This is a genomic window from Lentzea sp. NPDC004782 (genome assembly GCF_040609115.1).
Taxonomy (GTDB): Bacteria; Actinomycetota; Actinomycetes; order Mycobacteriales; family Pseudonocardiaceae; genus Lentzea.
Genome location: NZ_JBEXJN010000044.1, coordinates 1 through 57,544 on the forward strand (window position 1 = coordinate 1; position 57,544 = coordinate 57,544).

Here is a 57,544-nt window from a genome sequence, read left to right on the forward strand (position 1 = left end):
GCCACCCCTTCACGGTAGGCCCTGTCCGCAGGCGAAGGGAGGTACTGCTGGTACCCCCGTTGAGACCCGTCTGGTGTTGTGGATGAAGGGCGCCTACCTCCACCTGGTGTGGATGAAGGCGCCCTTCATCCACCTCACCAGACGGCGAGTTGCGGACACGACTTCCGGCTACCTGCTCAGGAACGTCACTTCTGGCGTGGTCCGGGACGCGTGCGGAAGCCTTGATGGCACAAGAAGAATGCGAGTGCACGGACTTCCGCGCGGACGCCGGGCCGCGGGCCGGGTCTGAAACAACCTCTGGGGGGGGAAACATGATCAGTGAGTGGATCGAACGCAGGCTGCCGGAGCTGCTCGCCGAACACGGAGTCGTTGGCGCGCAAGTAGCTGTGCTGCACAACGGCGAAATCGTCGACGCGGCAGCGGGTGTGCGCAACAAGGCCACGAACGAGCCGGTGACGAGCGACTCGCTGTTCCAGATCGGGTCGATCACGAAGGTGTGGACGGCGACGCTGGTCATGCAGCTGGTGAACGAGGGCCTGCTGGATCTCGACCGGCCGGTGCGGGACGTGCTGCCCGAGTTCCGGCTCGCGGACGAGCAGGCGGCGAAGGTCGTCACACCACGCCAGTTGCTCTGCCACACCGCCGGTTTCGAGGGCGACCTCAATTTCGACACGGGCTCCGATGACGACATGGTGGCGCGCTACGTCGAGAGGCTCGCGGACGCCGGCCAGGTGACCCCGCCGGGCGAGCTGTACTCGTACTGCAACAGCGGGTACGCGGTGCTCGGCCGGATCGTCGAAGTCCTGCGCGACAAGCCTTTCCGGGCCGTCCTGCGCGAGCGGCTGGTCGAGCCGCTCGGGCTGCGGAACGTCGCGGTGTCCCGTGCCGAGTACGACCGGTACGAGATGGCGGACGGCCACCTGAAAGGTGAGCCGGTGGCCGAGCACCTGTTCGAGTCGTGGGCGGCTGCAGGCTCGGTGCTCGCGATGCCCGCCCGTGAGCTGCTGGAGCTCGTGCGGCTGCACCTGAAGACCACCGAGTTCGACGCGATGCGCGAGAAGCAGGTCACGCATCCCGACTTCGGCACCGGCGAGTGGTGGTGGGGCCTCGGCTGGGAGCTGTCCAACTTCGAGGGTGGTGACGTGATCGGCCACACCGGCATGACCATCGGGTACGTGTCGGCGCTGCGGATCGTTCCGGCGGCAGGGGTCGCGGTGGCGGTGCTGGTGAACGGTGGCGACGAGGCGCGGCCGTTGTTCGGGGCGATCTTCGACCACCTGCTCGCCGAGCTGGCGGGTGTGCGCAAGCCGCAGCTGCCCGAGACACCGGCGCAGCCGAAGCCGGTGGATCACGCGAAGGTCGTCGGGGTCTACCGCTGCACCGCGCTCGACGTGCACGTCACGCCGGCCGAGAACGGCAGGGTGAAGGTGCGGCGGGAGGGGCGCGACCCGCTCACCGCGCCGCTGATCCCGACGGAGGAACGCGAGTTCGAGCACCTCACGGACGACGTGCTGATCGCCGTGGACCGGAGCTCGGTGCTGCCGCTGGGAGGCCGTGACGAGCAGGGTCGCGTCGGCTGGGTGCACTGGAGCCGTGCGGCGATGCGCGTCTAGACCGCGGGCTTGGCGTACTTGGCGAGGAACTGCACGACGTCGGGTGTCACCTTGCGGTAGAACCCGTCGTCGTGCCCGCCGGACTTCACGGTGCCGACCTCGGGCCGCACCTCGCGCATGAACTGCCGGGTGCCGTCGATGAACCGGTCGTGGTCGCCGATCCACACGCCCAGCGCGGTCGGGCCGGTCGCCTTCAGGTGCCGCAACGGGTCGAGTGAGGTCCACTCGCCCTCGTTCTTGAACGCCTTGCGCTTGGCCATCTCCGGCCACGTGGTGATCAGGCCGGGGGAGATGGCCGCGGCGGCCGCGATCGGGTCGCCGCGTTCGGCACGGCGGCGGGCGTAGAGCAACGCGCCGAAGCCGCCCATGGACACGCCCGTCACGGCGAAGGGCTCGCCGTAGCCGCGTTCCTTCAGCCAGCCGGGGAGCTCGTCGAGCAGCATGGTCATCGGGTCGTCGCCGGGGACGTTCTCGTGCCAGTAGTTGTCGCCGCCGTCGACCGCGACGAAGCCGAACGCGGGCACGGAGCCCTTCGCGACGGCCGAGGCCAGCACGTCGGCCAGGTCGCCGATGGCGGCGTGGCGGGCGTCGCCGTGCAGGCCGTGCAGCAGGATCGACATCGGCAGGCCGCGGGGGCCGGCGCCGGCCGGGAGGTAGAAGGCGAGGGTGACGTCGCGGTGGCGGGCGGCCGAGTACACGTGTTCGACGCGGATGGTCGGCTTGGCGCCCGGCACGCGGTTGATGTGGTCCGCGGTCGCGATCTGCTGCTGAGGGACCGCGGGGGACGACGACCCGTACGTCACGACGCCGGCGGCTGTCGCGATGATCACGCCGATGGCCGCGACGAGGCCGCGGCGGCCGAACTTCTGGTCCCCCATGCTCACCTCATCGCGTGGGCACCGTTCCTCGTTTCCTTCTCAGAGGACGGAACGCACGCGTAAGGCAGACAGTTCCTCACCCGAATAGCCCAGCCAGCGCAACACGTGATCATTGTGCGCGCCGAGGGCCGGTACCGCACCCGGTGACCACTCGAAACCGGCCACGGGCGGTGGCAGCATCCTGGCCGTTCCGCCGGGAACCTGCACGTCAACCCACGTGTCGAGCTGCGGGTGGGTGGGCAGGTCGGTGATCGGCCTGGTCAGCGCGGCAGGCACGTCGGCGGTGTCCAGAGCGGTCAGCAGCTCGGCCGCGGTGAGGTCGCAAAACGCCCGTTCGAGGATCTTTTGCAGCTCCGCGCGGTGCTCCACACGGGACGCCACTGTGGCGAACCTCTCCTCGTGCTCCAGCCCGATCAGCCCGCACAGACGTTGCCACTGGCCGTCGTTCTGCACGGCCAGGTGCACCGCGCCGTCCGCGCACGCCACCGGCCCGTACGGCGCGATGCTCGGGTGGTGCGCGCCCGAACGCGGGGCGGCGGCACCCGTTCCGGCGGCGTACAGCATCGGCTGGTGCATCCACTCGGCCATCGCCTCGAACAGCGACAGTCGCAACCGCGCTCCCCCGCCCGTGCGCGACCGCTGCAGCAACGCGGCCAGCACCGCCGCGTGCAGCTGCACTCCGGCCGCGATGTCCGCCACCGAGATCCCCGCGCGGGCCATCACGTCACCCTCGCCGGTCAGCGACACCAACCCCGCCTCCGACTGCACCAGCGCGTCGAACGCCTTGCGGTCCGCGTACGGGCCGTCCCAGCCGTAACCGGACAGCTCACCCACGATCAGCGTCGAGGGCAGCTCGAGCGCCAGACGCGACCACACGCGCGGCGACAGGTTGCACAGCAGCACGTCGGCACGCGCCACCAGCCGTTCCAGCACCTCACGGCCGTCCGGGTGGAAGATGTCCAGGGACACCGACTCCTTGCCGACGTTCGTCCACGCGAAGTACGACGACACCTCGCCGCACGCCGAGTCGTAGTGCCGGGCGAAGTCACCGACGCCGGGCCGTTCGACCTTGATGACGCGCGCCCCGAGATCGGCCAGCAGCCGCGTCGCGTACGGCACGGCGACGGCCTGCTCCAGGCTCACCACCACGACGCCGTCAAGCGGTCTCAAGCACGCGCTCCCCTCCGGCGTAGACGTTCATCGAGTCGCCGCGCAGGAAACCGACGAGCGTCATGCCCTGCTCCTCGGCCAGCTCCACGGCGAGCGACGACGGCGCCGACACCGCGGCGAGCACCGGAACCCCGGCCATCGCCGCCTTCTGCACCAGCTCGAACGACGCCCGTCCGGACACCATCAGCACCGCGCCGGTCAACGGCACCAGGTTCTGCAGCACCGCCCAGCCCAGCACCTTGTCGACGGCGTTGTGCCGGCCGACGTCCTCCCGCACCACCAGCAACTCGCCGTCGCGGAACAGCCCGGCCGCGTGCAGCCCGCCGGTGCTCTCGAACACCTTCTGCCGCTCCCGCAAGGCGTCCGGAAAGCCGGTCAGCGCCTCCGCGGTGACCTGAACCGGGTCGGCGGCGGGCGAGTAGCGGGTCTTGAGCTTCACCGCGTCCAGCGCGGCCTTGCCGCACACCCCGCACGACGACGTGGTGTAGAAGTTCCGCTCCACCCCGGTGTCCGGCGGCGGCACCCCGTCGGCCAGCGCGACGTCCAGCACGTTGTAGGTGTTCATCCCGTCCGGCCCGGTGCCCTCGCAGAACCGCGCGACCGAGACGTGCTCCGCCGAGCCGATCACGCCCTCGCTGAGCAGGAAGCCGTGCGCGAGCTCGACGTCCTGACCGGGCGTGCGCATCGTGACGGCCAGCGCCTTCCCGCCGACCCTCAGCTCCAGCGGTTCCTCGGCGGCCAGGGCGTCCACCCGGCGGCGCCGACCGTTCGGCGACACCCGCTCGACCGCCCGGCGCACCGTCACTCGGCCCATGTGCACATCTCCTTCGGACCGCTATGTTCCCCACCGACCAGGCTACGTGGGAGGGATCTCGGGGCATGGACGACGTCGTGATCGTGGGAGGCGGCCACAACGGTCTGGTGGCGGCCGCGTACCTCGCACGGGCCGGCAGGTCGGTCAGGGTGCTGGAGAAGCTGCCCCACGTCGGCGGCGCGGCCGTGAGCGCGTCGCCGTGGGAAGGTGTCGACGCGCGGCTCTCGCGGTTCTCCTACCTGGTGTCCCTGCTGCCCGACCGGATCGTGTCCGACCTCGGGCTGAACCTGGCGTTGCGGTCCCGGGCGGCTTCCTCGTACACCCCGAACGGCAAGTCGGGGCTGCTGGTCGAACGGTCGCCGGGCGAGGCGACGGTGGCGTCGTTCGAGGCCGTCTGCGGGTCGCTGGACGACTGGGAGCGGTGGCAGCGCTGGTACGCCGACCTGGAGCTGATGGCCCGCGCCCTGGCGCCGACCCTGCTGGAACCGCTCGTGTCGCGCGAACACCTGCGCGTGCACGTCGACGCGGTGGCGCGCGGCCGGTTGTGGGACCAGATCTTCGAACGGCCGATCGGTGCGACGTTGCAGGAGCTGTTCGACGACAACCTGGTGCGCGGTGTCGTCGCCACCGATGCGTTGATCGGCACGCACACGTCGCTGCATTCGTTGCGCGCCAACAAGTGCTTCCTCTACCACGTGATCGGCAACGGCAGCGGCGAGTGGAAGGTTCCGGTCGGCGGCATGGGCGCGGTGACCGCCGAGCTGGAACGGGCCGCCCGCGAGGCCGGTGCCGAGATCGTCACCGCTGCCGAGGTGACGTCGATCGAGTCGGACGGCAAGACCGCTTCGGTGTCCTTCAACGACACCACCGCCGAGTGCAGGTTCGTGCTGTCCACTGTGGCGCCATCGGTGCTGGGGCGGTTGCAGGGCAGGGAAGTTCAGGACACGCCCGGTTGCCAACTGAAGATCAACATGCTGTTGCGCCGGCTGCCGGAGCTGAAGTCCGGAGTGGACCCTCGGCTCGCGTTCGCCGGCACGTTCCACCTCGACGAGTCCTACGACCAGCTGGAGACCGCGTACCTGGAGAGCGCGGCCGGTCAGGTGCCGTCGGTGCTGCCGGGCGAGATGTACTGCCACTCGCTGACCGATCCGTCGGTCCTCGGGCCGTCGCTGGCGGGCCACGAGACGTTGACGTTGTTCGGGCTGCACCTGCCCGCGTCGTTGTTCGAGGGTCGCAACGACGAGCTGCGCGACGAGCTCGTCCGGCGCTACCTCGACCAGCTCAACGCCCACCTGGCCGACCCGATTCAGGACTGCCTGGCGCGCGACGCGAACGGCGAGCTGTGCATCGAGGCCCGCACACCACTGGACCTGGAGGAGGAGCTCGGACTGCCGGGTGGCAACATCTTCCACGGAGAGCTCGACTGGCCGTTCGCCGAGACCGACGACGAGGTCGGCAGGTGGGGCGTCGAGACCGACGTGGACAACGTCTTCGTGTGCGGCGCGGGCTCCCGGCGCGGCGGCGGGGTCAGCGGCATCGGCGGCCACAACGCGGCGCGGGCCGTTCTGGAACGCAGCTGAACATTTCGAAAGACCGCGATATTTTTGATGACAGGTGCCGTCATCTCTGGTTACAGTAGTGGGCGTGGGGGACTTCTACGGGATCGCGGAGATCGCCGACGCCATGGGCCTGAGCCGGCAGCTGGTGGCGGTGTGGCGCAAACGCCGCTCGCACGGCATTCCGGAGCCGGACGCGGAGCTCGCGTCCGGCCCGATCTGGCGCAGGGAGACCGTCGAGCCGTGGATCGAACGCACCCGCGGCCGACTGGGACTCGCGGGAGGGCGTGAGTCGGCCAGTCGCAGCCTGCGCCTGCGCGTGTGCCGCCGGGTGCTGAGGTTGGCGGCGCTGATGCTGGAGGAGCCGCAGCGGCCCCGGATCCTCAACGACGCCGCCGATCAGCTGCGCGACCTCATCCACGAGGTCGACCAGACCGCCGATGACGTGGTCGGCGCGCTGCTGCGCGAGCTCATCGAACCGGTTCGCGACCCCGACGTGCCCGCGGAGCTGCTGCGGGTGCCGGTCATCGAGTCGCTGCCGCTGGTGACCGCCGTCGCGCGTAACTCACCAGACTGGTGACCAGCGCTGTGACGAGCGCCCCGAGCGCGGCGATCGCCATGTCGGCCTGGGCGTCCCACATGTCGCCCTGCTGGCCGTTGTAGGCCTCGGCGACGTCCGGGGCGAGCGTCATGGCGACCGCCCACTCCAGCAGCTCGTAGGCCGCGCTGGTCGCCAGCACGGTCTCCAGCGAGCGCAACCACTTCTGCCGCAGGACCGCCGTCAGGCACACGCCGTACGTGAAGTGCACGAGCCGGTCGAAGTTGTTGCGCTGCCAGGAGAACACCTCCGACAGCCGCACCCCGAACACCGCGTCCGCCCAGTCGTCGTACGGCACGTACGAGTAGAGCCACCGTGCCGCGATCGTATGCAGGGCGAGGAACAGCAGCGCCCACGCCCACTGCGCGGTGTCCAAGCGCTTCCTGAGCAGCCACAGCGCGATGAGCGCCACGACCGTCAACGAGCTGTGCAGCGCCTGTTCGGCCGGCCACCGCGGGTTGATCCACGTCACCGCGACCAGTGCCCCGAACGCCCCCAGCAGCCACCGCTTCCCCCAAGTCATGTGCGCTTTATATCAGGATTTATATATCAAGGAACCTTGCTAAAGGTTTATTGATACGCGTACGGTGGTGACATGGCCGACGCTCGCATCACTGACCCCAAGGCGCTGCGCGCACTCTCACACCCCTTCCGGTGGAAGCTGATCCAGCTGCTCGCCGACGAGGGTCCGCGCACCGCCACCCAATGCTCCGAGAAGCTCGGGGAAAGCGTGGCGAGCTGCTCGTACCACCTGAACATGCTGGCCAAGTACGGGTTCGTCGCCGAGGTGGAGGGGCCGGGGCGGCAGAAGCCGTGGGAGATCGTCCACGGTCGGCAGATGATCGCGACTGAAGGGCTCGACCCAGAGGCCGCGCTGGCTGCCGAGGCTGCCGGGATGGCTTTCCTGGACCAGGAGTTCGAGGCGATCCGGCGTCGGCTGCGCCAGCGCGACAGGCTTGCGGGCGAGTGGCGGGAGCCGACCGGCACCCGCGGGTACACCAAGTTCCTCACCGCCGGCGAACTCGTCGAGTTCAGTGCCGAGTTGCTGGCGTTGCTGGAGAAGTACGACGAGCGCCGGGTCGATCCGTCGCTGCGACCGGAGGGTGCCCGCGCCGTGCGGTTCTTCCTGAGCACGACGATCGCGCCCGAATAGCACCGAATCTTTGGGGGTTTGCCGTGTTGTCACACGAACAGTCGTTTGCTATTGCGAAGATGAGGCAGGTCGAGTTGGAGGCCGACGCGGCCGCGCGGAGGCTCGTTCGCGCACCTGAGGAGCCTGAAGGCCGGGTCGGTGGAGGGTTGCTCGCGTCAGGTCGTCGCCGCTGGAGGCTGTTCGGTCGCGTGCGACCGGCGTAGCGTGTGCAGTCGCCGCCGCTGTAAAGGTTTTCACCCGCGTTTCAACCGGGGAGGACAAGCGTGTTGCGCAGACTCGGCATGGCGGTGACCGCAGCGCTGTTGGGCATCGCGGTGCTCGCAGAACCCGCTCAGGCGGCGGAGTTCAACGTCAAGAACTACGGCGCCGTCGGCAACGGCAGTGCCAACGACACGGCGGCGATCGACAAGGCGATCACGGCGGCGAACGCGGCGGGCGGAGGAACCGTGCGGTTCCCGTCCGGCACCTACCGCTCGCCGAACTCGATCCACATGAAGAGCAACGTGACGCTGCAGCTCGACGCGGGCGCCACGATCATGGGCGCGAGCGGCAGCGGCTACGACAAGCCCGAGCCCAACCCCAACGACAAGTACCAGGACTACGGGCACAGCCACTTCCACAACGCGATGATCTGGGGCGACCGGCTGACCAACATCGGCTTCGTCGGCGCCGGCACCATCGACGGCGGTGGCGCGCTGATCACCGGCAACCCCGGCAGCGGCAAGGCCGACAAGATCATCTCGTTGACGCGCTGCGAGAACCTCACCGTGAGCGGCATCAAGCTGCGGCGCGGCGGGCACTTCGCGATGCTGATCAACGGCTGCAAGAACGTCGTGTCCGACCACCTCACGGTCGACACCGCGAGTGACCGCGACGGGTGGAACATCATCAGCACCACCAACGTGACGATCACCAACGGCAGCTTCGCGGGCAACGACGACGCGCTGGTGTTCAAGAGCGACTACGCGCTCGGGCAGAAGCTGCCCAACGGCAACGTGAAGGTCTACGACACCAAGCTCAGCGCGGGGTGCTGCAACGCGTTGATGTTCGGCTCGGAGACGTGCGGTGACTTCACCGGCTACGACTTCCAGCGCATCGACATCAGAGGCGCCAACAAGTCCGGGCTCGGGCTCGTGTCGATGGACGGCGCGGTCATCTCCGACGTGCACTACAAGGACATCACCGTCACCAACGTGAAGTCGCCGATCATGATCAAGGTCGGGGCGCGAAAACGGTGCGGGAACAGTCCCGGCGTCGGCACGGTCAAGAACATCACCTACGACAACATCACGATCAACGGCGCCTCCGGCGGGTTCAGCCCCACCATCCACGGCGACCAGGACGGTCGCGTCACCGACGTGACGTTCCGCAACGTGAAGATCAACGTGCCCGGCGGCAGCGGCACCACGTCGACCAACCCGCCGAGCAACGACCGCACCAACTACAACCCGAACAGCATCGGCACCCGGCCCGCGTACGGCTGGTACATCCGCTACGCCGACCGCATCAAGTTCCTGAACGGCAGCGGGGTGTCGTTCACGAACAACGACGGCAGGCCCGCCGTGATCACCGACAACTCCAGCGACGTCACGTTCGACACGTTCAGCTTCGAGCGCGGCACGAACAGCCCGACCGACTTCCTCTTCCGCAACACCAACGGTTTCTGCGTGCGCAACTCCGGCTCACCGCGCATCCAGAACACCTCGTCGACCGAGAAGTGCGGGTCGGCTACAGCGTCGTAGTCAAACAGCGAGCGATGAAGGGCGCCTTCATCCACCTGACGTGGATGAAGGCGCCCTTCATCGCGCTAAGCCGCTTCCAGGCGCACGATCACCGACTTGGAGGTCGGCGTCCCCGAGATGTCCGCCTTGGAGTCCAACGGCACCAAGGGGTTCGCCTCGGGGAAGTACGTGGCCACGCACCCGTGCGCGGTCGGGTAGGACACGATCCGGAACGACTCGGCGCGGCGTTCCACAACGCCCGTCGGGTCGTCCTTCCACTCCGACACGATGTTCACCATCTGGCCGTCGGTGAACCCGAGCCGTGCGATGTCGTCGGGGTTCACGAACACCACGCGCCGCCCGTCCTTCACGCCGCGGTAGCGGTCGTCCAGGCCGTAGATCGTGGTGTTGTACTGGTCGTGGCTGCGCAGGGTCTGCATCAGCAGCCGGCCTTCCGGCACCTCGATCACCGTCATCGGCGACGTGGTGAAGTTCGCCTTGCCGGTCGCCGTGGCGAACTCCTGCGCGTCGCGCGGCGGGTGCGGCAGCACGAAACCGTCGGGCTGACGCACGCGCGTGTTGTAGTCGGTGCAGCCCGGCACGACACGTGCGATGTGCTCGCGGATGACGTCGTAGTCCTTCTCGAACTCCTCCCACTTCACCGGGTGCGCGGCGCCGAGCACCTTGCGGGCGAGGCGGCAGATGATCGAGACCTCGGACAGCAGCTGGTCCGACGCGGGCTTGAGCCGGCCGCGCGAGCGGTGCACGACCGACATCGAGTCCTCGACCGTCACGAACTGCTCGCCCGAGTGCTGCACGTCGCTCTCGGTGCGGCCCAGCGCGGGCAGGATCAAAGCGGTCTTGCCGTGGACGACGTGCGAGCGGTTGAGCTTCGTCGAGACGTGCACGGTCAGCGAGCACTGCTCCAGCGCCTTCTCGGTCACCGGGGTGTCCGGGGTGGCGCTGACGAAGTTGCCGCCCATCGCGATGAACACCTTGCCGCGGCCCTGGCGCATGGCGTTGATGGCGTCGACCGTGTCGTAGCCGTGCTTGCGCGGCACCGGGATGCCGAACTCGTTCTCCAGCGCCAGCAGGAACTTCTCCGGCATCTTCTCGTAGATGCCCATCGTCCGGTCGCCCTGCACGTTCGAGTGGCCGCGCACGGGGCAGAGGCCCGCGCCCGGCTTGCCGATCATGCCGCGCAGGAACATGACGTTCGTGACCTCGCGGATCGTCGGCACGCTGTGCTTGTGCTGCGTCAGGCCCATGGCCCAGCAGGCGATCGTGCGCTGCGAGTCGACGAACATGCCGGCCACGCGGGTGATCTGCTCGCGGGTCAGGCCCGTCGCGGTGAGCACGGCGTCCCAGTCGAGCTCGGCGAGGTGCTCGGCGTAGGCGTCGAAGCCGTGGGTCTTCGCGTCGACGAACTCCCGGTCGACCTTGTCCCACTGCAGCAGCAGGTGGCCGATCGCCTGGAACAGCGCCTGGTCGCCGCCGACGCGGATCTGCACGAACTCGTCGCACAGCGCGGTGCCGCGGCCGACGACGCCCGCGACGTTCTGCGGGTTCTTGAACCGCATCAGCCCGGCTTCCGGCAACGGGTTGACGGCGATGATCTTCGCGCCGTTCTTCTTCGCGTCCTCCAGCGCGCTGAGCATGCGCGGGTGGTTCGTGCCGGGGTTCTGGCCGATGACCACGATCAGGTCTGCGAGCTCGAAGTCCTTGATCGACACCGAGCCCTTGCCGATGCCGATGGTCTCGTTCAGCGCGGCACCGGACGACTCGTGGCACATGTTCGAGCAGTCCGGCAGGTTGTTGGTGCCGAACGAGCGGACCAGCAGCTGGTAGAGGAACGCGGCCTCGTTGCTGGTGCGGCCGGAGGTGTAGAAGATGGCCTCATCGGGCGACGACAGGGCGTTGAGCTCCTCGGCGACCAGCGTGAACGCGGCGTCCCAGCTGATCGGCGCGTAGTGCGTGGCGCCGGGCCTGAGCACCATCGGCTCGGTGAGCCTGCCCTGCTGGCCGAGCCAGTAGTCCGTCTTGGTCCGCAGGCTCTCGACCGGGTGCTCGGCGAAGAACTCCGGGCCGATCCGTCGTTTGGTGGCTTCCTCGGCGACCGCCTTGGCGCCGTTCTCGCAGAACTCCGCCATCTTGCGGTGGCCCTGCGGCTCCGGCCACGCGCAACCGGGGCAGTCGAAGCCTTCGCGCTGGTTGAGCAGGCGCAACGTCTTGACCGTCCGGCTGACACCCATCTGCTCGACCGCGCGGTCGAGCGACACGAGCACGCCGGGGATGCCCGCCGCCCATGTCTTGGGAGTGCTGACTTCGAGCGCGGACTCGTCGACGTCGTGCTGCGGGGGCTTGCTGCTCATGGCTTCATTCTTCGCTGATCGACGTCGGCGCCGCCAGCGCCCCCGAAGAACGCGGCGGCGTCGTCGTCACGGGCCCCAAGGGGTTGAACGGTCCGTGGCAGCAATTGTGATCGCCGTCACCTTCGCGCGGCACCTCTGAAAGAGTGATCACTTACAGCCACTGGTGGTGGGGATCGGGGTGTCCGCCGCGAACCACTCCTCCGGCTTGCGCCTGGCCTCCTCGGCGGTCGGCAGTTGCCGCTTCTCGGTGAACAGGGGAGCGAGGAAGCCCTGCTTCGACGCCTCGCACGCCATCGAGTAGACGAAACCGTTGCTCGCGACGGTCCAGACGCCGTCCTCGGTGAGCTGGTAGTCCGTGTCGGAGCGGACCAGCGCGACGATCTCGTACTGGTCGAAGATCGTCTTCTGGTAGCCGGGGTCGAAGGCGTAGGCGAACCGGTAGCTCGTGTGCACGAGCGGGCGGCCGTACTGGTCGCGGCCCGGCCACATGCGACCGTCGACCTTGATCCCGTTCGGCAGCAGCTTGTTGCCCTTCTTCAGCCGGGTCACCGCGGAGCCGTTGTCCGGGTTGTTCCGCCAGCTGTCCCGCAGCGTTGGGGCGAGCATCGACACGAACGGCTCCACGTCGTGGTCGACGAGCACCCTGGGGTCCAGGTGCCCGGCGACGAGAGCCTTGCGCGCCGCCTCGTAGCCGGCCGCGTACTCGGGGTTCTGGTCGGGCACGACGATGCTTCTCGCCGTCGGCCCACGGCTCGGCCGGCGTGCCCGCGAACGGGTGCTCGACGTCGACGCCCTGGTGTTGCGTCGTGATCGTGGGCACCAGCGCCCGGGGCAATGCCTCCTCGCTGAACGTCCCGGCCTCGTACAAGCCGATCAACACCGCGCCGACGGCGGCCAGCGCGATGGCGATGACGACCGTGCGGCCGTGCCGGTGCACGCGCGCCTGCCGCCGCTGCCTGCGGATCTCCCGCTTCGCCCGTCTGTTCGCGGCGCGCAGCCACGCCGCGTCGTTGAGGTCCGGGTGGTCCTCGATGCCGTACTGCACTTCTTCCCCCAAGCGGCCCGGTTCACGAACACCACGCACGCGGGGGCTCTCGGGTTGTCCAGTTCCCCCAGGTGGCGCGGCGGTTCGGGGATGCTACGCGGCGCTGAGCCCGTTAGCAGGTATCTCGTTTCAAGTCGATACCCCCGCCTCCGTAGACTTGACAGCTGTGACTGAACTCGACACCGCAACCCAGCGTCCTGACCTCCCCGCCGCGTGGACTCCGGCGGAGGTAGAGGCGGAGCTGTACCAGCGGTGGGTCGACCGGCGCTACTTCGAGGCGGACGTCAAGAGCGACAAGCCGCCGTTCACGATCGTGCTGCCCCCGCCGAACGTCACCGGCAGCCTGCACATGGGGCACGCCATGAACCACAGCGTGATGGACGCGCTGACCAGGCGCCGCCGCATGCAGGGCTACGAGGTCCTGTGGCTGCCGGGCATGGACCACGCGGGCATCGCGACGCAGAACGCCGTCGAGCGCGACCTGGCCAAGCAGGGCATGTCCCGGCACGACCTCGGGCGCGAGAAGTTCGTCGAGCGCGTCTGGGAGTGGAAAGAGGAGTACGGCGGCAAGATCCTCGACCAGATGAAGCGGCTCGGCGACGGCATCGACTGGTCGCGTGAGCGCTTCACCATGGACGAGGGGCTGTCGCGCGCCGTCCAGACGATCTTCAAGAAGATGTACGACGACGGCCTGATCTACCAGGCCGAGCGGATCATCAACTGGTGCCCGCGCTGCCAGACGGCGCTGTCCGACGTCGAGGTCGACCACAGCGACGACGAGGGCGAGCTCGTCTCGATCCGCTACGGCGAAGGCGAGAACTCGATCGTCGTCGCGACCACGCGCGCCGAGACGATGCTCGGTGACACCGCGGTCGCCGTCCACCCGGACGACGAGCGCTACCAGCACCTCATCGGCACCGAGGTCGAGCTGCCGCTGACCGGCCGCCGCATCCCGATCGTCGCGGACACGCACGTCGACCCGAAGTTCGGCACCGGCGCGGTCAAGGTCACGCCGGCGCACGACCCGAACGACTTCGAGATCGGCCAGCGGCACGACCTGCCGAACCTCACGATCATGGACGGCCGCGCGACCATCACCGCGCACGGCCCGTTCGAGGGACTCGACCGGTTCGAGGCGCGTCCGGCGATCGTCGCCGCGTTGCGCGCCGAGGGCCGGATCGTGGCGGAGAAGCGGCCGTACGTCCACGCCGTCGGGCACTGCTCGCGGTGCGACACGGTGATCGAGCCGCGCCTGTCGCTGCAGTGGTGGGTCAAGGTCGAGGGCATCGCGGCCAAGGCGTCGGCCGCCGTCCGCGACGGCCGCACCAAGATCCACCCGGCCGAGCTGAACAAGCGGTACTTCGACTGGACCGACAACCTGCACGACTGGTGCATCTCGCGCCAGCTGTGGTGGGGGCACCGGATTCCGGTCTGGTACGGCCCGAACGGCGAGGTCGTGTGCGTCGGACCGGACGACGAGGTGCCGACCGGTGAGGGCTGGCGTCAGGACGAGGACGTCCTCGACACGTGGTTCTCGTCGGGTCTGTGGCCCTTCTCCACGCTGGGCTGGCCGGACGAGACCGAGGACCTGAAGAAGTTCTATCCGACGTCCGTTCTCTCGACCGGCTACGACATCCTGTTCTTCTGGGTCGTCCGGATGATGATGTTCGGCCTGTACGCGATGGACGACGTCCAGCCGTTCGACCACGTCTTCCTGCACGGTCTGATCCGCGACCAGTTCGGCAAGAAGATGTCGAAGACCAAGGGCAACGGCATCGACCCGCTGGACTGGATGGAGCGCTACGGCGCGGACGCCACCCGGTTCACGTTGCTGCGCGGCACGAACCCCGGTTCCGACATGGCCGTCGCCGAGGAGTGGGCGGCCGGTTCGCGCAACTTCACCACGAAGCTGTGGAACGCCACCCGGTTCGCGCTGGCCAACGGTGCGACGGTGGCGCGTCCGCTGCCGGCCCGCGACGAGCTGACGGCGGCCGACCGCTGGATCCTGGACACCCTCGACGAACTCGTGTCCACTGTGGACTCGAACTTCGAGGCGTTCCAGTTCTCGCGCGTCTGCGAGGCGCTGTACAGCTTCACGTGGGACGAGTTCTGCGACTGGTACCTGGAGATCGCGAAGGTCCAGATCGCCGACGGCCGGGTCTCCTCGACGCAGTCCGTCCTGGGCCACGTCCTCGACGTCCTGCTGCGCCTGCTGCACCCGGCCATCCCGTTCATCACCGAGACGCTGTGGACCGCGCTGACCGGCGAGGAGTCGCTCGTCATCGCCGCGTGGCCGCAGGCCTCCGGTGGTGAGCGCGATGCCGACGCGCTGGCCCAGATCGAGGGCCTGAAGAAGCTGGCCACCGAGATCCGCCGGTTCCGCTCGGAGCAGGGCCTCAAGCCGGGCCAGAAGGTCGCGGGCAAGGTCCGCGGCGCGTGCTGCGTCGGCCTGACCGACCAGGTTCCGTCGGTCCGGTCGCTGACGCGGCTGACCGAGCCGGGCGAGGAGTTCACCGTCTCGGCGACGCTCGAGGTCGGCCTGCCCAAGGGCGCGGTGAAGGTCGAGCTGGACCTGTCCGGCGCGATCGACGTCGTGGCCGAGCGCAAGCGCCTGGAGAAGGACCTCGCGGTGGCGCAGAAGGAGCTCGCCCAGACGTCGGGCAAGCTCGGCAACGCGGGCTTCCTCGCCAAGGCGCCGGCCGACGTCGTCGCCAAGATCGAGGAGCGCAAGGCCACCGCCGAGGCCGACATCGCCCGCATCAACCAGCGTCTCGCGGCGCTGCCGGAGGCGTAAGCACAGTGGACATCAACCTCGACGAGTTCCTCGACGTCGAGAACGAGCTCAACCAGCGGTGGCCCGAGACGAAGCTCGAGCCGTCGCTGGACCGGATCAAGGCGCTGGCGCACGTGCTGGGCGACCCGCAGACGAACTACCCGGTGGTTCAGCTGACGGGCACCAACGGCAAGACGTCGACGTCGCGCATGGCCGATGCGCTGTTCACGCGCATCGGCCTGCGCACCGGCCGGTACACGAGCCCGCACCTGCAGCTCGCGACCGAGCGCATCAGCCTCGACAACCAGCCGATCAGCCCTGATCGCTACGTCGAGGTCTACCGCGACATCGAGCCGTACGTCGCGATGGTCGACTCCCGGTCCGAGATCCGGATGAGCAAGTTCGAGGTGCTCACCGGCATGGCCTACGCGGCGTTCGCGGACGCCCCGGTCGACGTCGCCGTCGTCGAGGTCGGCCTGGGCGGCACGTGGGACGCGACGTCCATCGCGGACGCCAAGATCGCCGTCCTGACGCCGATCGGCCTCGACCACACCGAGTACCTCGGCAACCGCGTCGAGGACATCGCCACCGAGAAGGCCGGCATCATCAAGCCGGGTTCCGTCGCGATCGTCGGCGAGCAGACGCCGGAAGCCATGAAGGTCATCCTCGAACGGGTGGCGGAGGTCGACGCCACCATCGCCCGCTTCGGCAGCGAGTTCGGCGTGGTCTCGCGCTCGGTGGCCGTCGGCGGCCAGCTGATCACGTTGCAGGGCCTGGGCGGCGTCTACGAGGACATCTTCCTGCCGCTGCACGGCGAACACCAGGCCGCGAACGCCGCTCTGGCACTCGCGTCCGTCGAGGCGTTCTTCGGCGCCGGCGCCGACCGCCGGCTGGACGTGGAAGCCGTCCGCCAGGGCTTCGCGACGGTCATCACGCCGGGCCGCCTGGAACGCGTCCGTTCCGCACCCAACATCTTCGTCGACGCCGCGCACAACCCGCACGGCGCCGCCGCACTGGCCCGCGCGCTGGACTCCGAGTTCGGCTTCCGCAAGCTCGTCGCCGTGGTCGCCGTGATGTCCGACAAGGACGCCGAAGGCATCCTCTCCGCCCTCGAGCCGGTCGTGCAGGAACTGGTGATCACCACCAACTCGTCCCCGCGCGCCATGGACCCGGACGTCCTGGCCGGTCTCGCCGTCCCGATCTTCGGCGAGGACCGCTTCGAGGTCCGCCCGCGCCTGGACGACGCCATCGAGGAAGCCATCCACCTCACCGAGGACGAACTGTCCGGCGGCGGCGTCATCGTCACCGGCTCCGTCGTCACCGCGGGCGAGGCCCGCGCCCTGTTCGGCAAGGAGCCGGCATGACCACCCCGGCCCCTCTCAAGAAAGACCCGCTCAAGGCCTTCCGCGGCATCATGGCCGGCACCCTGATCCTCGAGGTCATCGTCGTCGCCCTGGCCCTCCCGGTGATCGCCAAGCTGCACGGCGGCGTCGGCACCCTCGTCGGCTGGGTGGCGTTCGGCTTCATCGCGCTCTTCATCGCGATGTGCGCCTTCGTCCGCCGCCCGTGGGCCATCCCCGCCGTCGTGGCCCTGCACGTGCTGCTGATCGCGACCTGGCTGCTGCTGCCAGCGCTGGGCGTGATCGGTGTGATCTTCGGCCTGGTGTGGGTCTACATGCTGTGGCTGCGCCGGGACCTGCTCAAGCGCATGGCGGAGGGCCGCCTGCCGGCCCAGCAACAGCAACCGGCGGAGTGATCGGTCCGGTCGTAGGCCATCAACGCGTCCGCGGCCACCAGAACCTTCCGATCGGCGTCGTCGTGGTCGGCCGTGAACGGGGCCCTGCCGTCGTGGCTGGAGCGCCGCAGTTCGACGTTCCACGCCGATCCGTGCCCCGGGATCTCGATCGTGTGGGCGGCGCGGTCGAGGGCGCTGAACCGAGGAGCCTCGGTCCGCACCGCCTTGCGCCCTTTTCCCGGCTTGTACGGTGACAGACAAATACTCAGGGTGTTGTCGAGGCCGGACTTCTTGCTGACCGCGATTTGGCATTAAAACTTGCTGGAGACCACCCGGATGGCGTCTTTTGTGCCGAGGATTTTCTCGGCGACCTCGTCCGTGATCGCGGCACACCAGTAATACGGCCCCCCTTGCCGACACCGGCTCCCTCGTCGTTGATCGGCATCACCGAAGAGAAGTTGTGCGGCTCCGCGCCGTCCACGCGACGCACGACTCCGGATCCCTGGTGACGACGTCGCAGTTCGCCTGCGGCCCCACCGCCGGCACCGGCGGCTTGATCCTGGCGGGAACCGTCCTCGGCTCGACGGAGGAGCAGGCGGCGAGCAGCATTGCGGCGCTGACGAAAATCGCCAATGAACGGGCCGTGCCGCACTTCGTACCCTCACCTGTCGCAATGTCGCGCTGACACTTCATCGAGTTCACCCGATCGTGCCGTGAAGCCCGGACAAGGCCCCTGACCCGGGGCTATGCTCCTAGGCGCACGAATCTGCAAGGAGGGGTACTGGGGATGAGCGGGACCAAAGTCGATCTCGACACACTGCGCGCTGCCATCAAGGAGTACGAGTCCATCTACCTCGACCTCGAGAAGGCCAAGGACCGGGGCAAGGCGCTGGTCGCGGTCGAGGCCGCCGGGCTCGACATGCCGAGCAAGGTCTACAACAACTGGGCGGTCACCGCCGGCGCGGCGCATCAAACGTCGAACGACGAACTGCGCAAGACGCTGAAGACCCGGATCGACAACCTGAAGGCCACGCTCACCCAGTACGAGCAGACCGAGCAGGGCAACCAGGCAAACCTCAAGCCGAAGGACTGAGCTGTTGCGCATTCGAACGATCGCCGCAGGTACCGCCGCACTCGCGCTGCTGGCGGGCTGCAGCACCGGTGGCGGCACTACCGGCACGCCGACGAACGCGACTCAGCCGACCAGCACGAGCCGAGGCGGCGGAGCGCCCAAGGTCTCCAGCCCGCTCAACCTGACGGCTGCCGAAGCTGCTCCGTGCAGCGTGGTCACCCCGGCTCAGCTGGCGTCATACGGTCTGCCTGGTGTCGAGGGCAGCCTGAACAGCTCGTCCGCCGGAGCGGGCTGCAAGTGGTCCGGCTCTCTCACGGCCGCCGAGATGGCCGCCGGCATGATCATCCTTCCGGCCGGGACGAGCCTCTCGTCCACCTACGCCAAGAAGGACTCGTACCCCGTGTTCGAGGAGCGGCCTGCGATCCAGGGCTACCCGGCTGTCGTCGCTCTCGCTGTCGACCAGCGCAAGGACGGTGACTGCGACATGATCGTCGGCGCGTCCGACGAGAGGGCGATCCTTTTCACCTATGTCAGCGATGAGAAGGGCAAGTACTTCGCGGACCCGTGCGCTGGGGTGACCGAGTTCGCGAACCTGGCAATCACCACGATCAAGGCAGGTGCGAAATGACACGGCCCGCGCCCAGCTGTTTCTCCGAGGACACCTCCCGCGCGGAGGGGTTCTCGGGGCACGAGATCTACGCCCAGATGACCGGCGGGCCCGGCACCGGCAAGGCTCAGGCGGGGGCCGATGCCGCAGCTGAGCTGGAGCGCAGCTATGCCGCGATCGAGCAGCGCCTCAAGAAGGTCGGCGAGACGCTCGGCGAGGCGTGGAGCGGTGCCAGTGCGGACGCCGCGCAGGCCGCCGGCAACCCGATCAACCAGGCCATGATCCAGATGCAGGACGCGCTGCGGCAGGCCGACCGCTCGCTGTCCAACCAGGTCTACCAGTTCAACTACAACAAGGGTCAGCTCAAGGACATGCCGGCCAGCAAGCCGGACACGAACTTCTGGGACGACGTGACCCCGTGGGACACGGACACCGAGGACGCGGTCAACGCCTACAACGGCGATGAGTCGCACAACCGGACGGTCTACAAGGAGTTCCAGGCCGCCAGCAACACCAACCGCGGCGATCTGCCCAAGCAGTTCCCCGGTGTCACGGCGGACACGCTGAACGTCGAGGTGATCAACACCGGCGGCGACGACGGGCAGGACAAGACCGGCAACAACGTCGGTGGCACGAGCCGCACGCACAGCAGCTCGAACTACCCGAGCTCGACCGGCACCGGTCAGCCGAGCGGCACCACCTGGACGCCGCCCGTCAGCCACACCGGCGGCAACGACACCACGACGTCCCAAGCCGTCGGCGCGGACCTCAACGGTGGTCTCAAGACCAGTGACCTCCCCGGCGCCGGCAAACCGCCCGTGGGCAGTGTGATCGAGCGTCCCCCGAACACGGGCATCCCGCCCATCGGTGTCCCCGCCGGCCCCGGCGGCCTCAACGGTCCCGGTGGTGGCGGGCGTGGTCCCGGCGGCAGTGCAGGCGGCAAGTTCGGCGGCGGAGCCGGAAAGCTCGGTGGCGGAGCGGGCAAGTTCGGTGGCGGGGCCGGTTCCGCGTCCGGTCGCGGTGGCGTCGGAGGCCTGGGCACCGGCAGCAGCAGCGGGCAGCAGCCCGGCGGCAAGGCCGGGGTGTTCGGCGGCGTGGGCGAGGGCGGTCCGAACGCGGCTGGGCGTGGTGCGGCCGGTGCGGCGGGCCGGGGTGGTGCCGCCGGCATGGGCGGCATGGGTGGTCACGGGCAGAAGGGTGAGGGGGAGGACGACCTGGAGCACAAGTCGGCCGACTACCTCGTCACCGAGGAGAACACCAACGAGATCATCGGGGACATGCCGATGGTCGCTCCGCCGACGATCGGGGGGTGACGTGCTGCGGTCGTCCATTCAGCTGTCCGACCTCGCGTTCGACGTGCTCTGGAAGCAGGAGCGGCTCGGCGAGTACCACCCCGCGCTGTCCGTCGACTCGCCCGGCGAGACCGAGGACGAGCGGGCGGCCATCGAGCGCGACGTGATCGGCGAGCTGCGCCGGGTCGGGCTGGACCACCCGGACGTGCGGGGCACGCTGCACCTGATCGCCAAGGCGGACCAGGACTACTCGGCGTGGATCGCGCTCACGCCGAGCGAGACGCGGCCCGTGGTGGTGGCGGCGAACTCGCAGTACGGCGTGCTCGCCGTGCACGACAACGGGTTCGTGCAGCTGCACCCGATCCGTCCGGAGAACGCGCCGGAGGTGCTCGCGATGCAGCTGCCGGACGTTCCTCCCGGCCGCGGCGCGTCGATCAACGTGCACGCGTCGGAGATCAACGTGCACCAGCCGGGCAAGGCGTCGCCGTCGATGTCGTTGCGGCAGCTGCTCGCCCAGCCGCGCAAGGGCACGGCGAAGCTCTACGCGGCCAAGCGCAACGGTGAGGGCAGGCAGCGCGCCAAGACGTTCCTCACCACGATCGACTTCGAGGACGGGCGCTGGCTCGTGGTCAAGTACACCGACCAGAACCACCAGACGTGGGTGCACGCCACGCCCGCGTCGCGGCAGATCATCACGGACTGGCTCAAGCGCCTGACGTGACCCCGCTGGACGACGTGCGGCGGCGCTGAAGTTCATCCGCGGTTTCACCACCGGCCAGAACGGCCGACTAGAAACCGCGCATGACCTTCGACCGTCGCACGTTGTTCAAGGCAGGCGCATTCGGCACGGCCGCGGCGCTGGTGCCCTCGGGCATCAGCCTCGCCAAGACCGACCGTCCAACCCTCACGCACGGCGTGCAGTCCGGCGACGTCACCTGGGACGGCGGCATCGTGTGGACCCGCGCGGACCGTCCGTCCCGGATGCTCGTCGAGGTGTCCAACGACCCCGGGTTCCGCCACTCCCGCCACGTCCGCGGCCCGCTGCTCACGCCGGAGACCGGCGGCACCGGTCAGGTCAGGGTCGGCCACCTGCTGCCCGGCCGCACCGCCTACTACCGCGTCACGGCCGAGGACCTGCACGGCCGCACCTGCAGCGAGCCCGTCACCGGCAGCTTCACCACCGCCCCGCTCGGCCGCGAGCAGGTCCGGTTCGTGTGGTCCGGTGACGTCGCCGGACAGGGCTGGGGCATCAACCCCGACATCGGCGGCATGCCGGTCTTCAAGGCCATGGCCGACCGCAAGCCCGACTTCTTCATCCACAGCGGCGACAGCGTCTACTCCGACGGCCCGATGAAGGAGTCGGTGACCCTGCCGGACGGCCGGATCTGGCGCAACCTCGTCACCCCCGAGAAGTCCAAAGTGGCCGAGACGCTCGACGAGTACCGCGGTCAGTTCGCCTACAACCTGCTCGACGAGAACCTCAAGCGCTTCGCCGCCCAGGTGCCCACCTACGCGCAGTGGGACGACCACGAGGTCCTCAACAACTGGTACCCCGGCGAGATCCTGGACCTCCCGCAGTACACCGAAAAGCGCGTGGACGTGTTGGCCCAGCGGGCTTTCCAGGCGTTCCACGAGTGGATGCCGATCGACCGGCAGCGCGCCGTCGACGGCCGCGTCCACCGCCGGTTCTCCTACGGCCGCAACGTCGAGATCTTCGTGCTCGACATGCGCACCTACAAGGACAAGAACACCTCGCCGCAGGACCAGCCGGGGCACATCCTCGGTGCGGCACAGGCCAAGTGGCTCGTGGACAGCCTCGCGCGCAGCACCGCCACGTGGAAGATCATCGCGGCGGACCTGCCGATCGGCCTCGTCGTCACGGACACCCCCACCGGTATTGAGGCCGTCGCGAACGGCCTGCCGGGCGCGCCCAACGGCCGTGAGCACGAGATCGCGTGGGTGCTGCGCGAACTGAAGAAGCGCCGCGTCCGCAACGCCGTGTGGCTGACCGCGGACGTCCACTACACCGCCGCCCACCACTACTCGCCGGACCGCGCGGCCGTCGGTGACTTCGACCCGTTCTGGGAGTTCGTCTCGGGCCCGCTGCACGCCGGCGCGTTCGGCCCGAACAAGCTCGACCCGACGTTCGGGCCGGAGGCGGTGTTCGTGCACGCGCCGCCCGCCGCCAACACCTCGCCGCTGGACGGGTTCCAGCACTTCGGTGAGATCGAGGCGGACCAGCACGAGCTCACGGTCTGGCTGCGTGACGCGACCGGCGCATCGCTGTGGTCCAAGACCCTCCAGGCGTGCTGAGCGTCACTCGTTGATCGGCAAAGTGCACCACTGCCCACGAGATCCCGAGTGGACGGTCAGGCTCGGCCGAGGCATACCTGGGGAGGTGGTGCACTGTGGACCGAGGGCTGAGCGCCGCACAACGGCTCGAGGAGTTCCGCAGGTCGTTGGGAGAGGACGCCGACGGCCTGGGTGAACTTCCCGAGATCGGCGGTGAGTTCCACGGCCGGTCCCGTGACGGGCTGGTCGACGTGACGGTGGCGGACGGGCGCGTCGTGGCGGTGACCGCCACGTTGACGCCCGCCGACCACGCGGCGACGGAACTGGGCGACCACCTCATGACCGCGGCGAACAACGCGCTGGCCGCCGCGAGAGCCGCGGTTCCGGTGGTAGCCGACCCCGTGCCGGACCTGGACGCGTTGATGAGCAGGCTCAGCGAAGCCGGTGAGCAGAGCAGCCGCTTCATGCGGCAGGTCGGTACGGCGCTGGAGGAGGTCATCGCCAAGGTCGGCCCCCGCACGGGGATGCATGGCGACCCGGCACCGACCGGCGTGGACGCCCTGTTCGCCGACGCCGCCTCCGCGTTGCGGACGGCCCGCGACTCGCTCGCGGGCCTGGCCGGCCCGCAGATCACCACCAGCGGTTCCGACGAGGACCACGAGGTGTGGGTGACGATCGGCGTGGACGGGACGGTGACGAAGGTCGAGTTCTCCTCGCCGGTGGCGTCCATGACCGGCAGGCAGTTCGCTGACCGTTCCCGCCAGGCACTCGGTGCCGCGCTGGGTGAGTGGATCACCAAACGGCGCGAACAGCAGGCGCCCGCGGCCGGACTCGACCCCGCTGGGCTGACCGCGCAGGCCGATGCGTTGCGCAGGCAGAGCGTGGCACAGCTGCAGGAGTACACCGGCAAGTTGAAGTCGATCATGGGCAGTATCGGCGAGCCGTAGAAGGGACCGGAGATGTCAGGGGGACTGGAAGTCTTCGGGGACGCGATCAGTCAGTCGGGCGAGCAGCTCACCGGCACGGCCGAGCGTCTGACCGGGGAGATCGCGGCGTTCAGCGGCAAGCTCGCCGGGTTCGGCAACCCGTTCGGAGGCGACGACCTGGGCTCGACCATGCAGATGATCTACGGGGCGATCGCGGACGCCGCGATGGAGTGCTTCGGCGACAACACCGCCACGATGTCGGAGACCGGCGGCAAGCTCGTCGAGATGGGTGCCGAGTACGTCTCGGTCGAAGAGCGCAACCACGGGTTGATCTCCGGCCTGTTGGGGAGGCTGGACGGATGACGACCGGACTCATGTTGCCCGGCGAGCTCTCGGGCCTGCTCACCACGCTCGGCTTCAACTGGCCGGAGGGCGACGAGGGCAAGATCTTCGACATGGCCGGCGAGTGGATCGCGTTCGGCGACCGTCTGAGCGGCTCGGTGAGCGAGGCCCACGGGCACGCCGAATCCGTGTGGTCGATCAACAAGGCCGAGGCGGTCGACAGGTTCAAGGCGTTCTGGGACGGCGATGAGGCGCCCAAGAAGAACCTGGAGGACGGTGCGACCGCCGCCGCCCTGGTCGGCGCGGGTCTGTACGTCTGCGCGGGCGCGCTGCTCGCGCTGAAGGTCGCGGTGATCGCCCAGCTCGTCGCGCTGGCCATCGAGATCGCCCAGGCGATCGCGACCGCGGTGGCGACGTTCGGCGCGTCGCTGCTGGAGATCCCGGTCTTCCGGGAGATCACCAAGCTGCTGCTCGACCAGGCGCTGGACATCGCGATCAACGCGGTGCTCAATGGCTAGGCGAGGCGGCCACGGCGGCGGCGGGATCTTCAAGCCGATCCTCAAGTGGCTGCGCGGGTCGAAGAAGCCGGGAGCGGGCCATCGGCCACCCGGTCATCGGCCGCACCCCGGCACACCGGGCCCGCACACCACGCTTCGGTACCCACCGCACCGGCAGAAGAAGATGCTGGACAAGTACCAGCACGAGACGAACCCGCACGACCCGCGGAACCCGTTCCCCGGCCGGTCGGTGCGCCGCCTGTCCCCGGAGGAACGAGAAGCGCACCGGGTGTTCATCGACCAGCACGGCAACATGCGCCGAGCGCGCGACGGCTCGCTGTACGACACGCAGTCCGGGACCTCGGCGTGGGGAGGCCAGCGCGCGATCTTCGTGATGGACGGCCACGGCAACATCTACGCCTCGAACCACCACGCACCAGGCCACTTCCACCACTCGTCGCTCTCCGGGGGCCACCCCGTGGCGGCGGCCGGGGAGCTTTCGGTCACCAACGGCCGGGTCAACTACGCTACCGCCGCGAGTGGCCACTACCAGCCGGAGCCACAGCACATGACCAATCTCGCACAGGAGTTCGCCCGCAACGGCATCCGGCCGCCGATCTGGGACTTCCACGGCCCGCATCCCCACCGCCGGCCGATGTTCTCCTGACGCTCGCGGCCATCTGAACAGGAGCACGATGACGATCGAACACCGCGCCGAGCTGAACTCCGTGATCTACGGACTGTTCCGCGCACCGGCGCTGGACCGCGAGACCGCGGCGAGCATGGTCGAGGCCATGCTGGTCCGCGAGTACTTCGTGGACGGTCCCGCCGCGTACTCGACGGCCATCGCCCAGGCACTCGGACAGCCGGATCCGGTGACGGCGGACATCGAACCACCGTACGGCGAAGCGGAGGTTCGCGCGTTCCTGAGGCTTGTGCACGAAGAACTCGAAAAGCACAAGCCGTGGGCGTGAGCGCCGTAGGGTCGGTGCGTGCCCATCTCGTTCGACACCACCGGTTTCCGCCAGCTCAACCAGAACGTCTGGCAGCACCCGAGCGGTGACCAGGCGGAACTCACCTACTACAACATGGTGCCGGACCTGCCGGCCGGGCTGGACGACCTGCCCAAACTGAGGCACGACCTCGCCAGGATCGACGGCGAGGTCGGTTGCCTGATCGAGGCGCACGTCGTCCAGCTCGCCGGGGTGCCGGCGCTGCTGCGGATCGTCAAGATGCCGCTGCCGAACCAGCAGGGCGGTCAGCTCTTCCACTGCTCCTTCACCGTCCCCAAGGCCACCTGCAGCGCCGTGCTGCAGCTCGGCGCGATCGAGCGCGGCACGACCGGCATCCGGGAAGGCGTGCTGGCGGCGGAGATCGGCTTCGGGAACTGGGTCAGGCCGCACCCGTACGCGCCGGAGCTGCAGAGCGTGCTGCCGTTCCACGCGGGCGATGATCCGCGGTACGACGCGAGGTTCCCCGACCACCCGTTGTCGCGCGTGCGGGCGTGGGCGCACCACGTCGTCCGCACGGCACGGCTGGACCCGCAGTTCGCGGCCCTCCCGCCGTTCCAGGTCCAGGCGCCGCCGCCACCGGTCGCGCCCGGTCAGCGCCTCATGACCGCTCTGCCCAGCCTTCCGGTCAAGGACTTCGTCGGCCTGCAGATCGGTGAGCAGACGACGTACTGGCGGATGACCGATCCGAAGCTGAAGGAGATGCTCGGCCGCGGTCTCATGGGCCGGTCGCCGCTCGCGGCCACCCGGTTCCGCGACATGCTCATGATCGACGTCGAGACCGGTGAGGCGATGATCCCCGACCGGTTCACCACCAACGGGGAAATGACCGCACACGGCACGCGCCTGGTGCCGGTGACGTTGCCGGAAGCGGACGCCCAGCTCTCGAACGGCGACGTGGAGCAAGCCTTCGCGTGGGCGGGCCGGATGGCCGCTGTCGCGGCGGAACGAGGGGAGTACCTCTCGCTCGAACCGATCGAGAGCCAGGGCGAGCAGGCGAACCCGCACGTCCTGCTGGCCGTGCAGCAGCACGAGGGGCAGCAGGTCGCCGTCGCCCAGTTCTCGCCGCCGCCCGCCGAAGGACCGCTGGCGGGGTCGGCGAGCCGCGCCGCGCCCGCGACGCCGGAGAACGTCGAGGGCATCGGCATGATCGCCGGAGTGGCGGTCAACGAGTGGCGGACGCACCCGCTCAGGTTGGCGATCACGTACAAGCGCCCGGCAGGCTGATTGCAAATATTTGCGAGGCCTGACGTATTGTTTGCCGCTGTTTCTCGTGGTTTCGTGCAGCAGCCCTGCAAGAAGTTGCGACAAGGAGGTCGCGATGCGTCGGGTCTTCGCCGCGCTCGCTGCACTGGTTCTGCTGCCTCTCACACCGGTCCAGGCCGTTGCTCAACCGAAGCAACGCCTGGCCGTCGGCGAGGTGGTGGACATCGCGCCCGGTGTGCGCGACGGGGACGTGCAGCTCGCGTTGCCGCCCAAGCGCGACGACCTGCGAGGTGAGCGCTTCTACTTCGTGATGCCCGACCGGTTCGCGAACGGCGACCCCAGCAACGACCGCGGCCGCTCCACGAGCGCCCAGAACGGCTTCAACCCGGCCGACAAGGGCTTCTACCACGGCGGTGACCTCAAGGGGCTGCGGCAGAAGCTCGACTACCTCGACGGCATGGGCATCACGGCGATCTGGATGACGCCGATGTTCCTCAACCAGTGGGTGCAGGGCGATTCCGCTGCGTACCACGGCTACTGGACCGTCGACTTCACCAAGCTGGACCCGCACTTCGGCACCACGCAGGAGATGCGCGACCTGATCCGCGACGCGCACAAGCGCGGCATCAAGGTCTTCTTCGACATCGTCGCGAACCACACCGCCGACGTGATCAAGTACGCCGAGGGCGAGAACGCGTACGTCAGCACGGGGGCGCAGCCGTACCTGGACGCCGACGGCAAGCCGTTCGACATCGCCGACTACGCGGGCAAGTCCACGTTCCCGAAGCTCGACGCCAAGAAGTCGTTCCCGTACACGCCGGTCAAGAACGGCCCGACGAAGTATCCGTTGTGGCTCAACGACCTCACGCTGTACCACAACCGCGGCGACTCGACGTTCTCCGGCGAGTCCAGCGAGCAGGGCGACTTCTCCGGCCTCGACGACCTGATGACCGAGCACCCGCGCGTGGTGAACGGCATGAAGGACATCTTCACCAGCTGGATCGACACGCTCGACATCGACGGCTACCGCGTCGACACGGTCAAGCACGTCAACATCGAGTTCTGGCAGGCCCTCGCGCCGTACGTCAAGCAGTACGCGAACCGCAAGGGCAAGAAGGACTTCTTCGTGTTCGGCGAGGTCTTCGACTCCTCACCGGAGAACACCTCGAAGTACACGACCACCGGCAGGATGCAGGCCACGCTGGACTTCCCGTTCCAGAGCAGCGCGCTGAGCTTCCTGTCCGGCAAGGGCTCGCAGCGGCTCGGCGAGGTGCTGCTCGACGACGACCGCTACACCGACGCCGACTCCAACGCCTCGTCACTGCCGACGTTCCTCGGCAACCACGACATGGGCCGCATCGCGTGGATGATCCGCAACGACCGGCCGGGCATCTCCGACGACGAACTGCTGCAACGGCTCAAGCTCGGCAACACGCTGATGTACCTGTGGCGCGGCAACCCGGTCGTCTACTACGGCGACGAGCAGGGCTTCGCCGGCACGGGCGGCGACAAGCTGGCGCGTCAGGACATGTTCGCGTCCAGCACTCCGGAGTACATGGCGGAGAAGCTGATCGGCAGCGACCGCACCGGCGCGCAGGACAACTTCAACACCTCCCACCCGCTGTACCGGCAGCTCAAGGCCCTCGCCGCGCAGGTGGACCAGGACCCGGTGTGGCGCGACGGCAACCAGGTGCTCCGGTACGCCGACGGTGACGTGTTCGCGTTCAGCCGCATCCTCGGCCGGGAGAGCCTCGTCGTCGCCAACGCCGGCACGTCGCCCGCGACCGTGACCGTTCCGGTCTCGTCGAGCGCGTTCGAGAACGCGCAGGTCCAGAACGGCCGAGTCACGGTCACCGTGCCCGCGCTGTCGGCGTTGGTGCTCAAGGGAACCAGTGACGTGAAGGCTGCGAAGCCGTCGCCGGTCCTCGTCGCTCCTGCCGCCGGAACCGTGCTGGACCAGCGGGTCGAACTGCGCGCGGACGGCATCAGCGCGCCCAACGCGGCCGCCACGTTCGCGGCACGCGTCGAAGGAACGTCCGACTGGACCGTGCTCGGCACCGACGACGCCGCGCCCTACCGGGTGTTCGCCGACCTGTCGGCACTTCCGGGCGCGGCCGTCGGCAAGCGCGTCGAACTGCGCGTGGTCGCCAAGTCGGGCGAGATCGGTGCGGACGGGGCGTTCGTCTCGCTCGTGGCCGCGCCGCCGGTGCCCGATCCCGGCACGAAGAACCCGGACTGGCTGGTCGTGCACTACCAGCGCGACTCGTACGACGGCTGGGGCCTGCACGCCTGGGGTGACGTCGAGACGCCGGTCGACTGGACCGCGCCGCTGCCGTTCGCGGGCGAGGACGCCTACGGGCGCTTCGCGTGGATCAAGCTGAAGCCGGGCGCCAAGCAGGTCGGGATCATCGTGCACAAGGGCGACGAGAAGGACACACCGGGGGACCGGTTCGTCGATCCGAGCGTCACGCCCGAGGTGTGGCTGAAGCAGGGCGACGCGACGGTGCACCCGTCCGAACAGGCAGCCACCGGCAAGGCCGTCGTGCACCACCTCGGTGACGCCACGGGAGCTGTCGTGCGCGTCGCCGGACGGGCGGACGTGCCGTTCACCAACGGCATCGCGGAACTCCCGCCCACCACCGAGTTCTCGGTCGTGCGCGGTACGACCGTGGAGGCGTCCGGCAAGTTCACGAGTGGCCACGCGTGGGTGGCCAGTGGCAAGGTGCACGCCACGAAGGCCGCCGCCGAGAACCGTGCGGTGATCCACTACCACCGCGCGGACGGCGACTACGCGGACTGGACGATGTACCACTGGACGGGCTCCGCGGAACCGTCGCCGGGCTGGACCCAGTCGCGGGTGCCGGACGGACGCGACCAGTTCGGCGTGTACTGGTCCGTACCGCTCGCCGCCGGTGCCGCCGGTCTGAGCTACATCGTCCACCGCGGCGACACCAAGGATCCCGGGCCCGACCAGTTCCTCGACCTGGGCCAGAAGGGGAACGAGGTGTGGCAGTTGCAGGGCGACGCGACCTATCTGCTGCCACCGAACGCCGGTCCCGCCGCGGACGACGACCTCACCAAGGCCAAGGCGATCTGGATCTCGCGCGACAAGGTCGTCTGGGACGTGCCGGCCGTCCAGTCCGACGGCTACCGGCTCGAATACGGCGCACGGGTGCTGCGGCTGTCGCCCACGACCGAGGAGGTCCCGGCGCAGTTCCCGCACCTCAAGGGCAAGCCGGTGTTCGCGGTGCGCGGGTTCGTCGACGACGCGTTGCGGGACAAGCTCTCCGCCGTGCACGTCGACGCGGGCGGCGCGATCCGGCACCGGACGGGCGTGCAGATCGCGGGCGTGCTCGACGACCGGTTCGCCGCCGCGGCCACGAAACTGACGTTCGGGCCGACGTTCGACGGTGACTGCGTGACGGTGCGGTTGTGGGCGCCGACGGCCCGGAACGTGAAGCTGCGGCTGTTCGACCAGCCCTCCGGTGAGCCGACCCGTGTCGTCGATCTGAAGCGCGATGACGCGTCAGGCTCGTGGTCCGCCAAGGGCTCGTGGAAAAACAAGTACTACCAGTTCGAGGTCACCAACTGGCAGCGCACGGTCGTGGTCACCGACCCGTACTCCCTCGCGCTGTCGGTGAACTCGACGCACTCGCAGTTCGCGGACCTCAAGGACGGCCGGACCATGCCGCAGGGCTGGGCGAAGGACGTCGCGCGCGGCATGGGCGGTGCCGTCACCGAGCTGCACGTGCGGGACTTCTCGATCAACGACCAGTCCGTGCCGGAAGCGGAACGCGGTACCTACAAGGCGTTCACGCACCGCGACTCCGTGGGCATGAAGCACCTCAACGCGTTGGCGCAGGCGGGGATGGACACCGTGCACCTGCTGCCGACGTTCGACATCGCGACGATTCCCGAGAAGCGCGAGGACCAGGCCAAGCCCGCGTGCGACCTGCGTTCGTTCGCACCGGATTCCGACCGGCAACAGGCCTGCGTCGGTGCGGTGGCGGCGAAGGACGGCTTCAACTGGGGTTACGACCCGTTCCACTACGACGTGCCGGAGGGCTCGTACGCCACGACGGACGCGCAGAACGGCTGGGCGCGGTCGAAGCAGTACCGCGAGATGGTGAAGTCGTTGCACGACAACGGCAACCGCGTGGTAGTGGACGTGGTCTACAACCACACGGCGGCGTTCGGCGACGCACCGACGTCCGTGCTCGACAAGGTCGTGCCCGGCTACTACCAGCGGCTCAACCTCGACGGGTCGGTCGCGAACTCCACGTGCTGCGCCAACACCGCCACCGAGAACGCGATGATGGGCAAGCTCGTCGTGGACTCCGTGGTGCGCTGGGCGCGCAACTACAAGGTCGACGGGTTCCGGTTCGACCTGATGGGCCACCACCCGAAGGCGAACATCCTCGCGGTGCGGGCGGCGCTGGACGCGCTGACCGTCGAGAAGGACGGCGTGGACGGGCGCAGGATCGGCGTCTACGGCGAGGGCTGGGACTTCGGCGAGGTCGCCGGCAACGCCCGGTTCGAGCAGGCCACGCAGGCGAACCTGGCCGGCACGGGCATCGGCACGTTCAGCGACCGGCTGCGTGACGCCGTGCGCGGCGGTGGGCCGTTCGACGACGACCCGCGCGTGCAGGGTCTCGGTTCGGGTCTGGCCGGGGACGTGAACTCCTCGCCCGCCAACGGCGACGTGGCCGCGCGGCTGGAGAACTACAGCGACCTGGTGAAGCTGGGCATGGCGGGCAACCTGGCCTCGTACCGGTTCCGGTCGACGGCGGGACCCGTGGTGGCCGGGCGGGACGTCAAGTACAACGGCACCGCCGCCGGGTACACCGGGCAGCCGTTGGAGGCCGTCACGTACGTCGACGCGCACGACAACGAGACGTTGTTCGACGCGTTGGCCTACAAGCTGAAGCCCGAGACGTCTGCTGCTGATCGCGTGAAGATGCAGACGGTGTCGCTGGCTCCGGTGCTGCTCGGCCAGGGACGGCCGTTCGTGCTCGCGGGTACCGAGTTCCTGCGCTCGAAGTCGTTGGACCGCAACAGTTACGACTCCGGTGACTGGTTCAACTCCTACGACCCGTCGTTGCACGACAACGGTTTCGGCCGCGGGTTGCCGCCCAAGGCCGACAACGAGTCGAAGTGGCCGTACGCGAAACCGTTGCTGGGCACGGTGAAGCCGTCGTCGGCGGACATGAAGGCGTCGCTGGACGCGACGTTGGAGCTGCTGCGGATCCGCAAGTCGTCACCGCTGTTCTCGCTGGGGTCCGCGGATCTCGTTCAGCAGAAGGTGTCGTTCCCGGCCGCGGCGTCCGGCGTGATCGTCATGCACATCGACGACACGGTCGGGCCGGACGCCGATCCCGGCCGGCGCGGGCTGGTCGTGGTGATCAACCCGTACCCGACGGACCAGGCCGTGACGCTGCCCGCTGGCGACTGGAAGCCGCTGACCAGCGAGAAGCGGCCTGGTGCGGCGCGCTCGGTCGTCGTGCTGGAGAGGTAGTTCGGCCGACAAATAGTTTGGCGTCCAGATTATTTGGTACCGTAGTGCCCATGGGCACGACGGGGTGTACTGACCTGATGATGCTGCTGCATCTGACCGGGCACGCGCTGGAAACGGAACTGACGGCGAGGCTCGCGGAGATCGGACTGACTCCGCGGGCCCGCTGCGTGCTGTCCAGCGCTCTCGACGCGGGGCGCACGCAGTCGGAGATCGCCGACGACGTCAGCATCGACAAGACGACCATGGTCGTGACGCTGGACGCCCTGGAGCAGGCCGGGTACGCCGAGCGTCGGCCGTCACCCACGGACCGTCGTGCCCGCGTCGTCGTGGTGACCGAACTGGGCCGGGAGATCACGGAGAAGGCCGACCAGGTCGTGGCCGACGTCTACGAGAGCGTCCTGGGTTCGCTGCCTGCTGACGAGCGGGAAGGCCTGGTCAAGGGCCTGACTCGGCTGCTGGAAGGCCGGTTGGGCACCCCGATGCCGTGCGAGAAGCCGCCGCGCAGGCGTGCTCTGCGTCATGCCGTTGGGTAATAGATAGTCCCGTACAAAACTATCTGCTACGGTCTCTCTTATGAATCCAGGGGGACCGAAGACCGACTCGCGCTGGCTCGCGCTGATCGTGCTGTGCGCCGGCATGCTGATGATCGTTCTCGACCAGACGATCGTGAACGTGGCTCTGCCCGCGATCGACGCAGACCTCAAGTTCGGCCAGGCGGGCCTCGCCTGGGTCGTGAACGCGTACCTGATCGCCTACGGCGGTCTGCTGCTGCTCGCCGGACGCCTGGGCGACCTGATCGGGCACAAGAAGGTGTTCCTGATCGGCCTCGGCGTCTTCACGGTCGCGTCGCTGGCGTGCGGCGTGTCCTTCAGCTCCGAGATGCTGATCGTCGCCCGCTTCGTGCAGGGCGCCGGCGGTGCGCTGGCCACGTCCGTGACGCTCGGCATGGTCGTGACGATGTTCCCCGAGCCCGACGAACAGAGGCGTGCCATCGGCATCTTCAGCTTCGTCGCGGCGGCGGGTGCGTCCATCGGCCTGTTGCTGGGTGGCGTGCTCACGGACTCCATGTCGTGGCACTGGATCTTCTTCGTGAACATCCCTATCGGCATCGTGGCGGCCGTCGCCGCGGTCCGGCTGGTGCCTTCGTCGGTGGGGCTGGGACTGCGCGAGGGCGCGGACGTCGTCGGCGCGCTGCTGATCGTGGCCGCGGTGATGCTCGGCGTGTACACGATCGTGAAGGCGGAGCACTACGGCTTCGGCTCGCTCCACACGCTCGGTCTGGGTGTCGTTGCGGTGGCGTTGCTGGCGGGATTCGTCGTGCGCCAACGGACCGCTTCGAAGCCGCTGCTGCCGTTGCGGGTGTTCAAGTCCCGCAACGTGACCGGCGCGAACCTGGTGCAGATCTCGATGGTCGCCGGCATGTTCGGCCTGTTCTTCCTCGGCACGCTCTACATGCAGCTGGTGCTGTCGTACTCGCCGTTGGAGATCGGCCTGGCGTTCATGCCCGTGGCCGGCGCGATCGCGGTGTTCTCCGTGTCGCTGTCGGCGCGGCTGAACTCCCGGTTCGGCGAGCGGAACATGCTGATCGTGGGCCTCGTGCTGATGCTGGTCGGCATGGTGGTGTTCACGCAGGTACCGGTCGACGGCTCCTACTTGACCGACATCCTGCCCGCGGTGGCGCCGCTCGGTGTCGGTCTGGGGCTGTCGTTCCCCGCGTTGATGACGCTGGCGATGTCCGGGGCCTCGCCCGACGAGGCCGGGCTGGCCTCCGGTCTGGTGAACACGACCGCCCAGGTGGGTGGCGCGCTGGGCCTCGCGGTGCTGGCGACCACCTCGACGGCGTACACGTCGTCGCTGCTGGCTTCGGGCGCCGGGCGGTTGGAGGCGCTGACCTCGGGCTTCCACCTGGCGTTCTGGATCAGCGCCGGGCTCGTGGCGGTGGCGCTCGGCCTGGCGGTGTTCGTGCTGCGCCAGGTCGTCGCCGCACGGGATTCGGGGCCGGTGCTGGTGCACTAGCCGCTGTGGCCGGTGTGGCGTTCGCTACCCTGTCGGCACTTCCCGTTCCTGTTTTGCAAGGAGTTGTACCGTCGTGTCCGAGCGCACCCTGGTTCTCGTTAAGCCCGATGGCGTTGAGCGTGGTCTGGTCGGCGAGGTGATCGCCCGCATCGAGCGCAAGGGCCTGAAGCTCGCCGCGCTGGAGCTCCGCACCGCCGACCGCGCCACCGCCGAGCAGCACTACGCGGAGCACGACGGCAAGCCGTTCTACAACGACCTCGTCGACTTCATCACCGGTGGGCCGTTGGTCGCGCTGGTGGTCGAGGGCGTGCGGGCCATTCCGGCCTTCCGCCAGCTCGCCGGTGGGACCGACCCGGTCGAGAAGGCCACGCCCGGCACGATCCGTGGCGACTTCGGGCTGGAGGTCCAGTACAACCTGGTGCACGGGTCGGACTCGCCCGAGTCGGCCGAGCGGGAGATCAAGATCTGGTTCCCGAACCTCTGACGGTTCAGGTGCGACGACGGCCCCGGCGTGCTCGCCGGGGCCGTTTTCGCGCGCAGCACTCAACCGCGGCGTGGGCTCGAGCCCAGGCCACCTGGCTTGGATCCGTTGAGGACGGTGCCCTCCGGATAGCCGAGCGGCAGGTACATGTCGACGGCGTCCCAACGTTCGTTGCCCACCGCGATGGCGTTCGGCATGCGCCCGTACTCGCGGAACCCGAGGCTTTCGTAGAGCTCGATCGCGCCGTGGTTGTTGCCGCGCGTGCCGAGCACGATGATCTCGATGCCGGCGTTGCGGGCGTTGTCGATGAGGCCCCGCACCACCAGTTTGCCCAGGCCCAGGCCTCGTGCGGCGGGGTGGGCCATGATCTGCTGGATCTCCGCGCGGTGCTGGAACACGGCGGTACCGCCACGGCGCCACAGGCCCACGGCGCGGACCACACCGTCCACAAGGGCCGTGGCGAAGGCGGCGTCGCCGTCGCGGGACTGTTTGAGGACGCCGTCCAGCCAGAGCGAGATGCGTTCGAGGGTCGGGGGTTCGTGGTACCCGACGGCGCCACCGGCCGCGACGACGTCGTGCACGACCGTGTGAATCTCGGCGCGCAACTGGTCGTCAGCCTCTGAAAGCCACCTCAGTTCGATACGCATGCGAAGCATTCTGGCGACTATGCGCCCCAAGGTTGCCGGACATCCCATCAAGCGAGAAGCCGCCCCCGGACGCGGGTGGTCCATCGCGAAGGCAGTTCTGGCTGTCGCTTCGCCGTTGGCCTTCTTCAGCGCGTTCCTGCTGTTGCACTCGTGGTTGCGTGAGCGGCAGATGCTCCGTGCGTTCGGGCTCGTCGACATGCCCGCGAGGCCGGCTGTCGAGTACATGTTGCGCTCCGGTTGGAACGTGATCCTGTGGGCCACGTTCGGAGTGCTGCTGATCTACGCGGCGGTGCTGCTGCTCACGGTCGTTGAGCTGTCAGGAGAAACGCCCGATCGCAGGCGGTGGGCTCGACGAGTCATGGCCGTGACGGCGTTTGCCGGGATGGTCGGGTTGGTGATCGAGGGCGTATCGGATGGGTTTCATCCTCCGATCCTGTTCGGATCGATCGCTGTGCTGTGGGCTTGCTGGTTCCTGTACCGCCGTGTTCGTGCGACCGAGAGGTGGTTTCGCAGTAAGCCGCTCCGCGATCGCATGTACGTCTTCGACGTCGGGTTCGCCGTGCAGGCGATCCTCGTGCTGACCGTGTCGGCGCTCGACGCGACCGAAACCGCGGGCCGTGCTGATGCTGACGTCCTCGCCGAGTCCGCACCTTGGGTCACGGTGCACAGCAACCAACCGTTGATGCTGGATCCGATCGTGCACGGACGCTTCTGCGACCGCGAGGACCGCGGGGCCACTGGTTACCGCTACCACTACGAGGGTTTTCGGCTGATCTGGTCGAACGTGGGCTTTCGGAGTTAGGCGGCTGTGTTGGCCCAGGCCAGATGGACGGCGAGGGTTTCCTCGGCGGTCGGGGCCCGGGGTGTTCCTGGATGAAACCTGGCTGCGATGAGAGTCCTGCGTAGCTTGATGAGCATGTCTTCGTAGGACGGTTCGGTTTTGCTGGTGTACCAGGGTGCGGCCCGGCGGCGGTGGTCGATGTCGCCGGGTTCGTGCCCGTGCAGGGCGTACCAGATGATGATGAGGCTCTGCGTGAGCAGGCCGAAGGGCACCATGCGTCGCACGGAGGTTTCGGTGCGGGTGCGGGCCTGGCCGGCGCCGGTGATGTGCTTGGCGTCGTGGAAGCTGACCTCGATGGGCCAGCGGGCGGCGTAGCGTTCGATGATCTGTCCGGCAGGGGTGGTCAGGTCGGTGGTCAGGATCGCGAGGTCGTAGGGGTGTTTCGGGCGGCGCGGGTCGGGGTCGCGGGTGAGGATCACGCGGACCGGCTGGGTGCGTAGCGGGCCGACCCACAGGCAGCGATGCTCAATGAGCTGGGTGCGGCCGGGGGTGCCGTAGCGGGTCACGGTGACCGTGTGCCAGCCGCCCCTGGCGGCCAGGTCCGCCGGAGTGCCGATCTTGTCGCCGATGAGTTTGGGGCGGCCGTTGGCGCCGGGGACCGGAGTGTGGATCTCGGACAGGGCGGCGTTGGCGCGCAGCGCGACGGTGAGCGTGACGCGGAGATCGAGCGCGCGCCAGTGGCGGGTGCCGTAGAAGCCGTCGGCGACCACGTGGATGTGACGGCCGGGGCACGCTGCGGCGATCAGCTCGGCCAGCTCGCGAGCGGCCTGGGCCTTGGCCGGATCGCCTTTGCGCCACAAGCGGAACAGCACCGGCAGGCAGATCGGCCGGGACAGGAACGGCAGCCACACGATGATCCCCGCGACGACCCAGTTGTTGCCCCAGGCGCAGCTCTTGCGCGGCGCCGGGCTGGTCGGGTCGTGATGCCAGCCGGTGCCGAAGACCTTGCGGCCGCTGCGCCGGAACAGGGTGTCGTCGACCGCGATCGTGACCTCCGCGTCGGCTGCCAGCAGCCGGTCATGGATCAGCGTGACCAGGGCCAGGCCGAGCTGGTCGGCGCACCAGCGGGCTCCGGTGAACAACCAGTAGGCGCGGGAGTGGTGCCAGACCCCGGCCAGCCCGGCGGCGGTGAGCATGCCGGTCACGGTCCGCCGTCCGGTCTGGCTGATCAGCCCGAGGGTGAGCACGGTGAAGGTGCGGAACGACGGGCCGGTGAAACACGGCCGCAGTGTCTGCAGCACGGCCGAGAAGGACGCGGGTAAGGTCTGGGGCTGGAGCATCGGCGGAACTCTCTTCGGAGCGTTATAGGAACCGCCGATGCTCCTTCCATGATCAGCTCAGGTCACGCGGACGCGCCGAGCAACCCCAAAACTCCGAAACTCCACGTCGAACGAGAACCGGGTCTACCTGTTGAGCGCCGGGGGTGATCGCGAGCGGAGAACGGCGATCGAGTTGGACCGCGGCATGGCCCGGTTCGAGTTCCGAAGCGGTGACCGCACCCCGCGACCGGGTTGTCTCGGGCCGTAATTGCGTCGAAAATTGTCAGACCTGTTCGTTAACGTCGGGCGGGTGGAGAACCTCGTCGAGGCCAAGGCGCTGACCAAGCATTTCGGGACGTTCGAGGCCGTGCGCGGCATCGACGTCGAGGTGCGCCGCGGGGAGGCCTTCGGGTTCCTGGGGCCCAACGGGGCCGGGAAGTCGTCGACCATGCGGATGATCTCGTGCGTGTCCGGGCGGACGGGCGGGGAGCTGAAGGTGCTCGGCATGGACCCGGACCGGGACGGGCCGAAGATCCGGGCGCGGATCGGGGTCGTGCCGCAGCTCGACAACCTCGACACGGAGCTGACGGTCCGGCAGAACCTGCAGATCTACGGACGGTACTTCGGGATGTCGCGGCAGCGGTGCCGGGAGAAGGCGGACGAGCTGCTGGAGTTCGCGCAGCTCGTGGACCGGGCGGAGCACGAGGTCGAGCCGCTGTCCGGGGGGATGAAGCGGCGGCTGACCATCGCGCGGTCGCTGGTCAACGACCCGGAGCTGCTGTTGCTCGACGAGCCGACCACCGGGCTGGACCCGCAGGCGCGGCATCTGTTGTGGGACAGGCTGTTCCGGTTGAAGCAGGACGGGGTCACGTTCATCGTCACGACCCACTACATGGACGAGGCCGAGCAGCTCTGCGACCGGCTGGTCGTGATGGACGGTGGGCGGATCGCGGCCGAGGGGTCGCCGAGCGAGTTGATCGGCCGGTACTCCACCAGGGAAGTGCTGGAGCTGCGGTTCCCTCCGGGGCAGGAGAAGCCGGAGCTGGCGCGGTTCGCGGAGCGGGTCGAGGCGTTGCCGGACCGGTTGTTGTTGTACACGCAGGACGGGGAGGCGGCCCTGCAGCGAGTGCACGAGCACGGGGTGCAGCCGATTCAGAGCCTGGTGCGGCGCAGTTCGCTGGAGGACGTGTTCCTGCGGCTCACCGGACGGACGTTGGTGGACTGATGCGCACACTCAGGGCGTCGTGGTTCGGCTTCGAGAAGCACTGGACCTGGTACCGGCGCAACTGGCGGGCCACGGCGGTGTCGAGTTTCCTGTCGCCGTTGCTGTTCCTGCTGGCGCTCGGGTTCGGGTTCGGGTCGCAGGTGCAGTCCACCGCGTTGATCGGGGGCGTGCCGTACCTGCAGTACCTCGCGCCCGCGCTGGTCGTCATCACGGCCGTGCAGGGCGCCACGTTCGAGTCGACGTACGCGATCATGTCGTCGTTCCTGTGGCAGAAGACGTACATCGGCATGGTGGCCACCCCGATCACGCCTGCCCAGGTGCTCTACGGGCAGGTGCTGTGGAACGGGGTGCAGCTGTTCGCGCGGTCGGCGGTGTTCGTGGTCGTCGCGGCGGTGCTCGGTGCGGCGGCCGGTCCGGCCGTCGTGTGGTCGGTGCTGTTCGCGACGCTGGCCGGGCTCGCGTTCAGCTGTCCGCTGATCGCCTACAGCGCGACGCTGGACAAGCCGGACAGCTTCAACGTGATCTTCCGGTTCGTGCTCATGCCGATGACGCTGTTCACCGGGGCGTTCTTCCCGGTCAGCCAGCTGCCGGGCTGGTTGCTGCCGCTGGTGTGGCTCACCCCGGCGTGGCACGGCATCGAGCTCGCGCGTGGGACCACGTTCGGCACGCTGGGGCTCCTGCCCGCGCTCGGGCACGTCGCCTACCTGCTCGCCATGGCCTCGGCGGGCCTGTTCTTCGCCGCTCGTTCCTTCCATCGCAGGCTGGCGGTGTGACATGACCCAGACCCTCAACCGCGCGAACGGTGCCGCGCCCGCCAGCGTCGGCCTGTTGTGGCGGGTGATTCCGCCCGGTCTCTACGGCGGCAGGGCCAGCACGCTCGTCGAACGGGCGGCGCTGGTGAACCGGCGTGCGTGGTTCGTGCTCGTCGGCGGGGCGTTCGAGCCGATGTTGTTCCTGTGGTCGCTCGGCCTCGGGTTCGGGCAGTTCGTCGCCTCGGTCGCGGGGCCGGACGGGCGGCCGGTCAGCTACGCCGCGTTCGTGGCGCCCGCCCTGCTGGCGGCGTCGGCGATGAACGGCGCGGTGTACGACGCGACGTTCAACGTGTTCTTCAAGTTCAAGTACGCCAAGCTGTACGACGCGATGCTGGCCACGCCCATGGGGCCGTTCGACATCGCGATGGGCGAGATCGCCTGGGCGCTGCTGCGCGGCGGGTTGTACTCGGCGGGCTTCCTCTGCGTGATGCTCGGGATGGGGCTGATCGCCTCGCCGTGGGCGTTGCTCGCGCTGCCGGCGGCATTGCTGGTGGCGTTCGCGTTCGCGGCGGTCGGGATGGCGGCCACGACGTTCATGCGGTCGTGGCAGGACTTCGACCTGGTGCAGCTGGCGGTGCTGCCGATGTTCCTGTTCTCGACCACGTTCTACCCGCTGTCGGTCTACCCCGGCTGGTTGCAGGCGGTGGTCAGCTGGACGCCGCTCTACCACGCCGTCGAGCTCATGCGCGGGCTCACGCTGGGTGTCGTCGGGTGGGGGATGCTCGGCCACGTCGCCTATTTCGCCGTGCTGGCGGCCGTGGGGACCGTGGTGGCGGCGAGGCGCCTGGGGAAGTTGTTGCTCGACTGACCGCGATTGGGTGCGGCACGCGCGGGGCCGTTACTCTGGAAGCGTGAGTGTCGAGTCTGTTTTCCCCAGGTTGGAGCCTCTGCTGCCGCGGATCTCCAAGCCGGTGCAGTACGTCGGCGGGGAGCTCAACGCGACCGTCAAGGACTGGGACGCGGCGTCCGTGCGCTGGGCGTTGATGTACCCCGACGCGTACGAGGTGGGGCTGCCCAACCAGGGCGTCATGATCCTCTACGAAATCCTCAACGAGCTGCCCGACGTGCTCGCCGAGCGCACCTACGCCGTGTGGCCGGACCTCGAAAAGCTCATGCGTGAGCACGGGGTTCCGCAGTTCACCGTGGACGCGCACCGGCCGTTGAAGGCGTTCGACCTGATGGGCATCAGCTTCGCGACGGAGCTGGGCTACACGAACATGCTGACGGCGCTGGACCTCGCGGGCATCCCGCTCCACTCGGCCGAGCGCACCGAGGACGACCCGATCGTGGTCGCCGGTGGGCACGCGGCGTTCAACCCCGAGCCGATCGCGGACTTCATCGACGCGGCGGTGCTCGGCGACGGCGAGGAGGCCGTCCTCGAGATCACCGAGATCGTGAAGACCTGGAAGGCCGAGGGCCGCCCCGGCGGCCGCGACGAGGTGCTGACCAGGCTCGCCGAGACCGGCGGCGTGTACATCCCGCGCTTCTACGACGTCGAGTACCTGCCCGACGGCCGCATCCAGCGCGTGGTGCCGAACCGCGACCGCGTGCCGTACCGCGTGTTCAAGCGGACCACGATGGACCTCGACGCGTGGCCGTACCCGAAGCAGCCGCTGGTGCCGCTCGCCGAGAGCGTGCACGAGCGGATGAGCGTCGAGATCTTCCGCGGCTGCACGCGCGGCTGCCGGTTCTGCCAGGCGGGCATGATCACCCGCCCGGTGCGCGAGCGGTCCATCGAGGGCATCGGCGCCATGGTCCAGAAGGGACTGGAGGCGACCGGGTTCGAAGAGGTCGGCCTGCTGTCGCTGTCGAGCGCCGACCACAGCGAGATCGCGGAGATCACCAAGGGTCTCGCGGACCGCTACGAGGGCACCAACACGGGCCTGAGCCTGCCGAGCACGCGCGTCGACGCGTTCAACATCGACCTGGCGAACGAGCTGTCCCGCAACGGAAGGCGCTCGGGTCTCACCTTCGCGCCCGAGGGCGGCAGCGAGCGGATGCGCCGCGTCATCAACAAGATGGTGTCCGAAGAGGACCTCATCCGCACGGTGTCGGCCGCGTTCTCCAACGGCTGGCGGCAGGTGAAGCTCTACTTCATGTGCGGCCTGCCCACGGAGGAAGACGAGGACGTCCTGCAGATCGCGGAGATGGCCAAGAACGTCATCCGCGCCGGCCGCCAGGCCAGCGGCCGCAACGACGTCCGCTGCACCATCTCGATCGGCGGGTTCGTGCCCAAGCCGCACACGCCGTTCCAGTGGGCCGCCCAGTGCGACCCGGACACGGTCGACGACCGCCTGCGCAAGCTCCGCGAGGCCGTGAACGCCGACCGCAGCCTCGGCCGCAACATCGGCATGCGCTACCACGACGGCAAGCCCAGCCTCATCGAAGGCCTGCTCAGCCGCGGTGACCGCCGCATCGGCAAGGTCATCGAGGCGGTGTGGCGCGACGGCGGCCGGTTCGACGGCTGGACCGAGCACTTCAGCTACGAGCGCTGGACCACCAAAGCGGCGGAACAGCTGGAGCCCCTGGGCGTCGACCTCGCCTGGTTCACCACCCGCGAGCGCGAGGAGCTGGAGGTCCTGCCCTGGGACCACCTCGACTCGGGCCTCGACAAGGAATGGCTCTGGGCCGACTGGCAGGACGCGCTCGACGAGCGCGAGCAGGACGACTGCCGCTGGACGCCGTGCTTCGACTGCGGTGTGTGCCCGGCGATGGGCACCGACATCGAGGTCGGCCCGACGGGCCGCAAGCTGCTGCCGATCTCGCCGGTCGGCGTCGGCTCGCCGGTGAAGAACCCGGCTCTCACTCCTTGACGGGCCTCCTCGTCTGCCTGGCCAGCCTGCGCAGGGTCCGCGAGGCGGACGAGGAGGGATCGGCCGTGATCAGGACGACCTCCAGGTCTTCCTCGGGCACGAGCAGGACGTCGCAGTTCAGCCGCAGCGGGCCGACGTCCGGGTGGTCGACGGTCTTGGTGCGGTGCCGGGGAGCGTGGACCGGTCGCAGCTGCCAGATCCGCCGGAACTCCTCGCTGCCCGCGTGCAGTTCGGTCAGCAGGGCGGCCAGCTGCGGGTCCCGCGGGTAGCGGTCGGCGGCCCGGCGCAACCGCGCCACGACGATGTGCCCGAACTCCTCGGTGCTGGAGCTGTCGTACCTCCGCTCGGAGTCCAGGAAGCGGCGCCGGGCCAGGTTCGGCGTCCCGCCGGAGAGGTCGTCGCCGAGCAGTGCCCGGGCCAGGGGGTTCCAGGCGACGACGTCGTACGCCGCGTCGGTGACGATGGCAGCGGTCTGCGGCAGTCGCTGGAGCATGTGGGCCACGTGTGCGGGTACCTGTCGCACGGCGTTGCCGCCGGGTGGCGCACTCGATCCCGCCAGTCGGAACAGGTGGCTGCGCTCGGCCGGTGTGAGTCGCAGTGCCCCGGCCAGCGCTTCCAGGATCCGGGTCGACGGCCGTGGTCCGCGGGCCTGCTCCAGCCGCGTGTAGTAGTCGACCGACATGTGAGCGAGGTTCGCCACCTCTTCGCGGCGCAGCCCCGGCGTGCGGCGGGCGGTGCCCGTCGTCCTCAGGCCGATGTCGTGCGGCCGCAGGCCCGCCCGGCGGTCCCGCAGGAAACGGGCCAGTTCCTGCCGCGCCATGCCGGCCTCCCGCCTGGTACAGGTTGTCCCTGGCAGGGCGCCCCACCACCAGGGAACCGTGGTTGCCATGAACGATCGCACAGCTCTGGTCACCGGTGCCAACAAGGGCATCGGCAAGCACATCGCCCGGCTGCTCGCCGACGAAGGCCTCACCGTGTACGTGGGCTCCCGCGACCCCGGTCGCGGACAGCGGGCCGTCGAGGAGATCGGTGCCGGCGCCCGGCTGCTGGTCCTCGACGTGACGGATCCCGACGGCATCGCACAGGCCGCGGCTCGGGTGGACCGGCTGGACGTGCTGGTCAACAACGCGGGTGTCGCCCTGTCACTCGCCCCGCCCGCCGACACCGGCGTCGAGGAGTTCCGGCGCACGTACGAGACCAACGTGTTCGGGGTGGTGGCGGTGACCAACGCGTTCCTGCCGGCACTGCGCCGGTCTGCGCACCCGCGCATCGTCAACATCTCGAGTGGCACCGCGTCGCTGACCTGGAGTGCGGAACCCAATCCGCAGTTCACCCCCGGAAGTGGTGGCGCCGCCGCCTACCGCTCGGCCAAGGCGGCCCTCAACGCCCTCACCGTCTTCTACGCCCAGACGCTGGCCGACGAGGGCTTCAAGGTCAACGCGCTCGCCCCCGGCCTGCGGGCCACCGACTTCGCCCAGAGGGCCGCCGCTGCCGGCGGCGACCCGGCCGAGGCCGCCCGCGGTGCCCTCCGCCTGGCCCTGCTGCCGGACGACGGCCCCACCGGTGGCTTCTGGTCGTGGGACGGAACGCCCGTGCCCTGGTGACCTGCTACCTGGTGACGGCGGCCAGCGCGTCGACCAGGCCGTGGCCGTAGAAGGAGTTGTACTCCGAGTAGCCCGTGCAGAACGCGTCCTGCACACCTGTGCCGTTGAGGTCGTAGTCCGCCGGGCACGCCAGCGTCTCGGCCTGCGCGTTCAGCATCCGCCCCAGCGTCACCGCGTCGGTGTCGGGATGCGTCGACGCGATCAGCGCGGCCACCCCGGCCGCGTGCGGGGTCGCCATCGACGTGCCGCACGAGTAGTCGTAACCCGACGGCACGGTCGAGAGCACGCATCCGCCCGGTGTCCGGGAGTCGCCGCCCGGCGCGGTCACGTCGATGGTGCCCAGGCCGTACGAGCTGTACCCGGCCTTGGTCTTGGTCGACTCGACGGCCGACACGCCGACGACGTTCTTGAGCTGCGCCGGCAGCACCACGCACGTCGAGTCGACCACCCGCGTCTGAGCGTCGCCGTTCGTCGGCGACACCGAGTCACGCCCCGGCCGGGACAGGTCGGCGGCGTTGTTGCCGGCCGCCGCGACCGTCAGCACGTTGCGGGACGTGGCGTAGTCGACGGCACGGCGCACGGCCTCGTAGATCACGCGCTGACCGGGCTCGCTCTGGCACGTGAACAGGTACGGGTCGATGAAGTAGCTGTTGTTGGTGATGGTCATCCGCTGCTCGGCGGCCCACATGAAGCCGCACACGGCGTACTCGGGGTAGATGAAGCCGTCGTCGTCGACGACCTTCACGGACGCGATGCGCACGCCCGGTGCGACGCCCGTGGTGCCGCGGCCGTCGTCAGCGGCGGCGATGGTGCCCGCGACGTGCGTGCCGTGCGCGGAGGTCGTCGGTGCCCAGGCGGAAGGCGACGGGTCCGGCTTTCCGGTCAAACAGCCCGCGGACAGCTCCGGGGCCAGCGCCGGGACCAGGTCGGGGTGGTGCGGGTCGATGCCGGAGTCCAGCACGCCGACGACCACGGACTTCGACCCCGTGCTGATCTCGTGCGCGGCGGGGGCCTTGATGAGATCCATGTCCCACTGTTCGCCAGAGCGCTGTCCGGACGGCCGGAACAGCTCGGTGTCGTCCTTCTTGCGCTGCACCGAACGCTTGCCGACGCGCTCGGCCTGCGCGCTGTACGCGCGCTGCGGGCCGATCAGCTTGAGGAACGACGGGTCGGGAGAGGTCGCCACGGCGACCCCGATCTCCGGGTAGTACACGGTGGTGGCGCCACACGCCCGCGCGATCTCCGCGTTCGCCATCTCAGCGGGTGTGAGCTGCGAGAACACCACCAGATAGCGCAGCGTCGGCCCCGGTTGGATGCACGAGTCGGCGCTCGGCTCGGCGCCCGCGGGCAGGGACGCCGCCATGCACCCGGCCGCGAGCAGGGCGGTCAGCGCCGCAGCCCGTGCGCGGTGGAGCAGAGGCACCGGGGACCTCCAGGTCGGCAAGGCGTCCAGTCAGCCGGACCGTAGCCACGCGCAACGATCTAGACAAGCTGAACGTTCTGAATCAGGTTCACGGTACCGTCCTCCTGGACGAACAGCCTGCGCCGATGGGACCGCTCACCCGTCGGAACACCTCATGGGAGCACCACTGAGCCGCCATCAGCCCAACAACCCTTCGGCCGCCGCCGTGCAGAAACTGCGCCTCCGCTACACCAAGCGGGGGAGGTTGCGTTTCACCTCGCACCGCGACATCGCTCGTACGTTCGAGCGTGCGCTGCGCAGGGCCGGAGTGCCCATGGCGTATTCGCAGGGCTTCAGCCCTCACCCGAAGGTGTCGTGGGTGGGTGCCGCACCGACCGGCGTCGCCAGCGAGGCGGAGTACGTCGAGGTGTCGGTCGTCGAACGGGTCGACCCGGAGGCGCTGAAGATCGCGCTCGACGAGGCGCTGCCACCCGGCATCGACGTGGTCGACATCGTGCAGGCGCGCGGTGGCAACCTCACCGAGCGCATCGACGCGAGCGAGTGGCGGATCGAGCTCGACGGGGTGGAACCCGAAGCGCTCGCGGCCGCGGTCGGCGTCTTCCTCTCGCGGGAGCGGGTCGAGGTCGAGCGTCTGACCAAGGACGGCAAGAAGATCATCGACGTGCGGCCCGCGGTCGTGTCGGCACTGGTCGAACCACGTTCGAGCGACGCCGGACACGATGAGGCCGGATTGTCACAACCGTGTGGGATACTCATGACGGTCGTTCGGCAGGTAACGCCTACCGTCCGACCCGACGACGTGCTGAATGCGCTTCGTGTCCTCGCCGATCTCGTGCCGCCGGTACCTGCGAGAGCAACCCGGATGGCGCAGGGACGGCTCGACGGCGAAGGCAGGCTGGTGGACCCGCTCCAACAGGACAGAGAGTCCTGACGCAGAGGAGCGCCGGAACGTCCAGTCGCGACGCATCAGGAGGAGCGGCGCTGAGGGTGGCGTCGTCGTGGGACCTGCGCAAGCGTGCGCCCGGTGAGGCGCCACGCCGCTGCGCGCGAGGCAAGGATTCCCGCCGCGAGCAGCGGTGGAGAGAGACAAGAGAGGCCCCTGCGCGGCCGCGTCCTCACGGGACGCGCCCGGGGGTGGAGGAGCTGCATGTCGAACAAGGACAAGCCTGCCGGCCGGGCCGGCGGGCAGGGCGTGGTATCCGCACGCCCTGAGCTGGCAGATCTGCCGGACAAGCTGCGGGTGCACGCGCTGGCGAAGCTGCTGGACGTCTCCAGCAAGGACGTGATGACGGCGCTGGCCGACCTCGGCGAGGTCGCCCGCAGCGCGCAGTCGAGCGTGAGCCGCGACGTCGCGCTGAAGGTGGCCGAGACGCTGCTGGACTGGGACGACGTCGTCACCGGTGAGATCACCGAGGACTACGAGGCCCCCGCGGTCCCGGCGTTCGAGGCACCGGCGCTCGCGCCGGTCTTCGCCGCGCCGAGCGCGGTGTTCCTGCCGCCTCAGCCGATCGAACGGCCCAAGGCCGCCGCCTCGCCGTTCGTCGTCGAGGAGCCGGTGGTCGAGGACGAGAAGTCCGTCGGCGAGATCGCCGCGGACGAGCTCGACGCCGCCGAGGCCGAAGCCGAGGGTGACGACGAGGGCGAGGGCCGTCGCCGGCGCCGCCGCGGCCGTCGTGGCCGTGGCCGCGGCAAGGGTGCCGAGGCCGATGCGGGCGAGGAGTCCGAGGACGGCGCCGAGGAGGCCGAGGCCGCCGAGACCGAGGCCGCCGACGAGGTGTCCGACGACGAGGGCGACGAGAGCTCGACCCGCCGGCGCCGCCGTCGCCGCCGCCGCAAGACCGGCGCGGACGACGAGGCGACCTCCGAGGACGACCCGCCGAACACGGTGGTGCACGTCCGCGAGTCCCGCGACGCGCGCGACGACAAGGCCGACTCCGAGGCCGCGCAGAGCGAGGTCCGCAGCATCCGCGGCTCGACCCGGCTGGAGGCCAAGCGCCAGCGCCGCCGGGACGGTCGCGAGGCCGGCCGCCGCCGCGCCCCGGTGCTGACCGAGGCCGAGTTCCTGGCCCGCCGCGAGGCCGTGAACCGCACGATGGTGGTGCGCGAGCGCGGCGACCGCACCCAGATCGGTGTGCTGGAAGACGGCGTGCTGGTCGAGCACTTCGTCACGTCGTCGGGCAGCGGCTCGATCGTCGGCAACGTCTACCTGGGCCGCGTGCAGAACGTGCTGCCGAGCATGGAGGCCGCGTTCATCGACATCGGCCGCGGTCGCAACGCCGTGCTGTACGCCGGTGAGGTCGACTGGGACGCCGCCGGTCTCGAGGGCAAGTCCCGCAAGATCGAACAGGCTCTGAGCAGCGGTGACTCCGTGCTCGTCCAGGTCACCAAGGACCCGGTCGGCCACAAGGGCGCGCGCCTGACGACCCAGATCAGCCTGCCCGGCCGCTTCCTGGTCTACGTGCCGGGTGGTGGTGCCACGGGCATCAGCCGCAAGCTGCCGGACAACGAGCGCAAGCGCCTCAAGGACATCCTCAAGAGGGTCGTCCCCGAGGACGCCGGTGTGATCATCCGCACCGCTTCGGAGGGCATCTCCGAGGAGGAGCTGGCCCGTGACGTGACGCGTCTGCAGGCGCAGTGGAAGGTCATCAAGGAGAAGTCCGAGAGCACCTCCACCAAGGCGCCGACGCTGCTCTACGAGGAGCCGGACCTGCTGGTGAAGGTCGTCCGCGACCTGTTCACCGAGGACTTCGCCCAGCTCGTCGTCCAGGGCGACGAGGCGTGGGACGTCATCGACGGCTACGTCCGCCACGTGGCGCCGGACCTGCAGGACCGCCTGAAGAAGCACGTCGGCAACAACGACGCGTTCGTCGAGTACCGCATCGACGAGCAGCTGATGAAGGCGCTGGACCGCAAGGTCTGGCTGCCGTCGGGCGGCTACCTGATCATCGACCGCACCGAGGCGATGACGGTCATCGACGTCAACACCGGCAAGTTCACCGGATCGGGCGGAAACCTCGAAGAGACGGTGACGCGCAACAACCTGGAGTCGGCGGAGGAGATCGTCCGCCAGCTCCGGCTGCGCGACATCGGCGGCATCATCGTCATCGACTTCATCGACATGGTCCTGGAGTCGAACCGCGACCTGGTGCTGCGCCGCCTGACCGAGTGCCTGGGCCGCGACCGCACGCGTCACCAGGTCGCCGAGGTCACCTCGCTCGGCCTGGTGCAGATGACCCGCAAGCGGGTCGGCACCGGTCTGCTGGAGGCGTTCAGCCAGACGTGTGAGCACTGCCGCGGTCGTGGCGTGATCGTGTCCACCGAGCCCGTGCACTCGCACGGCGGTGGCAACGGTGGCGGCGGCCAGCAGCAGGCACAGGGCGGTGGCCGCAAGTCGCGCCGCAACAAGGGCGGGTCGGAGCAGGCCGCGGACTCCGCCGAGGTGGTCGAGGCGACCGTCGAGGCACCGGTCGAGGCCGAGCCCGAGGTCGTCGAGCCCGGCGAGCCGGAGGACATCTCCGAGACCGCCGTCGCCGCCGACCAGGAGCACGAGGGCCACGGCGGACGCCGCCGTCGCCGTCGTCGTCGTGACAAGGAGCCGCAGGCGGTCGTCGACGCGGTCGTGGTCGAGGAGCAGGCGCTCAACGGTCACGTGCCGCACGAGACGGCCGAGGCGGACGAGGAGCCTGTCGAGACCCCGGCGGAGGAGCCTGCCGCCGCGGTGATCGAGGAGGCGGCGCCCGAGCTCGTCGAGCCGGTGACGGTGGCCGAGCTGGTCGCCGAGGAGTCGGCCGAGGTCGCGGAGGAGGCCGCCGAGGTGGCCGAGCTCGCCGCTGAGGCCGTCGCAGCCGCCGAGGCCTCCGTGGCGCCGGAACCGGTCGCCGAGCCCGCAGCGCCCGTCGCAGCGGCCCCGGTGACCACTTCCGGTGCCCGTCCGCGCCGCCGTGCGGCCAAGCGCGCCGCCGGTGCTCCGGCCGTGCACGACGTGCCCGCTCCGGTGGTCGTCGAGGTGCCGAAGCAGCCCGAGGTCCAGCTGCCCGCTCCGGTGGTCACCACCACCCGCAGGCGCCGCGCCGTGTCGCGGCCCGCGGGACCGCCGGTCCAGGAGAGCTGAACGCGCTGCGAGCGAGACCGGGGTCGCCTTCACGGGCGGCCCCGGTTTTGCGTTGTGAGGGATGGCACAGCCTGCGCGAACGCGATCAGGGCACCCCGGTTTGCCCCGGCTGTACCCACTCCCGTAACCTTGTTGACGGCCCGTTATCCGACGGGTCCTGTCGTGTGCCTCCTCTGGTGATTCTCCCATTGGATGGCGCATGGCCCGTCACCATCGAGTAGCAGGAGACTTCCGTCCTGATGTACGCGATCGTCAAGACCGGCGGCAAGCAGTACAAGGTCGCTGTCGGCGACATCGTCGAGGTCGAGAAGCTCGAGGGCGAGCCGGGCACCGAAATCTCCCTCCAGGCGCTGCTCGTGGTCGACGGCACTGACGTCACCGCTGACGCGGCGGCCCTGGAGAAGTTCTCGGTGACCGGCAAGGTCGTCGAGCACACCAAGGGTCCCAAGATCCGCATCCACAAGTTCAAGAACAAGACCGGCTACCACAAGCGCCAGGGTCACCGCCAGAAGCTGACCCGCGTCGAGGTCACCGGCATCACCGGTAAGTGAGGACCTGACTTCTCATGGCACACAAAAAGGGTGCGTCCAGTTCCCGCAACGGCCGTGACTCCAACCCCCAGTACCTGGGTGTGAAGCGGTTCGGCGGTCAGGTCGTCAAGGCCGGCGAGATCCTGATCCGCCAGCGCGGCACCAAGTTCCACCCCGGCGTCGGTGTGGGCATCGGCAAGGACGACACGCTGTTCGCCCTGCAGCCGGGTGCGGTGGAGTTCGGCATGAAGCGCGGTCGCAAGACCGTCAACATCGTCCCGGTCGCGGTCTGAGGACCGTTTTCCGCGACGTAGCAATACCTCTGCGAGGGGCGGGACCGGTCTTCCGGCACCGCCCCTCGTTGCTTGTCCAAGACTTTGAGAGGAAGTAGTTCCGTGGCCCGCTTCGTAGACCGGGTGGTGATCCACGCTGCCGCCGGCAACGGGGGCAACGGTTGCGCTTCTGTGCACCGCGAGAAGTTCAAGCCGCTCGGCGGCCCGGACGGCGGCAACGGCGGCAAGGGCGGCGATGTCGTCCTCGTCGTCGACTCGCAGGTGCACACCCTGCTCGACTTCCACTTCCGCCCGCACGCCTCGGCCACCAACGGCAAGGCGGGCGCGGGTGCGAACCGCGACGGCGCGAACGGCGAGGACCTGATCCTGCGCGTCCCGGACGGCACCGTGGTGCTGACCGAGGACGGCGAGATCGTCGCGGACCTCGTCGGCGAGGGCACCCAGCTCATCGCGGCCGCCGGTGGCCGTGGTGGTCTCGGCAACGCCTCGCTCGCGTCGAAGGCCCGCAAGGCCCCCGGTTTCGCGTTGCTCGGCGAGCCGGGCGAGACGCGCGACCTGGTGCTGGAGCTCAAGTCCGTCGCGGACGTCGGCCTGCTCGGCTTCCCGTCGGCCGGCAAGTCGTCGCTGATCTCGGTGCTCTCCGCGGCGAAGCCGAAGATCGCCGACTACCCGTTCACCACGCTGGTGCCGAACCTGGGCGTGATCACCGCGGGTGAGACCATCTTCACGATGGCCGACGTGCCCGGCCTGATCCCCGGTGCCTCGCAGGGCAAGGGCCTCGGCCTCGACTTCCTGCGGCACATCGAACGCACCGCTGTGCTCGCCCACGTCGTCGACTGCGCGACGTACGAGCCCGGCCGCGACCCGATCGCGGACATCGACGCGCTGGAGCAGGAGCTCGCGGAGTACACCCCGTCGCTCGGCGGCGACTTCGCCGACCGTCCGCGCGTGGTGATCCTCAACAAGATCGACATCCCGGACGCCAAGGACCTCGCCGACCTCGTCCGCCCGGAGATCGAGGCCCGCGGCCTGCCGGTGTTCGAGGTGTCGACCGTGTCCCGCGAGGGACTGCGTGAACTGACCTTCAAGCTGGCCGAGGTCGTGCGCGAATACCGCGCTGCCCAGCCGAAGAAGGAATCGACCCGCATCGTGCTGCGGCCGACCGCCGTGGACGACGCCGGGTTCACCGTGACCGAGGACCCCTCGGTCGAGGGTGGCTTCGTCGTCAGGGGCGACCGCCCCGAGCGCTGGATCCGCCAGACCGACTTCTCCAACGACGAAGCCGTCGGTTACCTCGCCGACCGCCTGAACAGGCTGGGTGTCGAGGATCAGCTCGTGAAGATGGGCGCCGTCCCCGGCTGCCAGGTCACCATCGGCGACCTGGTGTTCGACTGGGAGCCGACCACTCCGGCGGGCATCGCGATGACGATGACCGGACGTGGCACGGACGCCCGCCTTGAGCGCAACGACCGCATCGGCGCCCACGAGCGCAAGGCCCTGAAGAAGGCCCGCCGCGCGCCCGGCGACTACGGCGACGACTTCGACGAGGAGTAAAACGTGACGGCCCCCGCGGTCTCACAAGCACGGCGAGCGGTCGCTTCGGCGAACCGCATCGTGGTGAAGGTCGGTTCTTCTTCTTTGACCACGGCGGAAGGCGGGCTCGACCCGGCCCGCCTCGACTCGCTGGTCGACGCGGTCGCCGCGCGGTGCGGTGCGGGCAGCCAGGTCGTGCTGGTCTCGTCCGGTGCGATCGCCGCGGGCCTGGCGCCGTTGAAGCTGTTCCGGCGCCCGCGTGACCTCGCCACCCAGCAGGCCGCGGCCAGCGTCGGTCAGCTGACGTTGGCGCACGCCTACGCGAACTCGTTCGGCCGCTACTCGCTCACCGTCGGCCAGGTCCTGCTGACCGCTGACGACGTGGTGCGCCGCGCCCACTACCGCAACGCCCAGCGCACGTTCTCCCGGCTGCTGGCTCTGGGAGCCGTGCCGGTGGTGAACGAGAACGACACCGTGGCCACCGAGGAGATCCGCTTCGGCGACAACGACCGCCTCGCCGCCCTGGTGGCGCACCTGGTCGGCGCCGACGCGTTGTTCCTGCTGTCCGATGTGGACGCGCTCTACTCCGGTGACCCGCGCAAGCCCGGCGCGGTCCGCATCTCGGAGGTCACCGGAGCGTCCGATGTGGACGGTGTGCAGGCCGGAAGCGTCGGCGCGTCCGGTCTCGGCACCGGCGGCATGGCCTCGAAGCTGGCGGCGGCGCGACTCGCCGCGTCGGCGGGCATCCCGGTGCTGCTGGCCGGTGCCTCCGACGCCGGTCGCGCGCTGTCGTCCGCGGACGTCGGCACCGCTTTCGCCGCAACGGGTTCACGTCTCACCGCCCGCCGGTTCTGGCTCGGTTACGCCACCGACGCGAACGGCCGCCTGCACCTCGACGACGGCGCGGTCGCCGCTGTGGTCGGCCGGCGTCGTTCGTTGCTGGCGGCGGGAATCACCGGCGTGGACGGCGACTTCGAGGCCGGTGACGTCGTCGAGTTGGTGAGCCTGGCCGGTGAGGTCGTGGCCCGCGGTGTCGTCTGCTACGACTCGGGGGAGCTGCCGTCGTTGATCGGCCGCAAGACCCACGACCTGCCGGAGGAGCAGCGCCGCGAGGTCGTGCACGCCGACGACCTGGTGCCGCTCGCTAGGTGAGCTCCGCGCCCTTCGTCTCCGGCAACGACAGGACGACGAGGAACGTGATCACCGCGGCGACGGCGACGTACCAGAAGAACACCGTCCCGCCGACGGCCTGGATGACCAGCGGGGCGGTGCCGCCGAACAGCGCGACCGTCAGGTTGTACCAGGCGCCGATGCCCAGTCCGCGCAGCTCGGTGGGGAACAGCTCGCTCATGATCGCGGGCGCGATCGACGTCATCGCCGTGTAGAGCCCGAGGCCGACGCAGAACACGACGACCAGGTTCGCGAGCCCCGGTTCGACCAGCGTCGACAACGGCACGACCAGCAGGGCCATCGCCGCCGACCACACGAGCAGCTGCGGTTTGCGGCCGTACCGGTCGGCCGTCCACCCCAGCGGGTACTGCAGCGCGATGAACACCAGCGTGCCGATCGACAGCGCCAGGAACACGTCGATGTCGCCCGCGCCCTTGGTCTTCACCGCGAACGGCGTCAGCGCGGAGAAGAACGTGTAGAAGCTCAGCGTCGACAGCAACGTGACGCCGACGAGCTGCCCGACCGCCTTCGGGTGCTCCCTGAGCGTGGTCAGCAGCGGGTTGCGGACGCTTTCCGCCTTGGCCCTGTTGTCCTCGAACTGCTCGGTCTCCTTCAGCTCTCGCCGCAACCACAACCCGATCAGCCCGAGCACACCGCCGACCAGGAACGGCACGCGCCACCCGTAGGACGCCATCGCGGCCTTGTCGAGGTTGCGCGACAGCACGAACCCGAGCAGTGACGCGATCAGCACCGCCGCCCCGGTCGAGATGTAGAAGAACGACGAGTACCGCCCGCGACGGTCGGCGGGCGCGATCTCCGCGAGGTACGCCGACGCGTTGGACACCTCGCCGCCGAGCGCCATGCCCTGCGCGATGCGGGCGAGCACCAGCAGCGCCGGTGACAGCCAGCCGACCTGGTCGAACGTCGGCAGCAACCCGATCAGCACCGACCCGCCCGACATCAGCACGATCGTCAGCAGCATCGCGGTGCGCCTGCCTTTGAGGTCCGCGAACCGGCCGAGCAGGTACCCGCCGAGCGGCCGGAAGAAGAACGCGAGCGCGAACGTGGCGAACGTGCTCAGCAGCGCCGCGGCCTCGTTGCCCTTCGGGAAGATCTGCGTGGCGAAGTAGATGCTGAACGCCGTGTAGATGCCCCAGTCGTACCACTCCACCGCGTTGCCGGCGCTCGACGCGACGAGGGTGCGTACGGGCAGTCGATGCGTCTCCGATGTAACCGCCATGGAGGCACCATGTCACACTGAGCAGCGTGCGCTCCATGGGCTTGGTGACCTTGGTGGTCCGCGACTACGACGAGGCGATCCGCTTCTACGTCGACGGTCTCGGGTTCGAGTTGGTGGAGGACACCCCGCAGGGCGACAAGCGCTGGGTCGTGATTTCAGCGGGTGGGGGAGCGAACCTGCTGCTGGCTCAGGCCGACAACGATCAGCAGTCCGGCCGCGTTGGCGACCAGACCGGCGGTCGCGTCGGGTTCTTCCTCACCACCGACGACTTCGACCGCGACCACGCCCGCATGACCGAGTTCGGCGTGCGGTTCCTGGAGACACCGCGCGATGAGGTCTACGGTCGCGTGGCCGTGTTCGAGGACCTCTACGGCAACCGCTGGGACCTGCTTCAGCCCGCCCGCGCCTGACCCGGCGACACCCCGACGATCCGCTTGAACGCCCGGCTGAACGCCGCCTCGGACTCGTAGCCGAGGCCGCGGGCGATCTCGCTGACCGTGCTGTCGCGGTCTTTGAGGCGGTTCATCGCCACGTGCATCCGCCACCGCGTCACGTACCGCATGGCCGGTTCGCCGACGAGATCGGTGAACCGCGCCGCGAACGCCGACCGGGACATCGCGGTCTGGTGCGCCAGCCGTTCGACGGTCCACGGCTGGGCGGGATCGCGGTGGATCAACGCCAGCGCCTGCCCGATCTGCCGGTCCTGCAGCGCACCCAGCCAGCCGGTGCGCGCGGCCGGGTCGGTCGCGAGCCACGAGCGGATCGTCTGGATCACCAGCACGTCGGCGAGCCTGGTGATGACCGCTTCGCCGCCGGGGCGCAGGTTCCGCGCCTCGGCGGCCATCAGGTCGATGGTGGCGCGCATGTCGTCGGCCTGCCGCACGTGCAGCACGTGCGGCAACACCTTGATGAGGTGCTTGGCGGCCGGGTGGTCGAACCGCACCGCACCACACACGAGGTGCGTCACGGCGCCACCGTCGCCGTGACGGAGGATCGCGTAGTTGTCGGTCTCGAACTCGTGCGGCAACGTCGTGACGAGCGGCGTCGGGGAGCTTGCCGAGTCGAACAGCCGGTGGCCCTCGCCGCCGGGCACGAGCAGCACGTCGCCGGGTGCCAGCGAGGTGATCTCGCCGTCGACCTCGATCTCGCAGCGGCCGCTGGTGAGCACGTGGAACCACAGGCAGTCGGCCATGTCGGGCATGGTCACGCCCCACGGCTCGGTGAGCTCGGTCCGGCAGTAGAAGGTGCCGGACATCCTCATCAGGTGCAGCGCCTCGCCCAACGCGTCCGTCATCGTCTGCCTCACCCCGCGATCATCCTGCTGCCCGGACTTTGAGACCGTGCTTGGGGCGCATCGCGGCGACGCTCGTCGGCGTGACGCGCTGCTTCACCAACTCGGGTTTCGGCCTTTGCAGCAACGCTTTCAGCATCACGGTCAGCTCCGTCGTGGCGAGCCCGGCCCCGATGCACCGGTGCGGCCCGCCGCCGAACGGCAGGAACTCGTGCGGCGCCGGCTTGCGCTCCCACCGGTCCGGGTCGAACCGCAGCGGATCCGGCCACACCTCGGCCAGCCGATGCGTGACGTACGGGCTGTACAGCAGGAAGGTGCCCTCCTTGATCTTCTTGCCGGCGAACTCGAACGGCTGCGCCGCCACCCGTGCCGAGAGGACCGCCGGCGGGTAAAGCCGCAACGTTTCGTTGACGACGTTGGCCAGGTACTCGTCGTCCTCCTGCGCGCGTTCCCAAACTCCGTTGTGCCGCAACAGGTTGAACACCGCCCACGCCATCGCGCCGCTGGTCGTCTCGTACCCGGCCGCGATCAGCGTGACGACCTGGTCGCGCACCTCCAGGTCGCTCAGCCCGTCCTTCTCCCGCACCAGTGACGCGAGCACGTGGTCGTCGTCGGCAGTTCCGCCCTGCCGTGCGTCCGCGATCGCCGCGTAGACCCGTGCGTCGACGGCCCTGCGCGCCCGCATCGCGTTGCGCCAGGCCGGTGCCTTCGTCCGCCGCAGCCACGTGACCACCGCGGGGTTCCGGTCGATCAGGTTGATCAGCAGCTGCAGGTGCGCGCCGAAGAAGTCCGCGTCCTGAGCCATCTTCTCGCCGAACAACGCGTGGATCGTGCTGCGCCGGATGGCCCGCCGGAACTCCTGGTAGACGTCCACGACCTGGCCCGGCCGCCACGAGTCGAGCGCCGCCTCGGCGTTGGCCCGCATGACCGGCTCGTAGTTGGCGATCTGCCGGTGCACCAACGCGGGCTGCACCAACCGGCGCCGCCGCTTGTGGTCCTCGCCGTCGCTGACGATCAACGACGTCGGCCCGTCCACCGGCACCAGCACCTGGAACGCGCGCTCCACCTCGAACAGCTCGGAGTTGGCGAACACGAACCGGTTCGCCTCCGGCCCGAGCAGATAGGTGTACGGGCCCATCCGCACCACCGGCCCGAACCTCCGGTGCAGAGCGGAAAGAAGATCTGCCTGCCGGAACCGCACGACGTCCGGAATCATGGCCAAGACAGTGCCACACCGCACCGGGGGACGGTTCGCAATGCCAGCACGGGTTCCGCTACCGACGCTGAACGTCGGCGGTGTGAGCATCGCCTACCGCCTGGACGGGCCACTGGAAGGCACACCGACCGTGCTGCTGCACGCGTTGGCGAGCAGTTCGGCGACGTGGACGCGCTTCACCCGCTCGCTGGTGGCCGCCGGTCGGTTCGTGATCGCTCCGGACCTGCGCGGGCACGGCGGCAGCGCCTGGACCGGCGACTACCGCCTCGACTCGGTGCAACGCGACGTCGTGGGGGTGCTCGACGCGCTGGACATCGCCGAGTTCGACCTCGTCGGCCACTCGCTCGGTGCCCACGTCGCGGCACTGCTCGCGGGTCGCCGCCCGGACCGCGTGCGCAAACTCGTGCTGGAGGACCCACCGCCACCGCCGCGCTCGGGTGAGCCACGCCCGCCCAAGCAGGGCGTGGAGCTGTTCCTGGCACTGCAAGGCCTGTTCCGGCGCGGGTTCGACCGCCGGGTGGTGCCGCAGGTGCTGACCCAGCTCCGCGCACCTGACCCGGTGTGGTGGGACGGCCTCGCCGCGATCAAGGCCCCGACCCTGGTGATCGGCGGCGGCCCGCGCAGCCACGTGCCGCCCGAACGGCTGGTCGAGGTCGCCTGCACGATTCCCGACGCCGAGCTCATCACGATCGACGCAGGTCACCGCATTCACAGCACGCGGCCCGCCGAGTTCCGCGACGCCGTGCTGGAGTTCCTGGCCTGACCTCCGAACGGATCACTTCCCGTGGCGTTCGGTTGAAGTTCGTGCCGCCTCGAACTGCTCGATCCCCGCAGGCGTCACGAAACTGCGCG

General features: G+C 69.2%; 51 protein-coding genes. 38 read left to right on the forward strand and 13 right to left on the reverse strand.

Features of this window, described 5'->3' with window-relative positions; translation table 11 throughout:
- Positions 1 to 311: 311 nt before the first annotated feature.
- Positions 312 to 1,613, forward strand: coding sequence for a serine hydrolase domain-containing protein (locus tag ABZV40_RS32835; RefSeq protein WP_355450331.1), 1,302 nt, complete (start codon positions 312 to 314; stop codon positions 1,611 to 1,613).
- Here the strand turns inward: ABZV40_RS32835 and ABZV40_RS32840 are convergent.
- Genes ABZV40_RS32840 through fdhD form a run of 3 tightly spaced genes read right to left on the reverse strand, consistent with a single transcriptional unit; the run spans position 1,610 to position 4,475 of the window.
- Entirely contained in the window at positions 1,610 to 2,491 is an 882-nt protein-coding gene (locus tag ABZV40_RS32840; protein ID WP_355450334.1) for an alpha/beta hydrolase-fold protein, read from the reverse strand. The genes ABZV40_RS32835 and ABZV40_RS32840 overlap by 4 nt on opposite strands.
- Before the next feature lie 39 nt (positions 2,492 to 2,530).
- Positions 2,531 to 3,661 (reverse strand): CaiB/BaiF CoA-transferase family protein, encoded by a 1,131-nt coding sequence (locus ABZV40_RS32845; RefSeq protein ID WP_355450337.1) that lies wholly within the window; start codon positions 3,659 to 3,661, stop codon positions 2,531 to 2,533.
- Positions 3,648 to 4,475: a formate dehydrogenase accessory sulfurtransferase FdhD gene (gene fdhD / locus ABZV40_RS32850; RefSeq protein ID WP_355450340.1), complete on the reverse strand. Its 828-nt coding sequence runs from the start codon at positions 4,473 to 4,475 to the stop codon at positions 3,648 to 3,650. Before fdhD ends, ABZV40_RS32845 begins: the two co-directional genes overlap by 14 nt.
- Before the next feature lie 65 nt (positions 4,476 to 4,540).
- Between fdhD and ABZV40_RS32855 the strand changes: the two genes are divergently transcribed.
- Entirely contained in the window at positions 4,541 to 6,055 is a 1,515-nt protein-coding gene (locus ABZV40_RS32855; protein ID WP_355450343.1) for an NAD(P)/FAD-dependent oxidoreductase, read from the forward strand.
- 64 nt (positions 6,056 to 6,119) lie between these two features.
- Positions 6,120 to 6,611 (forward strand): hypothetical protein, encoded by a 492-nt coding sequence (locus ABZV40_RS32860; RefSeq protein ID WP_355450346.1) that lies wholly within the window; start codon positions 6,120 to 6,122, stop codon positions 6,609 to 6,611.
- Here the strand turns inward: ABZV40_RS32860 and ABZV40_RS32865 are convergent.
- Complete coding sequence (locus tag ABZV40_RS32865) at positions 6,556 to 7,152, reverse strand: DUF2238 domain-containing protein (protein ID WP_355450349.1); 597 nt, start codon at positions 7,150 to 7,152, stop codon at positions 6,556 to 6,558. The two genes, ABZV40_RS32860 and ABZV40_RS32865, sit on opposite strands and share 56 nt — an antisense overlap.
- A 72-nt stretch (positions 7,153 to 7,224) precedes the next feature.
- On the opposite strand from ABZV40_RS32865, the gene ABZV40_RS32870 reads away from it, so the two are divergent.
- Both ABZV40_RS32870 and ABZV40_RS32875 read left to right on the forward strand, forming a co-directional pair.
- Entirely contained in the window at positions 7,225 to 7,782 is a 558-nt protein-coding gene (locus ABZV40_RS32870; protein WP_355450352.1) for a helix-turn-helix domain-containing protein, read from the forward strand.
- 263 nt (positions 7,783 to 8,045) lie between these two features.
- A complete protein-coding gene (locus ABZV40_RS32875) occupies positions 8,046 to 9,524 on the forward strand; it encodes a glycosyl hydrolase family 28 protein (protein WP_355450355.1) in 1,479 nt (492 codons plus the stop codon).
- 65 nt (positions 9,525 to 9,589) lie between these two features.
- Here the strand turns inward: ABZV40_RS32875 and ABZV40_RS32880 are convergent, their stop codons facing one another.
- Together ABZV40_RS32880 and ABZV40_RS32885 are read right to left on the reverse strand one after the other, a co-directional pair.
- Positions 9,590 to 11,875, reverse strand: coding sequence for an FdhF/YdeP family oxidoreductase (locus ABZV40_RS32880; protein WP_355450358.1), 2,286 nt, complete (start codon positions 11,873 to 11,875; stop codon positions 9,590 to 9,592).
- A gap of 147 nt (positions 11,876 to 12,022) precedes the next feature.
- Positions 12,023 to 12,598 carry a hypothetical protein gene (locus ABZV40_RS32885; RefSeq protein WP_355450361.1) on the reverse strand — a complete coding sequence of 192 codons (576 nt, stop codon included), beginning with the start codon at positions 12,596 to 12,598 and terminating at the stop codon, positions 12,023 to 12,025.
- Between the two features lie 488 nt (positions 12,599 to 13,086).
- Between ABZV40_RS32885 and ABZV40_RS32890 the strand changes: the two genes are divergently transcribed.
- The 19 genes from ABZV40_RS32890 to ndk all read left to right on the forward strand — a co-directional run bounded on the left by ABZV40_RS32890 (position 13,087) and on the right by ndk (position 34,687).
- Positions 13,087 to 15,714, forward strand: coding sequence for a valine--tRNA ligase (locus tag ABZV40_RS32890; RefSeq protein ID WP_355450364.1), 2,628 nt, complete (start codon positions 13,087 to 13,089; stop codon positions 15,712 to 15,714).
- Positions 15,715 to 15,725: 11 nt separating this feature from the next.
- Entirely contained in the window at positions 15,726 to 17,057 is a 1,332-nt protein-coding gene (locus ABZV40_RS32895; RefSeq protein WP_355450532.1) for a folylpolyglutamate synthase/dihydrofolate synthase family protein, read from the forward strand.
- Positions 17,054 to 17,449, forward strand: coding sequence for a DUF4233 domain-containing protein (locus ABZV40_RS32900; protein ID WP_355450367.1), 396 nt, complete (start codon positions 17,054 to 17,056; stop codon positions 17,447 to 17,449). Before ABZV40_RS32895 ends, ABZV40_RS32900 begins: the two co-directional genes overlap by 4 nt.
- Positions 17,450 to 17,888: 439 nt before the next feature.
- Entirely contained in the window at positions 17,889 to 18,113 is a 225-nt protein-coding gene (locus ABZV40_RS32905) for a hypothetical protein (protein WP_355450369.1), read from the forward strand.
- Positions 18,114 to 18,215: 102 nt separating this feature from the next.
- Positions 18,216 to 18,521, forward strand: a complete 306-nt coding sequence (locus ABZV40_RS32910; RefSeq protein WP_355450371.1) for a hypothetical protein — start codon at positions 18,216 to 18,218, stop codon at positions 18,519 to 18,521.
- A gap of 4 nt (positions 18,522 to 18,525) precedes the next feature.
- A complete protein-coding gene (locus tag ABZV40_RS32915) occupies positions 18,526 to 19,128 on the forward strand; it encodes a DUF3558 domain-containing protein (RefSeq protein WP_355450374.1) in 603 nt (200 codons plus the stop codon).
- Entirely contained in the window at positions 19,125 to 20,420 is a 1,296-nt protein-coding gene (locus ABZV40_RS32920; RefSeq protein WP_355450377.1) for a hypothetical protein, read from the forward strand. The genes ABZV40_RS32915 and ABZV40_RS32920 overlap by 4 nt, the downstream gene beginning before the upstream one ends.
- Position 20,421: 1 nt before the next feature.
- A complete protein-coding gene (locus ABZV40_RS32925) occupies positions 20,422 to 21,120 on the forward strand; it encodes an ESX secretion-associated protein EspG (protein ID WP_355450380.1) in 699 nt (232 codons plus the stop codon).
- 80 nt (positions 21,121 to 21,200) lie between these two features.
- Entirely contained in the window at positions 21,201 to 22,712 is a 1,512-nt protein-coding gene (locus ABZV40_RS32930; protein WP_355450383.1) for an alkaline phosphatase D family protein, read from the forward strand.
- 95 nt (positions 22,713 to 22,807) lie between these two features.
- Entirely contained in the window at positions 22,808 to 23,638 is an 831-nt protein-coding gene (locus ABZV40_RS32935) for a hypothetical protein (RefSeq protein WP_355450386.1), read from the forward strand.
- Positions 23,639 to 23,650: 12 nt separating this feature from the next.
- Entirely contained in the window at positions 23,651 to 23,980 is a 330-nt protein-coding gene (locus ABZV40_RS32940) for a hypothetical protein (protein WP_355450389.1), read from the forward strand.
- A complete protein-coding gene (locus ABZV40_RS32945) occupies positions 23,977 to 24,477 on the forward strand; it encodes a hypothetical protein (RefSeq protein WP_355450392.1) in 501 nt (166 codons plus the stop codon). Before ABZV40_RS32940 ends, ABZV40_RS32945 begins: the two co-directional genes overlap by 4 nt.
- The gene (locus ABZV40_RS32950; RefSeq protein ID WP_355450395.1) at positions 24,470 to 25,123 is read left to right on the forward strand and encodes a hypothetical protein; all 654 of its coding nucleotides are present in this window, start codon (positions 24,470 to 24,472) and stop codon (positions 25,121 to 25,123) included. Before ABZV40_RS32945 ends, ABZV40_RS32950 begins: the two co-directional genes overlap by 8 nt.
- Positions 25,124 to 25,151: 28 nt before the next feature.
- Positions 25,152 to 25,430 (forward strand): hypothetical protein, encoded by a 279-nt coding sequence (locus ABZV40_RS32955; protein ID WP_355450398.1) that lies wholly within the window; start codon positions 25,152 to 25,154, stop codon positions 25,428 to 25,430.
- Positions 25,431 to 25,448: 18 nt separating this feature from the next.
- On the forward strand, positions 25,449 to 26,693 hold the full coding sequence (locus ABZV40_RS32960; RefSeq protein WP_355450401.1) for a hypothetical protein: 1,245 nt from the start codon (positions 25,449 to 25,451) through the stop codon (positions 26,691 to 26,693).
- 94 nt (positions 26,694 to 26,787) lie between these two features.
- Positions 26,788 to 32,187, forward strand: a complete 5,400-nt coding sequence (gene pulA, locus ABZV40_RS32965) for a pullulanase-type alpha-1,6-glucosidase (RefSeq protein ID WP_355450404.1) — start codon at positions 26,788 to 26,790, stop codon at positions 32,185 to 32,187.
- Between the two features lie 77 nt (positions 32,188 to 32,264).
- Complete coding sequence (locus ABZV40_RS32970) at positions 32,265 to 32,720, forward strand: MarR family transcriptional regulator (RefSeq protein ID WP_355450407.1); 456 nt, start codon at positions 32,265 to 32,267, stop codon at positions 32,718 to 32,720.
- Between the two features lie 40 nt (positions 32,721 to 32,760).
- Positions 32,761 to 34,203, forward strand: a complete 1,443-nt coding sequence (locus tag ABZV40_RS32975) for a DHA2 family efflux MFS transporter permease subunit (protein WP_355450410.1) — start codon at positions 32,761 to 32,763, stop codon at positions 34,201 to 34,203.
- Positions 34,204 to 34,276: 73 nt separating this feature from the next.
- Entirely contained in the window at positions 34,277 to 34,687 is a 411-nt protein-coding gene (gene ndk / locus ABZV40_RS32980; RefSeq protein WP_112275647.1) for a nucleoside-diphosphate kinase, read from the forward strand.
- Positions 34,688 to 34,746: 59 nt separating this feature from the next.
- Here the strand turns inward: ndk and ABZV40_RS32985 are convergent, their stop codons facing one another.
- Entirely contained in the window at positions 34,747 to 35,331 is a 585-nt protein-coding gene (locus ABZV40_RS32985; RefSeq protein ID WP_355450414.1) for a GNAT family N-acetyltransferase, read from the reverse strand.
- Positions 35,332 to 35,575: 244 nt separating this feature from the next.
- Between ABZV40_RS32985 and ABZV40_RS32990 the strand changes: the two genes are divergently transcribed.
- Positions 35,576 to 36,133, forward strand: a complete 558-nt coding sequence (locus ABZV40_RS32990; RefSeq protein WP_355450417.1) for a hypothetical protein — start codon at positions 35,576 to 35,578, stop codon at positions 36,131 to 36,133.
- Here ABZV40_RS32990 and ABZV40_RS32995 read toward each other — a convergent pair.
- The gene (locus tag ABZV40_RS32995; protein ID WP_355450420.1) at positions 36,130 to 37,452 is read right to left on the reverse strand and encodes a transposase; all 1,323 of its coding nucleotides are present in this window, start codon (positions 37,450 to 37,452) and stop codon (positions 36,130 to 36,132) included. The genes ABZV40_RS32990 and ABZV40_RS32995 overlap by 4 nt on opposite strands.
- A gap of 289 nt (positions 37,453 to 37,741) precedes the next feature.
- On the opposite strand from ABZV40_RS32995, the gene ABZV40_RS33000 reads away from it, so the two are divergent.
- The 4 genes from ABZV40_RS33000 to ABZV40_RS33015 are packed head-to-tail and all read left to right on the forward strand — an operon-like array spanning position 37,742 to position 42,281.
- Positions 37,742 to 38,656 carry an ABC transporter ATP-binding protein gene (locus ABZV40_RS33000; RefSeq protein WP_355450423.1) on the forward strand — a complete coding sequence of 305 codons (915 nt, stop codon included), beginning with the start codon at positions 37,742 to 37,744 and terminating at the stop codon, positions 38,654 to 38,656.
- Positions 38,656 to 39,429, forward strand: a complete 774-nt coding sequence (locus tag ABZV40_RS33005) for an ABC transporter permease (RefSeq protein ID WP_355450426.1) — start codon at positions 38,656 to 38,658, stop codon at positions 39,427 to 39,429. Before ABZV40_RS33000 ends, ABZV40_RS33005 begins: the two co-directional genes overlap by 1 nt.
- 1 nt (position 39,430) lies before the next feature.
- Positions 39,431 to 40,276 (forward strand): ABC transporter permease, encoded by an 846-nt coding sequence (locus ABZV40_RS33010; RefSeq protein WP_355450429.1) that lies wholly within the window; start codon positions 39,431 to 39,433, stop codon positions 40,274 to 40,276.
- Between the two features lie 43 nt (positions 40,277 to 40,319).
- Entirely contained in the window at positions 40,320 to 42,281 is a 1,962-nt protein-coding gene (locus ABZV40_RS33015) for a TIGR03960 family B12-binding radical SAM protein (protein ID WP_355450432.1), read from the forward strand.
- On the opposite strand, the gene ABZV40_RS33020 is transcribed toward ABZV40_RS33015, so the two are convergent.
- A complete protein-coding gene (locus ABZV40_RS33020) occupies positions 42,271 to 43,101 on the reverse strand; it encodes a helix-turn-helix transcriptional regulator (protein WP_355450435.1) in 831 nt (276 codons plus the stop codon). The genes ABZV40_RS33015 and ABZV40_RS33020 overlap by 11 nt on opposite strands.
- 67 nt (positions 43,102 to 43,168) lie before the next feature.
- Here ABZV40_RS33020 and ABZV40_RS33025 point away from each other — a divergent pair, with 67 nt between their 5' ends.
- Positions 43,169 to 43,885, forward strand: coding sequence for an SDR family oxidoreductase (locus ABZV40_RS33025; RefSeq protein ID WP_355450438.1), 717 nt, complete (start codon positions 43,169 to 43,171; stop codon positions 43,883 to 43,885).
- Between the two features lie 4 nt (positions 43,886 to 43,889).
- Here ABZV40_RS33025 and ABZV40_RS33030 read toward each other — a convergent pair whose 3' ends face one another.
- Positions 43,890 to 45,308 (reverse strand): S8 family serine peptidase, encoded by a 1,419-nt coding sequence (locus tag ABZV40_RS33030; protein WP_355450441.1) that lies wholly within the window; start codon positions 45,306 to 45,308, stop codon positions 43,890 to 43,892.
- 154 nt (positions 45,309 to 45,462) lie between these two features.
- On the opposite strand from ABZV40_RS33030, the gene ABZV40_RS33035 reads away from it, so the two are divergent.
- The 6 genes from ABZV40_RS33035 (at position 45,463) to proB (ending at position 52,927) form a co-directional block, all read left to right on the forward strand.
- Positions 45,463 to 46,239 (forward strand): TIGR03936 family radical SAM-associated protein, encoded by a 777-nt coding sequence (locus ABZV40_RS33035; protein WP_355450444.1) that lies wholly within the window; start codon positions 45,463 to 45,465, stop codon positions 46,237 to 46,239.
- Positions 46,240 to 46,455: 216 nt separating this feature from the next.
- On the forward strand, positions 46,456 to 49,419 hold the full coding sequence (locus ABZV40_RS33040) for a translation initiation factor IF-2 N-terminal domain-containing protein (protein ID WP_355450447.1): 2,964 nt from the start codon (positions 46,456 to 46,458) through the stop codon (positions 49,417 to 49,419).
- A gap of 239 nt (positions 49,420 to 49,658) precedes the next feature.
- Positions 49,659 to 49,970: a 50S ribosomal protein L21 gene (rplU, locus tag ABZV40_RS33045; RefSeq protein ID WP_109642823.1), complete on the forward strand. Its 312-nt coding sequence runs from the start codon at positions 49,659 to 49,661 to the stop codon at positions 49,968 to 49,970.
- A gap of 14 nt (positions 49,971 to 49,984) precedes the next feature.
- Complete coding sequence (gene rpmA / locus ABZV40_RS33050) at positions 49,985 to 50,242, forward strand: 50S ribosomal protein L27 (protein ID WP_355450450.1); 258 nt, start codon at positions 49,985 to 49,987, stop codon at positions 50,240 to 50,242.
- 102 nt (positions 50,243 to 50,344) lie between these two features.
- Entirely contained in the window at positions 50,345 to 51,796 is a 1,452-nt protein-coding gene (obgE, locus tag ABZV40_RS33055) for a GTPase ObgE (RefSeq protein WP_355450453.1), read from the forward strand.
- A gap of 3 nt (positions 51,797 to 51,799) precedes the next feature.
- Complete coding sequence (gene proB / locus ABZV40_RS33060; RefSeq protein WP_355450455.1) at positions 51,800 to 52,927, forward strand: glutamate 5-kinase; 1,128 nt, start codon at positions 51,800 to 51,802, stop codon at positions 52,925 to 52,927.
- Here proB and ABZV40_RS33065 read toward each other — a convergent pair.
- Positions 52,920 to 54,185, reverse strand: coding sequence for an MFS transporter (locus tag ABZV40_RS33065; protein ID WP_355450457.1), 1,266 nt, complete (start codon positions 54,183 to 54,185; stop codon positions 52,920 to 52,922). The two genes, proB and ABZV40_RS33065, sit on opposite strands and share 8 nt — an antisense overlap.
- A 35-nt stretch (positions 54,186 to 54,220) precedes the next feature.
- Here ABZV40_RS33065 and ABZV40_RS33070 point away from each other — a divergent pair, with 35 nt between their 5' ends.
- Entirely contained in the window at positions 54,221 to 54,595 is a 375-nt protein-coding gene (locus ABZV40_RS33070) for a VOC family protein (protein ID WP_355450459.1), read from the forward strand.
- Here the strand turns inward: ABZV40_RS33070 and ABZV40_RS33075 are convergent.
- Both ABZV40_RS33075 and ABZV40_RS33080 read right to left on the reverse strand, forming a co-directional pair.
- Entirely contained in the window at positions 54,577 to 55,479 is a 903-nt protein-coding gene (locus ABZV40_RS33075) for an AraC family transcriptional regulator (RefSeq protein WP_355450462.1), read from the reverse strand. The two genes, ABZV40_RS33070 and ABZV40_RS33075, sit on opposite strands and share 19 nt — an antisense overlap.
- Positions 55,480 to 55,498: 19 nt before the next feature.
- The gene (locus tag ABZV40_RS33080; protein ID WP_355450465.1) at positions 55,499 to 56,692 is read right to left on the reverse strand and encodes a cytochrome P450; all 1,194 of its coding nucleotides are present in this window, start codon (positions 56,690 to 56,692) and stop codon (positions 55,499 to 55,501) included.
- A gap of 40 nt (positions 56,693 to 56,732) precedes the next feature.
- Here ABZV40_RS33080 and ABZV40_RS33085 point away from each other — a divergent pair, with 40 nt between their 5' ends.
- On the forward strand, positions 56,733 to 57,455 hold the full coding sequence (locus ABZV40_RS33085) for an alpha/beta hydrolase (protein ID WP_355450468.1): 723 nt from the start codon (positions 56,733 to 56,735) through the stop codon (positions 57,453 to 57,455).
- Positions 57,456 to 57,544: the final 89 nt, after the last annotated feature.

Bases quoted from the DNA above. Each gene is read 5' to 3' on its own strand.
- ABZV40_RS32835 (WP_355450331.1), top strand. From the start codon at position 312: ATGATCAGTGAGTGGATCGAACGCAGGCTGCCGGAGCTGCTCGCCGAA.
- ABZV40_RS32840 (WP_355450334.1), bottom strand. From the start codon at position 2,491: ATGGGGGACCAGAAGTTCGGCCGCCGCGGCCTCGTCGCGGCCATCGGC.
- fdhD (WP_355450340.1), bottom strand. From the start codon at position 4,475: ATGGGCCGAGTGACGGTGCGCCGGGCGGTCGAGCGGGTGTCGCCGAAC.
- ABZV40_RS32855 (WP_355450343.1), top strand. From the start codon at position 4,541: ATGGACGACGTCGTGATCGTGGGAGGCGGCCACAACGGTCTGGTGGCG.
- ABZV40_RS32865 (WP_355450349.1), bottom strand. From the start codon at position 7,152: ATGACTTGGGGGAAGCGGTGGCTGCTGGGGGCGTTCGGGGCACTGGTC.
- ABZV40_RS32870 (WP_355450352.1), top strand. From the start codon at position 7,225: ATGGCCGACGCTCGCATCACTGACCCCAAGGCGCTGCGCGCACTCTCA.
- ABZV40_RS32880 (WP_355450358.1), bottom strand. From the start codon at position 11,875: ATGAGCAGCAAGCCCCCGCAGCACGACGTCGACGAGTCCGCGCTCGAA.
- ABZV40_RS32900 (WP_355450367.1), top strand. From the start codon at position 17,054: ATGACCACCCCGGCCCCTCTCAAGAAAGACCCGCTCAAGGCCTTCCGC.
- ABZV40_RS32910 (WP_355450371.1), top strand. From the start codon at position 18,216: ATGAGCGGGACCAAAGTCGATCTCGACACACTGCGCGCTGCCATCAAG.
- ABZV40_RS32920 (WP_355450377.1), top strand. From the start codon at position 19,125: ATGACACGGCCCGCGCCCAGCTGTTTCTCCGAGGACACCTCCCGCGCG.
- ABZV40_RS32930 (WP_355450383.1), top strand. From the start codon at position 21,201: ATGACCTTCGACCGTCGCACGTTGTTCAAGGCAGGCGCATTCGGCACG.
- ABZV40_RS32940 (WP_355450389.1), top strand. From the start codon at position 23,651: ATGTCAGGGGGACTGGAAGTCTTCGGGGACGCGATCAGTCAGTCGGGC.
- ABZV40_RS32945 (WP_355450392.1), top strand. From the start codon at position 23,977: ATGACGACCGGACTCATGTTGCCCGGCGAGCTCTCGGGCCTGCTCACC.
- ABZV40_RS32950 (WP_355450395.1), top strand. From the start codon at position 24,470: ATGGCTAGGCGAGGCGGCCACGGCGGCGGCGGGATCTTCAAGCCGATC.
- ABZV40_RS32955 (WP_355450398.1), top strand. From the start codon at position 25,152: ATGACGATCGAACACCGCGCCGAGCTGAACTCCGTGATCTACGGACTG.
- pulA (WP_355450404.1), top strand. From the start codon at position 26,788: ATGCGTCGGGTCTTCGCCGCGCTCGCTGCACTGGTTCTGCTGCCTCTC.
- ABZV40_RS32970 (WP_355450407.1), top strand. From the start codon at position 32,265: ATGATGCTGCTGCATCTGACCGGGCACGCGCTGGAAACGGAACTGACG.
- ABZV40_RS32975 (WP_355450410.1), top strand. From the start codon at position 32,761: ATGAATCCAGGGGGACCGAAGACCGACTCGCGCTGGCTCGCGCTGATC.
- ABZV40_RS32985 (WP_355450414.1), bottom strand. From the start codon at position 35,331: ATGCGTATCGAACTGAGGTGGCTTTCAGAGGCTGACGACCAGTTGCGC.
- ABZV40_RS32995 (WP_355450420.1), bottom strand. From the start codon at position 37,452: ATGCTCCAGCCCCAGACCTTACCCGCGTCCTTCTCGGCCGTGCTGCAG.
- ABZV40_RS33005 (WP_355450426.1), top strand. From the start codon at position 38,656: ATGCGCACACTCAGGGCGTCGTGGTTCGGCTTCGAGAAGCACTGGACC.
- ABZV40_RS33010 (WP_355450429.1), top strand. From the start codon at position 39,431: ATGACCCAGACCCTCAACCGCGCGAACGGTGCCGCGCCCGCCAGCGTC.
- ABZV40_RS33020 (WP_355450435.1), bottom strand. From the start codon at position 43,101: ATGGCGCGGCAGGAACTGGCCCGTTTCCTGCGGGACCGCCGGGCGGGC.
- ABZV40_RS33025 (WP_355450438.1), top strand. From the start codon at position 43,169: ATGAACGATCGCACAGCTCTGGTCACCGGTGCCAACAAGGGCATCGGC.
- ABZV40_RS33035 (WP_355450444.1), top strand. From the start codon at position 45,463: ATGGGAGCACCACTGAGCCGCCATCAGCCCAACAACCCTTCGGCCGCC.
- ABZV40_RS33040 (WP_355450447.1), top strand. From the start codon at position 46,456: ATGTCGAACAAGGACAAGCCTGCCGGCCGGGCCGGCGGGCAGGGCGTG.
- rplU (WP_109642823.1), top strand. From the start codon at position 49,659: ATGTACGCGATCGTCAAGACCGGCGGCAAGCAGTACAAGGTCGCTGTC.
- rpmA (WP_355450450.1), top strand. From the start codon at position 49,985: ATGGCACACAAAAAGGGTGCGTCCAGTTCCCGCAACGGCCGTGACTCC.
- ABZV40_RS33065 (WP_355450457.1), bottom strand. From the start codon at position 54,185: ATGGCGGTTACATCGGAGACGCATCGACTGCCCGTACGCACCCTCGTC.
- ABZV40_RS33070 (WP_355450459.1), top strand. From the start codon at position 54,221: ATGGGCTTGGTGACCTTGGTGGTCCGCGACTACGACGAGGCGATCCGC.
- ABZV40_RS33075 (WP_355450462.1), bottom strand. From the start codon at position 55,479: ATGACGGACGCGTTGGGCGAGGCGCTGCACCTGATGAGGATGTCCGGC.
- ABZV40_RS33080 (WP_355450465.1), bottom strand. From the start codon at position 56,692: ATGATTCCGGACGTCGTGCGGTTCCGGCAGGCAGATCTTCTTTCCGCT.
- ABZV40_RS33085 (WP_355450468.1), top strand. From the start codon at position 56,733: ATGCCAGCACGGGTTCCGCTACCGACGCTGAACGTCGGCGGTGTGAGC.